We start from the raw sequence: 55,715 nt of genomic DNA, 5'->3' as shown, positions 1-55,715 counted from the left end.
CGCCGGTGTGGATGATATCGATGCCGCGCGCCTTGGCCTCTTCCGGCGTCGGAAGCACGCCGGGGTCCGTCACGAAGTGCGGGTCCTTCGAGCGGAACGACAGGATCTTCATGTGGTCGCTGACCACGAAGGGCACCCGCAGATTGTCCAGCGTGATCACCTTCGACACCAGTTCGGGGTGCTGATGAGCGACGTACATCGAGACATCGCCGCCGTTGGAGTGGCCGACGAGGGTGATGTGGTCGTATTCGACGTTCTCCTGCTGTTTCTTCAATTCGCCCAGCACGAAGAGAATGTTGGCTTCGGCGCGGATGTAGACCTCGCGCCGGCCGACATATTGCTGACCGACCTGGGTCATCAGCGGGGGATCGCTCGGCAGGTCCTGCTGGATGCTGGCAACCAGATAGCCTCGGGCGGCGAGCGCGTTGGCAAGGAAGGAATATTCGGTCGCCTTGACGGTGTTGCCATTGCTGATGACGGCGAGGGGGAGCTTCCAGAGGCCGAGATTGGCCTTGGTCTCATGGTCGCGTCGCACGGCGATCTCGACCGCGATCGGCCGCTGGCGCGAGGCGTCGAAGAGGGCCAAGGTCTCATGGCGGATCGCGAACCGGCTGACGACGAAATACTGCCCGATGCCAAGGACGCAGAGAAACGCCAGGGCGGCAAACACCTTCTTCATGGTCTGTCTCAAATCACCTTTGCCTGAACATGGTCATCGGGAACCCCGGTCGAGCGATCGTGAGCAAGGTTAGAGGATTAAATTTAGGCAAGTCTGCGGGCAAGACCGGGAAAAGCCGGCAAGCCGGGGCGATCGCCCGAAGAACGGGGTGGCTAGAGACAGCCAGCCTTGCCGCGCTCGGGGCAGAGCCGGAGTGCGCTCGACAGCGTGAAAACGAAGCGTGGGCTGCGGCGCTCGTTGTCCGGCGCCCGGTAGCTCAGGGGGACGGCCACGCCGAAATCGGCCTGGAGGTCGTCCGGCAGGAAGAAGCGCACACCGGCTCCGGCCGATGTCAGCGACAGCCCGTCGCTCAGGCGATAACCGTGGTTCCAGACGGCGCCGGCATCGCCAAAGGCATAGAGCTGATAGCCGGTCCAGTAGCGGAAATTGAGCTTCTGGTCGAAGCGCAGCTCGAGCGAGCCGGCCAGGCCGTTGTCGCCGCTGATCTCGGCTGCGCCATAGCCGCGGCCGAAGGCAGCGCCGCCGAGATAGAATTGCTGCGAGGTGAACAGTGGACGCGACGCCGTCTGGCTCGCCGCAGCGAGCTTGAGCGACCAGGCATCGTTGAGTGTCTGGTAGCGCGTGAACCAGAGATTCAGCACCGAGAAGTTCGACGATGCGCCATCGCGTGACAACAGATCGTCGTCGAAATGCGAGGCGCCAAAAATGTCGAGGCCCTGGCGGAAGGTCAGCGTCGCCAGATTGGTGCCGCCAAGGGGATCCTGCAGCCGGTAGTCGGCCGTCAGGCTCGCGGTCCTGATGTGGTCGTTGTACCAGGGGCCGTAAATGTCGTGCTCGGACACATTGCTGAAGGTGCCTGCCACAGTAAGCGTCAGCCCCGAGGATTGCGACATGAAGGGCACGGTGCTTGCCCGCACCTCGAAAGCTTCTGTTGTGGTGATGTCGCTGTCGAGCCGGCGCATATCGCCGGGCCGTACAGCGCTGTACAGGACGGAAGCGCCGAGGCGGATACCGTCGACGCCGACCGGCGCATCGTACGACAGGCGTGCGAAGCCGAGCTGGCGCGGATCGTTGGCAATAGTCGACAGGTTGATCGCCAGAGTATCGCCGGGCGTGAGGTAGGAGTTGAACGCGCCGGTGGCGTAGGTTTGCCAGGGACCAACCGACGAGGATCCGAGATTGTCGAGGCCGAACGAGGAGAAGACGTGCCAGGTCTTCAAGGAGACGGTCAGGCGGAAGCGGCCCGTCGTACCGCCGATCTCCTCGAGCGCAGTGTCGGTGATCCGGACGCCGGGCCTGCCATTGATCAGAAAGAGCTGGCGTTCGAGCGTTGCCAGCCGCGACGGTTGTTCGGCCAGAACCGGCGCCAGCATCGGCCTGACGCCGAACTGCTCGGCACCGTCGCCTTTCAGCTCGGCCTGCACAATGGCGCCTTCGAGCACTTGAATCCGGACTCGGCCGTGCGCGATGTCCTGCGGTGGCACGATGGCCCGGCTGAGATGGAAGCCGGCTGCGCGGTAGAGGTCGCTGATGGCGCCTGCGATCGCGACCAAGTCCGCCTGCGAGACCTTCCGGCCGAGATAAGGCTGGTAGATCGCGGCGATGCGATCGGGGGAAATGGCATGGGCGCCGCTGACGCTGACGCCGCGCAGCACGAATTGCGGCTTGGTATCGCCGCCGATGATGGGCTGTCCGACGCTCGGCAATCGGACCGGCGGCCGGCCGAGCGATTCCTGCTCGGTCTGGTTATCAAAATATTTCTCGGGCTGGCGTGGATCGAAACCCGGCTGGTTCGCCTGTTGCGCGAGTGCCGTTGGAGTTGTCGCGAAAATTGCTGCCAGCGAAACCAATGCGGTAAGGAGATGCCGTCTCTCACCGCGCGCAGCGACCCTGTCTCCGTAGTTCAACGGGGGATCTGCGACGGGGCGGTAAGGTCTCGTTAGAGGCATGATTTTTCTTAGTTTTTTATGGTCAACGATTGGTTAATTCGGCCACGCGGCTGGCCGCTTTCCGATAATCCTATCTTGAGTGATTTCGGATACCCCTCAGGCCTGGCTTGAAACGCGGGGCTGAGGATCATCATGTTCGGCAAGGTTGGAATGCGGCGGGCCCTGGCGGCGGCGCTGATCCTGGGAACGGCCTCCGGTGCATTCGCGGCGGACGACGGTGTGTGGTCCGTCAGCAAGTCCACGGGCGAGGTCTGGCTTGCAACGAACGGCGCCCAGCAGGTGTCGTTGACCCCGGAAGGAACGCTGAAACCTGGCGACACCATTCGCACCGGCCGCAATGGGCGCGTACTCCTCGTCCGCGGCGAGGAAACGATCCTGATCTCTCCCAATTCGGTGGTGGGCTTGCCGGCCGAAAAGAAGGACGGCCTGTCGACCACCATCGTCCAGCAGGCAGGTTCGATCCTGCTCGAGGTCGAGAAGCGCAACGTCAAGCATTTCGAGGTCGAGACCCCCTATCTCGCCGCCGTGGTCAAGGGCACCCAGTTCAGCGTCACGGTCGGTGCCGGCAGCACCAAGGTCGGCGTGCTCCGCGGCCAGGTCGAAGTCTCCGATTTCAAGACGGGGCAGATTGCACAAGTGATGCCCGGACAAGCGGCCACCGTCTTCGAACACGGCAAGCCCGGTCTCAGCCTGAGCGGTGCGGGCACGTTCAATCCGATCGAGCAGGGCAAGCCCCGCGCGCCCACGATCGAGCGAGTTCCAGTGCCGAAATCGGACCTGTCGGCGCCGCGCCATGCTGCCAATGGCCATGCCATCCATGCGCTCGGTCCGATCGACAAGGGCAACAAGACGGCCGGTGCGCCGAAGCCGTCGCACCAGGCGGCTGCTGGTCACGCCGCCAAGGCCGGCGTCGTGCGGATCTCGAGCTCGCTCGGTGAGGTCAAGCTGAACTTCCACAAGGTCACGCGCGGGCTTGCCCACGGCGCCGTGGCACCCGGCCAGGTGCGCAACGCGAATGCCGGCGCGATCGGCGAGACGGTCTGGAGCGACAACAAGACCAGCGCGATCGCCCCCAACAGCGCGAATGAGACTGCCGCAGCCCCTGGCGCCGGCAGCTCGTCGAACCCGGGCGCTGCGATAGCTGCAGCGGCAGCCAATAACGGAAACGGCGGTGGCAACGGCAACGGCGGGAACGGCAATTCCGGCAACGGCAATAATGGCAATGGCGGTAATGGCAACAACGGCAATAACGGCGCCACCGGCAACGGCTGGCACAACAGCGGCAACAGCGGTTTGAACGGCGGCGGTTCCGGCAGCAATGGTCACGGTCGCAACCGGCATTAAGGCGGTCTGCTAGGGGAAGAGGGGGCGCGCCCGCAGGCAAGCGGGTGCGCGGGAGGATCGGGTGAAACGCTACAGGCCGCATATTCTCGTCGTGATCGCGCTCGCGGTGGTGCTGTCCACGGGCTGGCACGCTGCGCTTCGCAATGCGCTCACCGACCTTCGATTCAAGTGGCAAACGCGTGCGGCCAGCGGCGACATCGTCGTGGTCGGCATCGATGCGCCATCCATCGACAAGATCGGGGTGTGGCCCTGGCCGCGATATCTCCATGCCGAGCTGCTGCAAAGGCTGGAAGCGGCGGGAGTGCAGGATGTTGCGTTCGATGTCGATTTCAGCACGCCGTCGGACCCGGCCTCGGACGAGGCGTTCGCCAAGGCGTTGCGGGACGCCGGCGGCTCGACGATCCTGCCATCCTTCAAGCAGCCGACGCCGAAAGGCGGCCCGGCCCACGTCAACCGGCCGCTGAAGGCATTCGGCAACCAGTCGTGGCCGGCCGTCGTCAATGTCGCGATCGAATCCGACGGGCTGGTTCGCCGCTATCCGTTCGGCGAGAAGCTCGGCGACGCGTTCATGCCTTCGATGGCCGTCGTGCTGGCGGGACAGGACGCCAATCGGCGGCCGCCCTTCCTGGTCGATTTCAGTATTCGTGCGGCTTCAATTCCAACCGTCTCCTATGTCGACGTGCTGCGCGGTGATCGCGCCACGCTCGACAGGCTGAAAGGCAGGAAGGTCATCATTGGCGCCACGGCGCTCGAGCTCGGCGACCGCTTCAGCGTTCCGAACGGCAGAATCGTCTCGGGGCCGGTCCTCCAGGCACTCGCCGCTGAATCGATTCTTCAGAACCGGACGCTGCGCTGGACCTCCGACATCGGCATGGTGCTGGGGCTGGGCGCGATCTGCCTGCTGATGATGTATTCGTGGCGCCGCGTCGCACCGGGACTTCGCGTCGCAATCCTGATCGCAGCCGGGGCGGCGGTCGAACTGGCCGCTCTGCTCGTGCAGGCAACATCGCCCCTGGTCATCGATACGTCGCTGTTCCACATCGCGATCATCGCTTACCTGACGGCAATTGCGCTCGACGAAATCGACTTCCGCAGCCTGCTCGGACGCATCGCCGAGAGCCGCTTTCATCGCATCGCGATGTCGCTCGGCGACGGACTGGTCTGCACCGACGAGGATCACCGGATCACGGTCTGGAATCCCGGCGCCAGCGCGATCTTCGGCTACATGCCGGCCGAGATCATCGGCCGCCCGTTCGAAACGCTGTGCGCTCCGCCGGCGGACGGCGGTGCAAGACCGTCCATGCACGATGCCGCGCGCGAGGCGCTCCTGGTTCCAGGCGGCGCCGTCGTCGTCGAATTCGAGGGCCGGCGCAAGAACGGGGAAACCTTCCCGGTCGAGGCGAGCTTCTCGGGCTGGCAGGGAACGGACGGCTTTCAATACGGAGCGATCCTGCGCGATATTTCGGTCCGCAAGCGTGAAGCCGAACGGATTCGATATCTCGCCGAGCATGACGCGCTGACGGGACTTGCCAACCGGAACATGCTGCATGTGGGCCTCACCGATCTGATCGCCGCGGCGGAGCGGCGGTCTTCCGGCGTCGCGTTGCTCGTGCTCGGGCTCGACGGCTTCCAGGAGATCAACAACATGCTCGGGCACTCGGCCGGCGATCTCGTGCTGCGCGCGGTCGCTGAGCGGCTCCGGAGCGAAGTCGACGGCAAGGCGATCATCGCCCGGCTCAGCGGCGACGAATTTGCCATCGCGATCGACTGCACTGACTTCGGCGAGCCGGTCTCGGCGTTCGCCGAGCGGATCGCGCGCGCGTTCGAGACCCCGCTCGCAGCGGGCGCCCGGCAGCATCGCGTCAGGATCAGCGTCGGCGTCGCCGTTTATCCCGACGGCGGGCAAAAGGCCGACGATCTCCTGAGCAATGGCCACCTGGCGCTGAGCCGCGCGAAGACGACGCGGCGCGGAAGCCATGTGGTGTTCGAAGCCACGATCCGGCAGGAGCTCGAGAACCGGCTGACGCTGGAGCGCGAGCTGGCGCTTGCCGCCGACCGCTGCGAATTCGAGCTGTTCTACCAGCCGCAGGTTCGCCTGCTCGACGGCAGCCTGGTCGGAGCCGAAGCGCTGATCCGCTGGCGGCATCCGGTGCGGGGCTACGTCTCGCCGGCCGAATTCATGCCTGTCGTCAACACCTCGGCGCTGTCGGAGCGGATCGCGAACTGGGTGATGGAGACCGCCTGCCGTCAGGCGCGGGCCTGGGAATTGTCCGGCAACGATGTGCGCGTCGCGATCAACCTGTCACCCTCGCAGCTTCAGTCCGGCGATCTCGCGCATTCGGTCGCGGCGCTGCTCGAAGCGACGGGGCTGACGCCGTCGCTGCTCGAGATCGAAGTCACCGAGGACATCCTGCTGCATGACGAACGCCGCGTGCTCGAAATGTTCAAGAGGATTCAGGAGCTCGGCGTCCGGATCCTGTTCGATGATTTCGGCACCGGCTATGCGAGCCTGAGCTATCTCAAGAAGTTTCCGCTCGACGGCCTCAAGATCGACCGGTCGTTCGTCTTCGGTCTTCTTTCGAATTCCGACGACGCTGCCATCGTCGGCTCGACCATCGGCCTCAGCAAGCAGCTCGGTCTCACGGTCGTCGCCGAAGGCATCGAGAACCGCGCAACGGCCGACCTCCTGGTCAGCATGGGATGCGAGGAAGGGCAGGGATATTTCTTCGGCCGTCCGATGCCCGCCGAAGCATTCGAAAAGCAGTTCCTGGCCGCGGAGCTCGCCACCGTCAGCGCCGCCTGAGCGGGCGGCTTTCGCCTGCGCGACTTGCCGTTGTGGATCGTTGCCGAGCTACTCTCGAAGAGCGGAAACGTCTGCTTGCCGGCGATGAGACGATCAAGGCGAAGCAGCCCGCCAAGGCAGCTTTTGACCCTCAGCGGACCTAGACCCCTGCCAAAAGACGGTTGATCTAAGTCAATGGCCGGCAGCCGTTCGCGTCAAATCTTCAGGCATGAATGAGCTCCAGCCAGAAAAACGTGCGGCCCCCAAGCCGACGCACTTGGAAGAGGCTCGACGTGTTATCGAGGAGTACATTGCCAATCTGCGCGAGATCATCAAGAAGCTCCGCCAAAAGATGAATTAAAGGCCGCTTGGCTTCGGCAGTTAGCGCCCGGCGTTGTGTCGTGCCCGATTTCGTCCGCAATACGACTATTGGTCGCGGGTAAGACTGCTTGGGCCGAATTGTCTGGAGCCCTTCACAAGTTAAAATTGCACCGGCGCTGCATTCCTAGGGGGACGTTGTATTCCACAGGGAGGCGACAACGATGATGAATGCCGTCAGATGCTTCGCAGCCATCGCTGGCTGCGCCGTATTGCTGCTGCCGCACTTCGCAACCGCCCAGACCCCAGGTCCGATTCCATCATCATTGGTCACGGCCGACAAGATCGAGTCGCGCATCGGCGTGCTCGAGTTCAAGGACGGGGTCCCGAGCAAGGCGACCGCCGACAAGCTCTTCGACAATCTCGACTTCACCTATGCCTATCGCGCGTTCATGGACAACATGCGCGGCGTCAGCATCCATGCGCTGCGCGAAGGTCTGCGAAGCGTCGGCGTCAAGGAGAACGAGGTGATCGTCTTCTCCGACCTGATGGATGCCAAGTCGCTGTTCCTGACGGCAAACGCCGACACCATCTACGTTATGGGCTACCTCGATCTCAGCAAGGGTCCCGTGGTGGTGGAGACTCCGCCCAAGTTTCTGGGCACCGTGCAGGACGCCTGGTTTCGCTGGATCATTGATCTCGGCCTGCCCGGCCCCGACCGTGGCGAAGGGGGCAAGTACCTGATCGTGCCGCCGGACTACCAAGGTCATCTGCCGGACGGCGGATACTTCATCGGCCGTGCCCGCACCAACACCATCCTGTGGTTCGGCCGCTCGTTTCTGGAGGATCACAAGGATCCGAAGCCGGTCGCCGAGACAATCCGTAAGTTCACCAAGGTCTACCCTTACGAGCCGGGCGGCGTGGGCACGCCGATTTCGGACTTCCTGGCCGGCAAGGCCAAGCTGGGGCGGGTCACCGCACCGCCGGCGACGGTGTTCCATGAAGGCAGCGGCAAGGTGATGAATACCCTTCCGCCGAACGACTGGACCTTCTACGACATGCTCAACGAGGTCGTGCAGAAGGAGCCGGCGACCTCGCTCGATGCAGAACTGATGGGGCCGATCGCCGCAATCGGCATCGTCAAGGGCAAGCCGTTCGCACCCGATGCACGCATGAAGAAGATCATGACCGAGGCGCTTGCGCTCGCCAACGCGACCTCGCGTGCCCTGTTCATGGTCCCGCGCGATCCGAGCTGGTTCTATTATCCGAACTCATCGTGGTTCAACTTCCTGTTCGTGAGCGGTTACGAGTTCGAAACGCCTATCCCGGAGATCACGCGCGAGGGAGTCAAACCCTTCCCGACCACCGGCTACCGTACCATGGATGCGCGCACCAACTTCTTCTACGGAGTCACCGGCATCACGCCTGCGATGGCGATGCGCCTGCCCGGCATCGGCTCGCAATATCTACTCGCGATGACCGACGCCGAGAAGAACGCTTTCGACGGTGCCAAGACCTACAAAGTGACGCTGCCCAAGGGCATCCCGGAAGAGAACTTCTGGTCGTTCACGGTTTACGACAACATGACTCGCTCGATGCTCGACACGCCGCAGCGCTATCCCCGCGCCGGCAGCCAGAGCTACCCGTCGCCGGCTGCAGATGCGGATGCCGACGGCTCCACCACCATCTACTTCGGTCCGACACAGCCCGCAGGAGTGAAGCGCGGCAATTGGATACAAACCGACCCGAAGAAAGGCTGGTTCGTGATCCTGCGCCTCTACAGCCCGCTTGAGCCGTTCTTCACGAAGAGCTGGCGGCTGAGCGAAGTCGAGCAGGTGAAGTGACATGCGCCGGCGGCAGGCATAACCAATCGCCTGCCGCCACAGGCTGGACGAGCGAGGCTGGCAATTGCCGCTTAGGAACCATCGAGAGGAGGGGCACATGGCACCTAATTGGTCGGCTGTACTGTACGTCCCCGCCTTAGCCGCGGCTTTCGCTTTCAGCGGATCCACTGGGCTGGCTGCCCAGGAGGACGTGCAAAGTATGTTAGCTGCCCAGATCCGCTTGCAGGGATTCGTCTGTGACAAGGCGATTGGTGCGAAGAAGGACGCGAAGCGCTCAAGACCTGATTATGCCGTTTGGGTGCTCAACTGTGGTAACGCGCGCTACCGCGTGGGCCGGGCACCCGACATGGCTGCCAAAGTCGACCCTCTCCGTTAATTGGCCGTGCCCAACCAGCCGCTGGCTGGCAGCCCTTCGCATGACAGGTTGTTGTCTGACCCGTATTCACCTAGCTGATGCGGGTCGTTCGTCTTCGGTCTGCTTTCGAATTCCGACGACGCTGCCATCGTCGGATCGACCATCGGCCTCAGCAAGCAGCTCGGTCTCACGGTCGTGGCTGAAGGCATCGAGAACCGCGCAACGGCCGACTTCCTGGTCAGCATGGGATGCGAGGAAGGGCAGGGCTATTTCTTCGGCCGTCCGATGCCGGCCGAGGCATTCGAGAAGCAGTTCCTGGCCGCGGAGTTCGCCACCGTCAGCGCAGCCTGAGCGGGCTGCTCTCGCAACGACTGAATCAGTGAACGTCGCCCCGCGCAACTGAATCCGGTGACAGCCGCCGTTAACAAGAGATCGCGCTCACGTAGGGGAGGAGACCGAGGTCGCAGCTTAGCGTTCGCGCCAGGCGCGCATCAACTGATCGGAAAGGGGCTTGACGAGGTACGACATCACCGTACGCTGGCCGGTCTGAATGAAGGCTTCGACCGGCATGCCGGCGATCAGCTTCAGGTCGCCCAGGCGAGCGATCTCCGTCTCCGGAACGACGATGCGAGCCACATAATAGCTCGTCGTGCTCTTTTGGTCGACCGCCACGTCAGCGGACACCTGGCTCACTTCGCCGTTGAGTTGGGGTGTGGTGCGCTGGTTGAAGGCTGTAAAGCGCAACAGCACCGGCTGGCCGACCGACAGACGATCGATCTCATGCGGCGGAATCCGCACCTCCACGACGAGCGCGTCGTGCGTGGGGACGATGAGCATGATCTGCTCGCCAGCGCTGATGACGCCGCCGATGGTGTGCAGCGCCAACTGATGCACTGTGCCGTCCTGCGGCGCGCGAATATCGATGCGTTTGAGCTGGTCCTCGGCCGCCACTCGTTTCTCTACCAGTTCCGAGGTCTTGGCCCGGATCTCGGCGAGATCCTTTCCGACTTCGGTGCGCAGATCCTGGTCGATCTGCATGATTTGCAGCGTGGTCTCGGTGATCCGCCCTCTGGCTTCGGCGATTGCCGCGACCAGAGCGCCACGTTCGCCATGCAGGCGCACCGCGTCGCGCTCTAGCGTTGTCAGGCGCGTGATCTGGACCAGATTCTTTCGCCACAGTTCGCGCACGCCCAGAAGCTCCTGATCGATGAAGGTTGTTTCGCGGTCTTTCGCTTGTATCTGTTCTTCGAGCCCGCGGATTTGCTCGCGGAGCTGGCCGATGCGTTCGTTGAGCTGCGCCTTCTTGCCGGCGCGCGCGGCGCGGCGCAACTCGAAAAGCTTGCGCTCTCCGACGATCAGTCGATCGACGTCCGGATCGGCGGCACGCTCAATGAGGTCCGCGGGAAAGTCGAGCCGGTCCTGCCCATCGCGCTCAGCTTCGAGCCGCGCCCGGCGCGCCGCCTGTTCGTCGAGACTCTTCATAACGATCAGGAGGTTGGCCCGAGTCACCGTCTCGTCGAGGCGCACGATCACATCGCCGGCTTTCACTCTGGCCCCCTCACGGACGTTGAGTTCACCGACCACACCGCCGCTCGGGTGCTGCACTTTCTTGGTGTAGCTATCGACCACCAACGTGCCGGAACCAATGACGGCGCCGGCCAATTCCGTGGTCGTCGCCCACCCCCCGACGCCGCCGGCGAGAACGATGACGACGACGAGGCCAGCGCGCAGGTGTTGACGGATGGCTCGCGGAACCACGTTCACCGGCTCGCGGCTCATGAGCTTACTCCCTCAGTCACGATCTTGAGCGGCACTGCCGGACGCGGCGGCGTCATCTTGGCCAGCAGCGCGTCCTTCGGTCCGAACGCCTGCACACGCCCCTCGGCCATCACGATTAGTTGGTCTACGGCGGCCAGCGCGCTGGTGCGATGCGCGATGATGATGACGATGCCGCCGCGTTCGCGCACCCCGAGCATGGCTCGCGTCAGGGCCTGGTCCCCCTCGGCGTCGAGATTGGAGTTGGGCTCGTCGAGCACCACCAGGAAAGGATCGCGGTAGAGTGCACGGGCGAGCGCGATGCGCTGCCGCTGTCCGGCCGAGAGCGCCGAGCCGCCTTCGCCGATCGGCGTGTCGTAGCCGTCCGGCAGTCGCAGCACCATGTCGTGCACGCCGGCGGCGCAGGCCGCGGCGATCATCGCCTCCGCGTCGGGGACCGGCTCGAAGCGATTGATGTTCTGCGCCACCGTGCCGGCGAACAGCTCGACGTCCTGCGGGAGATAACCGATGTGGCGACCAAGGGCTTCCGAACTCCATTGCTCGAGCGCGGCGCCATCCAGCCGTACCTTTCCGCGCGCCGCCCGCCACACGCCGACGATGGCGCGCACCAGCGACGACTTACCCGATGCGCTCTGGCCGACGATGCCCAGCCCCTGTCCCGGGCCCAGTGCGAAGGAGGCTTCATGGACCACGACGTTCTGTTCGCCAGGAGGCGTCACGGAGACAGCCTCGAGGGCCAGCGCTTTGCACGGTGGCGGCAACGGCGTCCTCTCCTCCTCGACCGGGAGCTGCGCCCAGTGCTGCTGCAGACGCCTCCAACCTTGTCGGGCCGAGATCAGGCTCTTCCAGTGGGCGATGGCAAGCTCAACCGGAGCGAGTGCGCGCGAGGTCAGAATGGCGCCGGCGATGATGATTCCAGCGGTGGCCTCTTGAATGATAACGAGGTAGCCGCCGACGCCGAGCACCGCCGATTGCAGCACCATGCGCAGCACCTTGGATGCGGAGCCGAAGCCACCAGCGATGTCTGCGGCGCGACGCTGGGCGAACATGTAGCTGTCATTGACGCTCGCCCAGCGCGCGGCAAGGCGCCCGCGCATGCCCATGGCCTGCAATACTTCGGCGTTCCGGCGGCTCGCCTCGGCGAGTGCGTTGCGTTGCGCGATCTGGCCCGTGATTTCCTTCGTGCGCGCACGCGTCAAGCGATCGGTAAGAAGCGTCAGGCAAACCAGCATCACCGAGCCGATCGATGCCGTGAGCCCGAGCAGCGGATGAAACAGGAAGCAGATCGTGAGGTAGAACGGAATCCACGGCAGGTCGAACAGCGCGGTGGGGCCGAGCCCGGAGAGATAGCTGCGCACCTGGTCGAGGTCGCGCACCGGCTGCAGCCCGTCGCCGCTCGCGCGCGCACGCAGCGGCCATCGCGCGACGATGTCGTAGGCGCGCGCCGAAAATGCGCGGTCGAGCCACTCGCCGACGCGGACAAGGATGCGCCCGCGCAGAATGTCGAGGAATGCCTGGAACACATAGAGGGCGCCGACGAGCGCGGCGAGACCGATCAGCGTCGGCACGCTGCGACTCGGCACCACGCGGTCGTAGACTTCGAGCATGAAGAACGAGCCGGTCAAATAAAGCACGTTCAGCATGGCGGTGATCAGGCCGAGCCCGACCAGCACGCTGCGACAGGCCTGCAGCGGCGTGGACACGGGATGCGCGTGAGGAGGCACGTTCTCTCGCGGCGCCGCCGCCGCGCGCCGCCGCTTCCAGACCAGCCTGATCAAAATGAAGGCCGCCGCGGCGAACAGGCCGACGCGCATGGTGAGGCTCGCCAGCTCCTCCGGATATCCGAGAACCTGGCCACACCAGGCGGCGGCGGGCCGGGAGAGCTGGCCGCACCAGGCAGTGACACTATCCGGCATCGGATCTACTCCAGGCCCGTGCGACCGAACAGGTGCCGGCTGCGCGCCATAGCGGCGTGCAGCCGGCGGCTTGTGGTTCAGACGTTGATGACGTTGTCGTGGTTTCCATCGATCTTGACGGAGAAGCTGCTGGAAGCCGTATCCCCGTCGGCATCGGCGATCTGAACGGTGAAGTCGAGCTTCTCGTCGGGCGCCGGCTGCGACTGGATCAGGCTGAACCCGCCGATATCGAAAGTGTTGTTGTCGTTGCCGTCGATGCCGTCATGGGCGCTGATGTTTTCAATCAGCACGCGGTTGTGGGTTCCATCCGTGGTCCATTGCACCTTGTCGCCGGTGCTGAGGCCCGTGATGATCAAGTTGCCGTCGTCGTCGACCGTCGCGACGGGAGTATATGTCGTATTGCCTGACTTGACGACGAAGTTGGTAAGTGTGGCCGACGTGATGTCGACGTGCGTGTCATTGGTGAGCCCGTCGACGAACCCCGTCCCCGGCTCGTAGGTAGTGCTGTAGGCCGTGATCTTGACGGTGATGGGTCCGACGCCCGGGTTCGTCTGGTTCACGGTAAAGGACGCCGATGTCGCATTGAACAGGGCCTGGAAGTTGATGTTGGCTTCGACATCGGCCTCGTTCTGGTCCAGATTGGGCACGAGGAAGTTCGTGTTCGTGCCCGTCACGTAGGTGATGTACGCGCCTTCAGTGGGGTAATTGGCGTTGTCATTGAGCTGGTTCCCGTTCACGCCGAACGAGGTGGTGCTGCCGGCCTGGCTGATATTTAGGACGTCCTTGGTCGTGATGTTGCCGCCCTGGGACTGGTTCAGCGGATTCTCCCCGATCACCACGATCTGAGACGAGGTCGGATCGCCGAAGGTCATGAAGAGATTGCTACCGGAGGGCGCTCCGGCAAAGCTGAAGCTGATCTCCGCAGGCGGAGGATTCTGCAGGACATCGAAGGTGTAGTTGCCGCCGGACACGGTCAGCTTGAAGAAGTCGATGTCGCCTGCGTTGTGTGTACCGCTGCCATCGACGTCCTTGTAGTAGGTTGCGACCGTATTGTTGCTCGAGAGGTCCCGGAGCAGCGTTGTCTGCGAGACCGTGCCATCCAGAATCGTCAGGCTCGCCGGCGAGCTCGTGATGCTGTACGTCGCAGGATCATCCACTCCGACCAAAGCGCTGAGCGTCTTGGTTACGCTGGCGCCGGCAGCAAAGTCCACCTGCCCATCGGCGATGGGGCCGATGCTCGGCCCGTCGTCCTGGAACTGCACGGCATCGCCGATGCCGGTCGAGCTCGTTGCCGTGTCGCCGTCGCCGTCGGTGACCGTCACCACTGCCAGCAGCGCGCCGTCGGTGATGTTAATCGCCTCATCGTAGCTGGCACCTCCCGTCGGGTGTTTGAGCGAGGCGAATTGCGCCACGCTGACGACACCGGTCGAGCTGTTGATTGCCACTGCGAAGGCCGCCTGACCGGATTGACTACCGATGCGGCCGACCACCAGGTCGCCTTCCTTGAACAGGAAGATGCTCGTGCCGCCGGTCGTGTCGAGCCCGGAATCCACCCCTGCGGAGGACACCGCCAGCGAGAACGCCGTCGTCGCGCCCTCGTTATCAGCACCCGCAGAGCTGCCGGTCGCGGTCACGATCGGGGTGGCTTCCTGCGCGTAGCCGGGGCTGAGATCGGTGCTTTTATTGGCGACGCCAGCGAACAAGGCGACAACACCTGCCGCGGTTGTGTCGTCGGCATCCGCGTCGACCCCCGCAGTCTCGTCATGCGCAACCGTCGCCGTGCCCTGCGCGATTCCCGCCGTCGGCCCGTCGTCCTGGAACTGCACGGCATCGCCGATGCCGGTCGAGCTCGTGGCCTTATCGCCATCGCCGTCGGTCACCGTCACGACCGCCAGCAGCGCACCGTCGGTGATCGACACCGAATCATCGGGATTGGTGGTGCCCGGATGCTTCAGCGAGGCGTACTGCGCCACGCTGACGACGCCGCTCGTGCCGTTGATCGCCACCGCGAAGGCCGCCGCCCCGGCTGCACTGCCGATGCGGCCAACCACCAGGTCGCCTTCCTTGAACAGGAAGATGCTGGTGCCGTTGGTGGTGTCGAGGCCGGAATCCACCCCCGCGGCGGACACCGCCAGCGAGAATGCCGTCGTCCCGCCGAACGAGTCAGTGCCATACGAACTTCCGGTCGCGCTCACGACAGCCGTCGAATTCTGCGCGTATCCGGTCGGGCTGAGGTCGCTGCTGACGTTCGTTAGGCCCGCAAACAGCGCCGCCACCGCCGCCGCGGTGGTATCGTTGGCATCCGCGTCGATACCCGCAGTCTCGTCATGCGCCACCTTCGCCGTGCCCTGCACGATCGCCGCCGTCGGGCCGTCATCCTCGAAGTGGATGGCCGTGCCGACCACGGCGCTCGCGGCGTTGGAGCTGACAAGGCTGAAGCCGCCGATATCGAAGGTGTTGTTGTCGTTGTCTTGATCGGTATCCGCGTTGCTGATGTTTTCGATCAGGACGCGGTTATGGGTTGCGCTCGTCGTCCACTGCACCGTGTCGCCGCTGCTCAGGCCGGTGACCGTCAGTGTTCCGTCGGCGTTTACGGTAGCGACCGGAGTATATTGCGTATTGCCTGATTTTTTGACGACGTTGATGAAGGAGGCCGATGTGATCGCGATCTGCGTGTCGTTGCTGAGCCCGTCGACGAAATTCACCCCCGGCTCGGCGGCGGTGCTGAAGGCCGTGATCTTGACGGTGACGGGGCCGATGCCTGGATTGGTCTGGTTGACGGTGAAGGAGCCGCCGGTCGCGTTGAAGACGTTCTGGAAGGCGATGTTGGCTTCGACGTCGGCCTCGTTCTGATCGAGGTTCGGCACCAGGAAGTTCGTGTTCGTGCCCGTGACATAGGTGATGTACGCCCCCTCACCAGCGTTGATCTGGTTGCCGTTGACGCCGAACGAGGTGGTGCTGCCGGCCTGGCTGATATTGAGCACGTCCTTGGTCGTGATGTTCCCGCCCTCGGATTGATTGAGCGGGTTCTTGCCAATCACCACGATCTGGGTGGAATTCGGATCACCGAAGGTCATGAAGAGGTTGCTGCCGGACGGCGCGCCGGCGAAGCCGAAATTGATCTGCTCGCTGACCGCGACCTTGAGATGGCTGCCGAGGTCGAGGGAGTCATCGGGGTTGGTGCCATCCAGATGCTCCAGCGCCTCGTATTGAACGCTCCAGATCTTGGCGCCGGTCGCGGTCTGCTCGAGATAGACCGCGAAGACGATGGCACCAGCTTCCGTCTTGCCGACCACGATGTTGTCGTTCGTGGGGTCGGCCCAAAGGAAGACCTCCTCGCCGTCATTGGTGAAGAGACCGCTCGTGTCACCGTCGAGCGCGCCGCCAGTCGAATCGGTGAAGGCGAGGTTGCCGATCGCGCCCGTGACGCCGCTGATGGTGATAACGTCGCCGCTGCTGACCGCATGGTTGATCTCCGCGGCCGGAGCGCCCAGTGCCGTCAGCCGGCTTGAAAACGCGCTTGGGAGCGTCGTGTTGGTGTCGTCGTTCTGCAGGCCAGCGGTTTCGTCGAGGGTAACGGTTGTGCCGGTAAGAGTGACTGAAAGTGCCATGAGAAACCTCCTACAAAAAACTAGTGGTAGGCTCGCACATCAGAAATTCCTGCGTCCTTCGGCGTATCGCGAGTTTCGTCAACGCCGGCATCATCGGCGGCAAGCCGATCACAGGCTCCTTCTCTTTCATCTTCATCGAAGAATTTCCCGCCGCCCGGGAGGTGCGTCACAGACGCAACAAAACCATCTCGTCGCTCTCAGTCGAGAGATCGGAGCCACAACACGGTCGGATGCGCGCGCCGCTCGAGCGGCGATCACACCCTATCGTTTGGATATTTCCTGACGGAAGCGCAGGGCTCAAACATGACCGCCCTTTCCAGCAATTGAGATGCTACTTTGAAACTCTCTCAATCAACGAGGGCCTACGCCGTTCAACACCTTGGCGGGCCCGCAATTCACGTCGTATCGAGCATGCCAATGCTCGACGAACGCAACACATTAAAATCGTCATTAACTTTTGTAAATAGCGTCATTAATTTTCAAATATATATCTAAATAGATAGCGATCGTCGCAACAGCCAAGGCGGCACATCTCGCGCGCTGTGATGGTTTCTTGCAGCTCTAACGAAAGCGGCGCGAACGCAATGCGAAACGATCAACTGCTCGAAGCTCGAGCGCGTGATCACGGCGACTATCAAGAGCGGCATTGGGTCTCACCTCGATGCGCCAGATCCCGACGAGATCAGCGGATTGCGCTGCTGTAACGCCGCCATCTTGGGAATCGAAATTATGGCAATGCCAACCGCATTTTTCTCGCGCTTTCAAGCGCGCACGCAATATCGACAACCGACCTGCTCGGCTCAAGTGCTCGCGCAATCACTATTCGGCTTGTTCAGCAAGTTATGGCGGCATGCCTCTCGCGTCTGCTTTCGCTCATCTCGGACGCGACGTTGAGGCGCGTGAGGCGGCTGCCCATGTGCTTGAGTTTGATCCCGGCTTTACAGTATCTGTGATGATCGCGCGGGGCGGGACGTCGAACTTGAAGTTGTTGCTTGAGGGCCTTCGGAAAGCGGGGTTGCCAGAGTAAGCCCGGGTGCCGAATGACCGCCAGTGGCCCGAATGCGAAGTGGCGGCACGGCCTGCCGGCGTCTGCTCAGCGGAGCATACCGGACCAGATTTGCTCAGCCCGAGCTCTTCTCAGTCTGACCCGTATCGGAGGTCAGCATCTGCGCCATGACGCCTTCTGGTTGTGACCAATCCGACCTTCCTTCGTTACCATCGGCATTCATTCACCGGATAGGTTGCCTCGCGGATCGCAATCTCGGTGCGAGGCGACGTAGTCGATTTCGCCGCGCGTAATACCGATATCCATAAGCTCCCTGTCACTAAAGTCGCACAAGTTGGCCAGTAATCTCCGGCGTTTGCGCCACTCCTGAAATGCATTCCAGTATGCTTCGAGAGGACTGTAGACCTGCCGCCTTGCTGTTGCCGGTCCCAGCTCGGTGGTCCCGTGGATCGTGCTCATTGAGGGTGTCCTGTCTGGACTGCTCACTAGGACGGAAGTTGCCGCAAGAGGTGCCGGCGCGCTTAACTGGTGGCTTACATTTCTCTTACCGGCGGCTTATTCTTCATGCGCTAATACAGAGGCGGCCCCGAGAAGGAATGGCAGCTTGCGCTATCTTTTCGAGGAATACGCATTCGATACCGACCGGCGCGAGCTGCAGCGGGGCACTGATGCGGTGTCGATCACACCGCAGGTTTTTGACCTGCTCGAGTACCTGATCCGCAACAGGGAGCGGGTTGTAAGCAAGGACGACCTCGTCAACGCCATTTGGAATGGTCGCAGCGTATCTGACGCGGCGTTGACGACCCGCCTGAATGCCGCGCGAAGCGCGATCGGCGATTCCGGTGAGGCACAGCGCCTGATCAAGACGTTACCGCGCAAGGGTTTTCGTTTCATCGGCACGGTCCGCGAGGTGAACCAGCTTTCCGGCGCGGCGGCGATCTTGAGCCGCGATATTGAATTCGCGGAAGCCCCCCTTCCACTACCCGATAAGCCCTCGATTGCTGTGCTGCCGTTCGAGAACATGAGCGGTGATGCCGAGCAGGAGTATTTTGCCGACGGAATAGTGGAGGAGATCATCACGGCGCTTTCGCGGTTCAAGTCCCTGTTCGTTATCGCCCGAAATTCAAGTTTCACCTTCAAGGGCCGAGCTGTAGACATCAAGGAGGTCGGGCGCAGGCTCGGTGTGCGCTATGTGCTTGAAGGGTCTGTGCGCAAGGCCGCAGGAAAAGTGCGCATCGCAGGACAATTGATCGATGCAGCCACAGGGGCTCATATCTGGGCGGACAGATACGAACGTGACCTGACAGACGTCTTCGTTCTCCAAGATGAAATCACGCTAGCGGTTGTCTCCGCCATTCAGCCGAAGCTGCTCCAAACGGAGATCGCAATGGCGACGCGGCGGCGACCGGAGAATCTCACCGCCTATGATCTTTACCTCCGGGCCGTGGGCGAGTTCCGTTCGATGACCCGCGAAAGCTTTGCCGAGGCGATAAGGCTGGCTCATCGCGCCTTGGAGCTCGACCCTCGGCTCGGTCTGGCTGCCGGCCTGGCAGGTAACTGTCACGCGCTCAACGTCGTCTTCGGCTTTGCTGTCGATCCTCAATTCGAGCGCCGAGAGGCACTTCGACTTGCTCGCCTCGCATTGAGCATCGACGACGGTGATGCAGACACGTTAGCATCCGCCAGCTTTATCTCGGCAATCATGATCGGCGCTGGGCAAACCGAGATCGAAATGGCGAACCGTGCGGTTGCTCTTAACCCGAATGCATTTCAAGCCTTGGTCTGCAGAGGTCACGTCTACAGGATTGCGGGGTTACCCGAGGAAGCAATCCTCAGCTTTGAACATGCCGTCCGCATGAGCCCATTAGATCCGGTGCTGCACGCGGTGATGGCCGGGATAGGGATGGCCTTGATTGAGCTTGGTCGCTTTGAGGAGGCCGTCGAAGCAGGAAAGAAGGCCGAGCGTCAGAACGCCTCCTATTCATCAACTTACCGCTGCCTCGCGTCCGCATACGCCCATCTCGGACGGGATGCGGAGTCACGCGAAGCGGCGGCACGTCTGATTGAGCTCGACGCCGCCTTTAACATATCAGGGTGGATAGCCCGGGGCGGGCAATTGAACGCGAAGCTGCTGATCGAGGGGCTCCGGAAAGCGGGGTTACCCGAATAGTAGTCCTATTTTGGCGAGATGATGCACTAGCGGCCCTGCAAGCGCCGCGCATGAGTCGGGTTTTGGCCCTTTGCGGCCGTGCTCGCGCGTTTCGGCGGCGTCCGCTCCTAGCGGCTAAACGGACCTAGCCTTTTCCCTACGCGGGTCTCCACCACCTTTCGAACCGCGGCCTCGGAGGTGCCGAAGGACGGTTCGGCGGTAGGTTCATGTCGCAGTGACGGGCACCTAGGCTGCGAGATCGAACGTCGCAATCAGAGCACGGACCTCGCCCGCCAATTGGCGATAGTGCTCGCTCGCTCGCAAATAAAAGCCCCGATTGCTCTCATTTGCCCTCTTGGCAATCAATTCGCATTCAGCAGCAAGGCTCTCATACCGCTCTAACTTGGCTTGAAAATCCCTCATCCGAGCCATCCAACTAGTTACAAACAAGGGGGCCGACGTTATTCGCGGATTTGTGGTGCGGCAAGAGGATTGGACCATGCTGCATTGCAAATTCGAATGCTCTGCCCGCCGCTCAGAACGGTCGGCGCGCCGGTGAGGCCGGACGGCATCATTCTGCCGCGTGCATGCCTTGCTCCGTCGGCTCGCCGGGGTGATAAAGACCGTCAATGCGCTCGACGAGAAGGCCGTAAACGCGCGCGAGCCGCAAGGGCTTGAGCATTCCGGGGAGTAGAACGACCGGGTCGTCCTTCATGCCTCAGGCAAGTGGCTGGATGGGCAGTCGTTCCCGAACTCCTCGTTTAACGGCTCTGCCTATCGCGGCCCGCCACTAAAGGCGCACGGGAGCATCGCCTCAAATCGGCGAACGTTAGTGCAACACACGAGCGGCTTCTGCCAGCCGGACCTTCTCTCGTAAATCCTCGAGTTCCTGAAGCATTTTCAGGAGATCCGGCAGGACGGTTGCCCGCTTCAAAATTCGAGTCGTTTGTCCCATCGCTACACGCCTCCATGGCTCGCAACGGCGAGCCACATCAAGGCGCCCACACGCAAATTTTCCCCTGCAGGCGGAATTGCATTTTTAACAAATTTGCTGAGCGGCGTTGGCGCGGTGGCATTCACTGGGCGTGGTGCGTGCGGCGATAGATTTTCCAAGGCTCCAGAATCGGTCGCCTATTATCCTGAGGGAAGAACGGTTTATGGCCCATTGCTTCCATTAGCGCGTCGCGGCGAGTTGTCCGGGTCGGGGTAAAGCGGAAGCACCCCACCGCGGGCCAATCGGCGCTGTTGACCCGAAGCGGACATGCTGTTGCAATCTTCGAACTCTCTTTCGGCGGACAAAGACTGCGCGGCTCGTCTGAGGTCAGCTCTAAGCCAGTATACGCACTTGCAACTGGAACAATGTCCAAGTGATCTGATTGAAGTGTGTTATGGCTTGGCTGGGACTAGCACGGAGTATTCCTGGCGAAGCGTGGTGATAGTCAGGGAAGGTGCTTCACATGGATGACGAACGAAAAGCTGGGAAACGGGCCGCTGAAGGCTTGCGCGAGGCGACTGCTAAGGAAGAAGCGAAAAACGAGAGCAAGACGGGACACGATCTAGCGAAGGGCGCTGATCGCTTCGAAGAACGCTCTAAAAGCTCCGATGGAAGAAGCGCAAAAGAGAAACAAAAAGGGTGAATGTACCACAGCAGACCAAGCGCTGCGTTTCGATGGACCTCCCATGCGAGCCACCGGGACCGATGGTTGGCTGTGGTGATCAACTGTTAGCCCAGCTGGCTTTGGGCAAGGTTCTCTAGGATCCGCGTCGCCTTCTGGCTCGTTGCCGATCTGCGCTCGAAGAGCAGAAAGGTCTGCTTGCAGGAGATGAGTCGATCAAGGTGAAGCAGCCCGCCACGACCGTGCTCGACACGAAAACCTCGTTTGCACCAGCAAGCGCCGCACTCGCGCTCCTATGTGGACAGCGATACCGCCGACATCATCACCAATCATTTCGCGACAGGGGGCCTAGTAAACGCACTGTCGGACCCAGTAGCCACCGCTGACCCGTATCCACTGGCATGGACTCGGCGGGGGCTCTTTGATGATCGGCCACCCGTGAATATCGATGTTTGTTGGCGCGGTGATGCCGCGCCAAAAGACGGCATTCGCTTCGGAGGAATGGAAGACCAAAGCTCCGGCGAAGCAGGTAGCGGCTACACAGCACAGCAGGAAACGGCTCATTTGTCTGATCCCGGCGAGACGTTGGACCCTTGCCGATGCTACGCGAGCCGCAGGGTTTCATCCACACCCACGGCGACCAGTCTGCCGCTCCGGGGGCGCTCCCAACGTAGAATTACGGGCTCTTGGCGCTACGTTGCATTGCGAAGTGCACGCTTGTGAGACCAGGCGCTTCGGTTTCGAATTCGGGTCCTTCGAAACAGTTCGTTAGCTTTCATGTGGCTTGCTGGGAGCGTGCCGATTACCGCCGATCGCGGCACATTGGAATGGGAATGCCGGCCCCGGCTGTTTCTCCCAACCTGCGGCTGGGGCCGTTTTGAACTTTTCGCTGCATCGTTCAACCCGGTCCACAACCATGTTTAGAGGCATTGCTATCGCGCTATTTGGAATGAGCATGCTTTCGCAGCTCGATCGCGCGCTCTTCTACGGCCGCAATACTGACGCCGCGCTGCGGCTGATACGGGACGTTGGCCAAGGTTTTGGGCTGTAGGTCCGCCCGCGCTGCCCTCAAGATCGCTCCGGGACTACTTCTTCAACAGCAGTCCCAACGTTCGCGCCATGCGCCTCACCGATCCGGCGTGGCGGCCGAGTTCGGCGGCTATCTTTGACGCGCCAACTCCCTGTCGGGCCAGCGCGATCAACCGTCGGACCTCCTGCTCGGCCCATTGTTTTGGCTTCGGAGTTTTCATGATGCGGCGCTCGATCCGCACCAGTTAACCAGCGAGCGAAATTGCCGACACTTGGGAAATTTACGGGTGGACTTCCTGCCTGAGGCCGCCCCTCGCTTTTAAACGGCAGTTTCGATGCTTGTCGGCTATTGCCCGTAAACCGAGCGTAGGGCTGCGCTTGCCACGACCGCAGCTTGCGACCCCCCAGCTGCCTTTCGCTGCTACAGACCTCGACGGCGATAGCCCGTATGAGGCAATGAGCCTGACGTATTGAAAGCCGATTTTTGGCTATGGTAGATTGCCAGTTTATCCCGATTGCTTTGATCCGTCTTAGTAGTGCTTTTTGTACTGTGGAGGACATTTATGCGAAGCTCTCGCGCAATGCTTTATCGGCAACAACTTGGCGAACTCGCCTCTCAGCTCTCAGAACTGGAAGATCTTCGAAGTCTGGTCGAAGATGCAGAGCGCGTCGCCCGAGGTGCGCCTGCATTGCGCTCTAGACGCCATGCTTCGCACCGCCTCCGAGGTCGTGATCGCGGCGCCCTGTCTGTCCGCCTCCGCTGCTACACGCCACCAGGCAGAAATGCAGGAGGTCTCAGGGTCCCTCAGAACGACAACTTAATCGATTGGATGTTGCTTGAGCCATTTCCCGACGGATGGTGGGCTTCTCCCTAAAGCTCTTCAAACGGCTGCCAGTAAATCAAGTTTTCTCGTCTGCTTGTGGCCCTAGTGTGGCCGTGCCGCCTTGCTTTAAGCAAGCGGCGAAGCCGGAATCTACCGGGCGGGACAGGCATAGGCGCGGCTGAGAGTCCGCCGCGCCGGTGCCATGATTGTAACCGCGCCTAGGCTGCCTGCCGCATGCGTTCGATGCTCCGAGTTATATGATTTCCGGCATCGTCCGCCACCTTCAGAGACAAGTCTGCCATCCGGCGGCTGGTATCCAACGCACTCCTGATCGTGTCGCGCATCAGATCGGTTTGCACAGCGGCCAAATCGTGAGGAGTGCGGCAGTTCCAGAGTTCATTCGTGCGGTCCATGGTTCTCTCGATCTGCTGTCGAACGAAATCGAAGTACTCACGCGATGCACCATTCATTCCTTTGGCGACTGCAGTCGTGGAGTATATGATTGCTTCGGCATTGCGGACCGAGCGTTCCGCTGCCTGCTGCGCCTCATTGCCGGTCAAACCGAACGTGCGACCCAGCTGATCAGTCGAGCGACCCATCATGGCCGCCGCCATGTCGAATCCGAAGCGCCAAGCGTTTTGCAACATCTCGGTATTTTGCCGCAAGAGATGGCCGCTGGCTTGCGCCACCTCCTCCCCGGCCTCGGCGGTGGCCAAGCCGATCCGCCTGGTCTGCTCGGCGGTCCTCTCGCCGGCGCGGCGGATTGTGTCTTCAGGGCTTTGGGTGGGTTTTTCCTCTGGGCGTGGATTGGCCATTTCGTTGCTCCATCGTTCTTGTTGGTGAGGTCGGATCGCTATGCGCTTCGTCACATGCGATCCTTAGCAAACGTGAGCAATTCTGCGCCGTTCCGGACCGAGCGATCTTTTAATCAATCCTCCGCGATTGCGCGCAGGAACGAGCACTTCAACTTCCAATTATTCCTTGGTTTGGCTCGTCTGCTCGCGCTGCGGATCAGACGTTTCTTGGTCCAATCTCAAGGCTCAGTCATGACCACCGCTGAAACCGTACTGCTCATCGTTAGCTTGTTGTTGGCGCTTCTCGTCATCGGCAACATCGGCTTCTCCAAACTGGCCGAGCGAAGAAATCCGCCTATCGGCAAGTTTCTCGAGTGCGACGGCGTGGTACTCCACTATATCGATCGGGGCGATCCCGCGGCTCCTTGTGTCGTGCTGCTTCATGGCAACGGATCCATGATCCAGGACTTCATGATCGGTGGGCTGGTCGATCTTCTTGCCCGCAGCAATCGCGTGGTGTGCTTTGACCGTCCGGGCTTTGGCTATAGTCAGCGGCCGCGGCTTCGACTATGGAGCGCAACGGCTCAAGCAGCTCTGCTGGTGAAGGGGCTCGAGCAACTCGGGATCCGCGATCCTGTGGTGCTGGGCCATTCTTGGGGCGCCTTGGTCGCTATCGCTCTCGGCATGCGGAAGGATTATCCGATCCGGGGTCTTGTGCTTGCGTCCGGCTACTACTTCCCGACCATCCGATTGGATGTGTGGTTGATGTCAGGTCCGGCCATACCGGTCTTGGGCGACTTGGTCAGCTACACTGTCGCGCCGATCATCTCGTGGGCCATGTTGCCGGGAGCCTTCCGCAAGATTTTCGCGCCCCGGTCCGTCCCGTCGACATTCAAGAACGAATTTCCAGCGTCTCTCGTTCTCAGGCCCACACAATTGAGAGCGGCTGCGGAGGAAAGCGCACTCCTCATTCCAACTGCAACACAGTTCCAAGCCCACTATTCGACCATGAGCCCCCGCGTGAAAATCTTCCATGGAGCAGAGGACCAGGTGATCGAACAGAAACAAGCTCGAGATTTACATCAGGCGCTGCCTCGGTCCGATCTTCACCTGGTTCCGAATGCCGGACATATGGTCACGCACGCAGACCCCGTTGCCATTGCGGAGGCCGTCAATTCAATGACGAAATATTAGGGGGAGGAGTTGTCTAGTCTGCCTATCCTCCGGCTCAACAGCCTGTCTGAGCTCACTTGGATCCTCAGAGTAATCGAACAACGCATCCGACACGGTGCCATCCCAGGCATTCTCGAGCTGTGGCTCGATTAAATGTTAATATATAATCAGCTATTTTAAATAAATTAAATGCTGGACGAGATTTAAATTTGGATTAGAATGAGAACCGCTTGGCGCCGGATGAACGCGTCAAGGACCTCCTAGAAGCGGCCCCCATCATCCCGCCCTGCCAGCCCTGTTCCAGGGATGCAAGGGCCGCTTCTAGGGCAAAATGTGAGCCAGATCATGCACTTGTCACTAGGTGATTTGTTTCTCATCTCCGCAGGCACCGGTACGCTCCTACTGATTGAGCTCGGAGTATTGATCATCGTGGGTGTGATCTGAGCCAATGGAGAAGAGCGTAGGGACGTTCTGAAGGCCAGCTCCATATCCCTTGTAAGCGTGTTCGGCCTCGATCGCGCGGAGCAGGGCGGCAAGGCTGGGATATTCCAAGCCATTGCGGACGTAGCGGTCGCGAGGAGATCTTCGCCGGGGGCGAGCAGCTTCGCGTAAGTTCCGCTTTCGTGAAGCATCAGCCAGCCCTACTCGACCGCATAGGCAATGCCAGCGAGAGAGAAAGCGGCCTAGCCGATGTATTGCCTGCGATATTCCGCCGGCGTCATGTTCATCTGCCGGCGGAAGATTCGGTTGAGATGACTCTGATCTGAAAATCCGCTCAGCAGCGCGATCTCTTTCAACGCCAGGCGATCCTTGCGCAGATACTGGCACGCGCGTTCCACCTTGCGGCTCAAGACAAAGGCGTGTGGCCGCATTCCATAATGCACATGGAATTTGCGTGCGAACTGAACGGGCGAGCAGTTGCAGATATTGGCCAATTCCTCGAGCGTAATGTTTCTCGAGATGTTTTGTTCGATATAGTCCTCGATCAGTCTTGCATGGGCAGGCCTGAAACGCCCCTGCGAACAGGGCAATTTGAACTGCACCGAGGCATATCTTCGCAGGACGTGCACGCTGGCCTGAAGCGCCAGCGCATCGTAGCAGAGCCGGCCACCGGGGCCCCCCGCCGCAACCTCCTGCACCATCTGATCACCAATCCAGGTCAGGATTGGGTCTTCGACCTTGAGCAAGTCGTGAAGTTCGACGTGTTGCGCATCGCGATCGAACGCCTCGCTTGCAGTCTTCGCCATAAACGCCGGTGAAATGTAGAAATGACTGACCTCGATATCCTGGCTCCATCGCCAGTTCGAGCCTTCCGCGCGCGTGAGCAGCGTCGTGATGCCGCGGCCGACGTGATCCTGCTTCCAGGCCCCGGTAACCCTGCGGTTCATCGCTGTCGCGCCCTCGCGGTAGAGGACGATCAGATAGTTCTCGGACGGGGGCACCCAGATGTCAGACGGTGCATAGCGGAACACCCGTAGCCGAAAATCGGCCTTTCCCACCGCGGAGCTGTCCAACATCAGTTCGCCAGGAGCGTAGCGCGGCAGCTCCTCGACCGTGATGAATTGGCCCATCGCGCAAGCCTCCCTCCCTGGATTCTGGGAAGCGTTAGCCGCTTTTTCTCTCATTGGCCGGATGGCAACCGCGCAGCATAAGCTGGTTTTGCCATTTGCCAAGCGAGTTGCACCAGGAACTGCGGCCCTCGCGGCGCGGCACCACCCACGTCGTTCAAAGGATTGTCGGTTTCGTTCAAGCCGCGAGCGTCAGCACGCTCGTAGGCTGTCTCGCGTTTCAGGCATGAGCGGAGAGAGCGGCGCAAACGCCGCGGGTGAAACAGCCCCTTCGACTTGTCGAAACGGGAAATGATGCGATGCACCACCACCCGACCCTGCGACGGGTGGGCAAGGTCGTGCGCACTCAGAAAACATCAAGGAGGGAAATATGGCGGAAGATGCGACCAAGTCCAATGGAGGCAACGGCGCGCATGTGACGGCGCGCTTCGATGCGGTGGTGATCGGAGCCGGCGTCGCCGGACTCTATGCGCTCTACCGTCTGCGCGAGCAGGGGTTGAAGGTGATGGCGATTGACGCAGCCCCCGGCGTCGGCGGCACCTGGTATTGGAATCGCTATCCCGGCGCGCGCTTCGATTCGGAAGCCTATATTTATCAGTATCTCTTCTCCGAGGCGCTCTACAAGGGATGGAGCTGGAGCGAGAAATTCCCGGGCCAGCCGGAAATCGAACGTTGGCTGAACTACGTCGCCGACCGTCTGGATCTCCGCAAGGACATCCAGTTCAGTACCACGGTCAATAGCGCGCATTTCAACGAGGCAACCCACCGCTGGCTGGTCACGACCGAGAAGGGTGACGTGATCGACACCCAGTTCCTGGTTACCTGCTGCGGCATGCTCTCGGCCCCACACGTGTCCTTTCCAGGTCAAGAGACATTCAAGGGGCAGTTGTTTCACACGGCGCGCTGGCCGAAGCAGCCGGTCGACCTCGCAGGCAAGCGTGTCGGCGTCATTGGTAACGGAGCGACCGGCATTCAGGTCATACAGACAATCGCCGGCGAGGTCGGCCATCTCAAGGTGTTCATCCGCACCCCGCAATACATCATCCCGATGAAGAATCCGAAATACGGCGCGGCCGATGTCGAGGTCTATAAGTCGAAGTTCACGTCGTTCACCGAGCGCCTGCCGCACACCTTTACCGGGTTCGAATACGACTTCGAGCACACCTGGGCAGGTCTCACCCCGGAGCGTCGCCGAGAGGTACTCCAGGCTTGCTGGGATGACGGCTCCCTGAAGCTGTGGATATCGTCCTTCGCCGAGCTGTTTTTTGACCCCGAGGTCAACGCCGAGATCTCCGAATTCGTGCGCGAGAAGATGCGCGAGCGGCTCAAGGATTCGAAGCTGTGCGAAGCCCTAATTCCGACCGATTATGGCTTCGGGACGCACCGTGTGCCGCTGGAGCAAAAATTTCTCGAAGCCTTCCATCGTCCGAATGTCGAGATCGTCGGCGTCAAATCCAATCCGATCGAACGTGTGACGCCTGCGGGCATCCAGACGGCCGACGGAACGATCCACGAGCTCGACATCATCATTCTGGCAACCGGATTCGACGCCGGAACCGGTGCGTTGACGCGCATCGATATCAGGGGTCGGGGGGGCCGTTCGCTGAAGGAAGACTGGAGCAGGGACATCCGCACGACGATGGGTCTGCAGGTTCACGGCTACCCGAATCTCTTCACCACCGCCGTGCCGCTCGCGCCTTCGGCGGCGCTCTGCAACATGACGACATGCCTGCAGCAGCAGGTCGAATGGATCGACGGTTGCATCAGGTACATGCGCAGCAAGAGCCTTGACGTCGTCGAGCCGACGAAGGACGCCGAGGACAGCTGGGTGGCGCATCACGATGAGATCGCCAATGCGACGCTGATCGCCAAGACCAATTCCTGGTACTTGGGCTCGAATGTCGAAGGCAAGCCGCGCCGCGTTCTGTCCTATTGCGGCGGTGTCGGCAGTTATCGCCAGAAATGCGACGAGGTCGCCGCGAATGGCTACCAAGGCTTTGCGATGCAGAGTCCTCGCGAAGCCGCCACGGAGAACGTCATTTAGGTACAGAGGGGAGGAGACCATGAACACGAATTTCACTGCAGCGGCTGACGCCGTTCTCAACGATGTCGTTACATCCACTCCGCGCGTGCCCGGTGTCGTCGCGATGGTGACGAACCGCCATCGCAACATCTACGAAGGCGCGGCCGGCAAGCGCCGTCTCGACCGACCGGCCGAGATGACAACCGACAGCATCTTCGCCATCTTTTCCACGACCAAGGCAATCACCGCCACGGCGGTCCTGCAGCTCGTCGAAGAGGGCAAGCTCGATCTCGACACGCCCGCCAAGCGCTACGCGCCCGAGATCGGCAAGCTCCAGGTCATCGAGGGTTTTGATGCCCAGGGCGAGCCGATCCTGCGTGCGCCCAAACGCGACATCACCACGCGCATGCTGATGGTCCATACCGCAGGTCTCAGCTACGACTTCATCAACCACACCTATAACCGTCTGGCCCAGGAAAAGGGTCAGCCAAGCGTCATCACCGCTTCCAAGGCCTGCCTGATGACTCCGCTGCTTTTCGATCCCGGCGAACGGTGGGAATACGGAACCAATCTTGACTGGTGCGGTCAGATCGTCGAGGCCATCAGGGGGTGCCGGCTCGGCGAGGTATTCCAGACTCGGATTTTCGAGCCGCTACGCATGAAGGAGACGACGTTCGAGCTGACCGATGCGATGCGCCAGAGGCTCGCCGGGATCCATGCGCGAGGCGCCGACGGGTCGCTCACACCGATGGATTTCGAACTGCCTGCCAAGCCCGAAGTGCACATGGGTGGCCACGGCCTTTACAGCACGATCGGCGACTACATGCGTTTCATCCGCATGTGGCTGAACGACGGCGTGGGCGAGCACGGCCGGGTGTTGAAAGCGGAGACCGTCCGCATGGCGGACAAGAACCACCTGGGTGACAAGAAGGTGACGCCGATCACGGGCGTCATCCCGTCGCTGTGCAATGATGCCGAGTTCTTCCCCGGCCAGTCCAAGTCTTGGGCGCTGAGCTTCATGGTCAATGATGAAGAAGCTCCCACTGGCCGTCCTGCCGGCGCGCTCGGTTGGGCTGGCCTTGCCAACCTGTTTTACTGGATCGATCGCCAGAACGGCTTTGGCGGGTTCTGGGCTACACAGATTCTTCCCTTCGGCGATCCGGCGTCGTTTATCGGCTACATGAATTTCGAGACGGCATTTTACCAGAGCCTGAAACAGCGAATGGTAAGTTAGCGACTGGCCTGATCTCCTTCGCACGCGGCCACAGCGCCCGCGTGCGATTGCTCCGCATTTGGCCCGTGGCTGACTTCCCCTCTTAGGCTCGCACCGTCCGCTTCCGAGGGCTGAGCGGAAGCCATCGCCGGAGCCGCCGAGGGCAGCCTTTGACCCAATTCGGAGCTGGACGGGCGCCACTGCGGTTCAACTACGGCAGTCCTTGTGTCGCCGTAAAGGGATTGAACCCGCGTTCTGCAAGAGCAGCCCACGAAGCAGCGCCAAGATGTGGCAATCGGAAATAGAGTCGTGGCTTGGCCGGATCGGTATCCAGCATGAACCCGGTCGGTAGCGCTCGGATACTTGTGGCATAGAACCCACCGTCCGGCGACCTTTGGGATTCGATGACAGCGACCAACGATTTTGCCTCCGCAGCCCTGCCGAGCAATTTCAGCAAGAGAGCCATTTGGCTTGTCCCTTCGGTCCACACACCATCTCGGTCTTCACCGTAAGAAAAGCCCTCGTCGACTCTCATTCGCTGTTCGGCGGTCGCAATGGCCGATGCAAATCTCCTGGCCGCTCCGGGGAGCGCCGTTAACGGCCAGACTTGAGCATCAAGGGCCAAAATCGGATTGCGCGTGACGCCGTCTTCGGCGGTTCCTGCGGCGAAACAGCCGCATGCCGGATCCCACATCGTATCCACGAAGCGCTCAGCAGCTGTTGCCATGTCACGCCAGCGCGAATCGCCTGTACGGGCTGCAAGAAGGCCAAACGCGGCGGCGAGGTCGGTATTGTGTTCAGTCGATTTCCATGTCCGCAACTCGGGCGTCGGTTCGTGCCCAAACGTACCGCCCGTGAAACCGCCAGTCCCGCGTTTGTCGGCCCATTGCGCGACCCAGGTGCCAAGCCGTGCTGCACCATCGCGGAATCGAGAGCCGGTGTTCACGTCATCAATCGAGAGCAACGCCAACATGGCCCATGCGATGTTACCGTTATCGCTGCCCACCTGATATCGATCCTCCAACCACTTGTTCTGCGTGTTGTCCCACCACCCCGGAAGTTTGACCGGTCCATTCGCCACCACACCCCCGGCGTAAGCGTTCCGCAGCCGTCCATCATGCCAGGTCCGGTCATTGTCGACGGCCCAGAGAATCGCCGCGCCGATGCGACGTGCTTTGCCTTGCTCACCGCACCCGACCAATGCGATGGCGGCCACCGCATTGTCATAGAGGTATGCGGCGCCATGCAGAGGCCCCGAGTCCACGGTTGGATAGCTGGGCAAGAACAACGGCCCTGGCGGTGCCTTATCGATAAGACCAGCGAGGTACCCGCATGCAGACGCTTCTGGTGTTGCCAGAGCCCGTCGTGGAGTGGCGACCACAATGATTATGAGAGTCGTTAGGATGCATACCAAGGAAGTTATTCGGGCCACTTGTCGTTCTCCGGGTGGCGGCTGATCTTATACCCATCGGCGATGTCTGGAAGTGGCCCCGCGGCTGACTTCAGTCCAGAGCGCGGGGATGTCCGCTTCATTGCGTTCAATGCTCGTAGAAAGTGATTTGCTAGGCTATTCTTGTCCGGTTGTGGGAGCACGCAATGTCGAAAGCAATTGCCGTCTTGGGCTCCGCTCTGTTCTTTGTCATTGCGCCGTTGGTGCTGGCAGGCTTCGTCCCGTGGTGGGTCACGCAGTGGGAATTTCGGCCAGCTTTTTTCGGCGTCGATCTAACCCGCATCCTCGGCGCTGTATTGATCATCGTCGGAGTGCCCGGACTCGTGGATTCGTTTGCCCGTTTTGCGCTGGAAGGGCTGGGGACGCCCGCCCCGATCGCGCCGACACAAACGCTCGTAGTGACTGGGCTTTATCGCTACGTGCGAAATCCCATCTACATCGCGGTCGTCGCAGTCATTTTTGGTCAGGCCCTTTTGTTTGGTGATTGGCGACTCCTCTGGTACGGCGCGCTACTCTGGCTTTTTTTCCATGTCTTTGTGGTGATTTACGAAGAACCGACGCTCGAGCGAACATTTGGCACGGAGTACGAGAGCTTTCGGGCTAATGTGCCACGCTGGATTCCGCGGGTAACGCCATGGCGAGCCGCATAAAAGAATCGCTGCATTATGAGGACCGAATTTGGCCCGCTGGAGACCGTCCGCCGGCGCTCAACACGTCCCTCCACCAGAACCAACCGGAAGTCACCGCTGACGCGTAGCGACGCGCTGGACCCTCAACGGACATTTATGGGGTCTGTTCCCACCAATATGCTTAAGGATATAATCTGGCCAGCCTCCAGTCGGACTGCTGCTAGGTTCAGACCCATGAAGCGGTGGCGCTCAGTCAGCATTATCTGCATGGTTGTCACTGCGGGCCTGCTGGGTGCCGGGGCCCTTGTTGGTGGCCAGTCACGAGTGCCGACAGAAGCCATAGCGTCCTCGGTAACACGTACACCGGAGCTCATGGAACGCGCGTGGCACCTGCCAGTGGCAGCTACATTCCACAGGAACGTTAACTGGCAGTCAAACAGCTCTCGTTGCGGACCTGCAGCTGTTGCGAATGCGTATAGGTCGCTCGGCGAGGCGGCAAGCACGGAGGGCAAGGTGTTGGCTGGCACCGGGCGGTGCTGGACAGGCTTATGCATCCTGGGTCTCACGCTTGACGAGCTCGCCGAGGTCGCGGGGACCAACACGAGCCGCAAAGTCACTGTCTTGCGTGATCTCAGCGAGGACCAGTTTCTGGAGCATCTGCGTCGCTCCAACGATCCAGGCCGACGCTACATCGTGAATTTCAATCGCGCGCAAATTTTTGGTGCTGGTGTTGGACATCATTCGCCCATTGGCGGCTATCTGGAAGCCGACGATCTAGTTTTCGTGCTCGATGTCAATTCCAGCTACCAGCCATGGCTAGTCGAGCGAAAACGACTGTTCGCAGCTGTAAATACGTACGATGGCGATAAGAAGCGCGGGCTGCTGCTGATCGAGTAATTGCAAATCTCTGCGGTCTGTCACGTATAGCCCCGAGCTGAAGACGGCGAGCGAGGGTGGGGGTGACCAAGCGGTCGAATAACAAGGCTGCGAGCTGCTGCCTTGCGATGGGTCTGCTCGTGGCCCGTTTGAGACATGCCGAGCGGCGGCGGACATGTCCGTTCACCGGGGTCGACCGGAAGTCATCGCGGCAAGGCTAAGCCGACGCGAAGGACCCATTGCGGAAATGCCGCCGTTTGCTGGATGCAGTGTCCCTGAGGGAGTGGACGTGGTGCAGCGCACAGAAGATCAATCTTGAGTCGCGGCTGCCGATCGGGCTTAATTTTCGCGATCTGCGATTTCCGCCGATCGGAAAACGGGGAATTGCGATGAAGATGATAATCGGACTGCTGTTTGCATTTCTCTTGGCCGTACCCGCTAAGGCGCAGGACTCTCCATTCCGTAAGGAGCTGAAGCGCGCTGATCTCTCAGGCACAAACATGGAAGTCATCACCAGCATTTCTGAGATCAAACCGGGTGACGTCTCAACCCTCCACATTCACCACGGAGAGGAGTCATTCTACGTCTTAGAGGGCGGCACGATCGAACTTCCCGATGGGAAGCAAGTGCCGTTCCCAACCGGTATAGCTGCCGTTAACGTCCGCGAAGTGCCCCACGGAGCTTTCAAGGTCGTCGGCGACAAAACCGTGAAGCTTCTCACAGTGCATATCGTCGACAAAGGTAAGCCTCTCTACGACAAACCTCCTGCGAAATAGATCGACCCGCGGGAGACCGCATTGTGCGGGCGGCCTCTCCGCTCCCCTGAGAGGAGTGAGGCGAGTGAAGGTCGGCTATTGGCCCGCATGCGAAGTCTAAGCGGGCAGCCAAATAGTTTGCTTGTCGGGTGTGACCGGAAACGGCGATACACCCGCGAGCAATAGCGTCTGAGCTCACGGCCGGTTGCTTAAGGGCGTCCGACGAGCAATGGCAGCACGTCTGCACCGCCCGCCATGAGCGGATTCGACGGCTCGAAATGTTCCCGCAATTCTCGCTTCCGGACGAGTGAGCGCGCATAGAGAAACGCATCCTTCAGGCTGACAGCTTTTCGGAGCGCGACGTTGAAAAAAGCGTCCCCAAAATAGGTCCACTTGGCCTTGTCCTGGCAGCCGAACGACGGATGCTTGTCATCGGCCGCGGTGATGACCAGCACATGGGGAGTCGCTAGGTGCGGAATAAAAACCCCGGAATAACAAGCCGAGATGACCACCACCTTGTGTCGCACACCTGTCTTCGCGAGCATGTCGCGGAGACGAGATGGCGTAAGCGTTTCTGTCAGCCGCCCCGCCTTGATTGCAAGGCCATCAGGAGAGCCATGCGAGGTGAGAATCAAAAACAGAACATCTTTCTCGGGATCCAAGCGGTTGGCTGCCGCCTGCAACGACTTGGTCAGAGCTTCGATCGTTGCACTTCCCCCTTTCTTGGAATTGTACTCCACGTTGATCGGTCCAGTCTCGAAACGGCCGGCCACGACCTGAGCCGCGCCGGTCGCCTCGGATCTAAACACGCTTTGATCCCCATACAGGCCAAAGGACACCACGCCAACCTTTGCAGCGCCCTCAATAGCATGCACCGGAGGAACGAATGGCCAGATGGTCAGAAAAAAGGCGACGAGCGGCGCGCCGAGCCGCCTGATCGAGTACCTGGAGGTCATCGCGAACCTCGTTTCGATATCGCCGCTTCGGAATTGGGGCTCAACACAAAATATAAAGCCAGCTGATTTTCATCCTTCGGAATGGAAGTGCAAGGGTCCGGAAATGGCCGGCGACGTTCGATGCGCCTCAAAAAAGGTCAGCTTGTCAGCAAGGATCGGCAGCCCCGATCCGGCACATTGAGGGCCGAGGTCTGACCCAAACCCGAAGTGATAACCAGCATTGAGCGTGCAGTGGCCCATGTTCTTGCCTTTTCAGTTCTTTGCAGGGTCGGATACTTCCGATAATCCGACATGCCGGGCGACAGCCAGTCTCGATCAAGGCGAGCGGCATTGTCGATAGCCGCCACAATATTTGCCTGTAGTAAAGGCACAAGCGGCATAGCAATCCGGTTGCCCTAGGCCGACCTTCTCGTAGACCAGAGGATAGCGTTAGTGAGGATCTTCTGGCAGCGCGGGTCCTGCCAGACCGACGCCTCGTGGCCAAGCGCCGAATAGAATACTCGCCCCTCGCCGTAAAATCGTTTCCAGGCGAGCGGCCAACCATAGAAGCGTTGATGCACACCGGCCTTATTGAGGTCCACCGAACTTTGGTCGAGGCGCAGGAGCACGCGTGATCCGCGATAGTCGAAGTCGCTGATCTGGTAGATTTCATCGTTCAACTGCAACGAATTCCCCAGAAACGCCACCAGCGGGTCTGCATCATCAGCCACCTCGATGGTCACACCCTGATGCCAGGGATGACCATTGAAGTAGCCGCCGATCAGATCGAGATAGTCTGGCCAAGTGTAGAATGTGTCAGTGGCCGAGTGAACGCCGAGAAAGCCACGGCCCGAGCGCACAAAGTTGAGAAGTGCTTTCTTTTGGGCGCCGCTCATCGGAATTTCACCGCTTGTATAGAACATCACAGCGGCGTACCGCTCGAGGCTTCCAGTCGAAAATTCAGACAAGTCTTCCGTTGCGATGACTTCATAGGCACCGGAGTTCCTTCCAAGCTGCGTCAGGATTGCTTCGGAAAGTGGTATGACGTCGTGCCGATAGCCGGCCGAGTATGTGAAATAGAGGACACGTTCTGGCGGGCGCTCTGCACGCGCGCCGAGCGGTCGGATTGCCGCCGCGCTGCTGACGAGTGGGATGAACTCGCGTCGCGTCACAATCCTCTCCCGACGCTTAACCGGCCAGAAAAGCTTAACACACATCAGCGCGCCGCGCGCCCGAATAGTGCCTTCGGCACATCGGCTCCGGCCCGAACCGCAGCGCCGAGCCAGTCCTGATGGATGACGCTCGCAAAGGGGCGGTCGCAGAAAAGCTACCGCCGGCGCGCGACCGCGACGCCGAACAGGAAAGCGACGAACAGGCTCGCAAGCGGTGCTTCGCGGGTGATCGCGGCGACTGTGGCGAGTGCCCCGCCGGGCTTGCGCGATTCCTCGACTGCGGAGGTCAGGCGGTCGACCGCTGCGTGCAGGCCTCCGGCGACTTCACCGATGGTGCGGGAGACGTCCGCGGCCGTATCGATGGCACGCTCGGCCATGCCGGGCTGGGACGTGGATTGCGGTATCTCCGTGCTCAAGGGCGCGACCTCCAGGCGTGTTGATGAAGCCGGCACCTTTGGCTATCCGCGCGAGCGCTCGTTCTGAACAGCGGGTCTTGATGACCTTTGGCTATCCGCGACAGGCGCCGTGATTGACGGCGGGTGCCGGCCTTGGATGGGCAATTCAGCGCAGGGAATTTTGTTCCTGATCATATGCCGGCGGCTCGCGAGCTCCCCGGGAAACGACGGGTGCGAATCTCTGTTAGGCTGGGTCAACCTTGCTGATGTCAGGAGGCAGCCGTGACCGACCGGACCATGACGGATCGAGCCCGGCGCATCGCCTTGCTCGGTGCACCCATCGACATGGGGGCTTCGCAACGCGGCACCTTGATGGGGCCCGCGGCGCTGCGCACCGCCGGCCTTGCGACATTGCTGGAAAGCCTTGATTTCGAGGTCGTTGATTATGGCGATCTGTCGGTAGCCGAAGTCCTGGACCTCACCGACAGGCCGCCCGAAATGGCCAATCACTACCGCGAAATCCAGCGCTGGACCCGCGTCCTGAGCCGCAGAGGCTATGAGATCGCGACAAGTGGTGCGCTGCCGATCTTTCTCGGCGGCGATCACACGCTGTCGATGGGGTCGGTCAATGCCATGGCGCGTCATTGGCAGGAGCAGGGCCGCGAACTCTTCGTGCTCTGGCTCGACGCCCATGCCGACTACAACACGCCGGAGACGACGATCACCGCGAACATGCACGGCATGTCAGCCGCGTTCCTGTGCGGCGAGCCGGGCCTTGACGGCCTGCTCGGCGACGATCCGCGCGCTTCGATTCTCCCGGACAAACTCGATCTGTTCGGTGCGCGTTCGATCGACAAGCTCGAGAAGGAGCTGATGCGCTCACGCCGGATCAGGATCGTCGACATGCGCCAGATCGACGAGTTCGGCGTCGCCGTCCTGATCCGCCGCGTCATCGAACGCGTCAAGGCGAGCAATGGCGTGCTGCATGTCAGCTTCGATGTGGATTTCCTCGATCCCTGCGTGGCGCCGGGCGTCGGCACCACCGTGCCGGGTGGCGCCACCTATCGCGAGGCGCACCTGATCATGGAACTGCTGCACGATTCCGGCGTGGTCGGATCGGTCGACATCGTCGAGCTCAATCCGTTCCTGGACGAACGCGGTCGGACCGCGCGCACCGCGGTCGAGCTGATCGGCAGCCTGTTCGGCCAGCAGATCACCGACCGGCCGACGCCGAGCAATGCCATCGCGCCGGGCGAGTGAAGCGGCGCCTAGGCGACAGCTGACAGCTCGATCCTCATTCCGGGAAAAAGTGGCAATACCTCGGAACCTTGCCGTGATTGGTGGGTTCTCGCAGGCCGCGCGTTGCGGCGCGGAGTGGCCGTCATGCCGATCATTCGATACTTCGTCTTTGTCGGCGGGCTGCTCCTGGCGCTGATCTTCGCGGCGGAGCACTATCTTCCGGCGCCGCTGGCACGGGCCGATACGCCCGAACCCGCCAAAACGACGATCCGGATCCGATCGGCGACACCTCTTCCGGAGAAGATCGTGTTCGACACTCGACCGCGTGCCGACCTTCCGCAGATCGCGCAGGCCGAGCCGCCGCTCGAGGCGCCGCCGCAGCCGATTCGCGAAGCGATGGCCGCCATGCCTGCAGCACTTCCTGCCAAGACCAAGCAAGAGCCGCCCGCCGGTCGATCCTGGCAGAGCCGCCCGCAGGCCAAGCGTTCGGCAAGGCTATCGAGACGAACGCCCGGACCGCGGTTGGCTTTCGAGAGGCACGGCCCCTTCTTCGGAGATTGGTGAGCGAAACCGCCCCCTTCAAGGCCCGGACCATTTCGAGCGCGGCCCGCGACGCGCCGAGCCAAGGCAATCTGATCAAGAGTTCAATCCGATCAAGTCGCCCTGAATCATCAAATGGTCGAAGACCGGGAAAAAGCGGAAACCTTGGAAGCTGTCCTTGAGTTGGCACGCGACGAGGTTCGGTTTTCCGGAGAGCGGGGATGGTCGACGACATCGCCTTGAAGAACGCCGCGGACACCGCCTGGACAGTGTACCGGGCGCGGCATCCCGAGGTCGCGGCCGACGACACCCGGCGCTGTCTGCTGGAACGCCATCTGCAGAGGAGATGGGAAGAGCACCGAAGCGATACCGAAGAGCTTGCCTGCTTCGGGATAGCCTACCTGCACCGACTTCCCAGGGATGAATGTTGAGGTGCTTGAAGATGCTGGTTGTCCGCCTGGCCCGCGCGAGCACGAGGCCGAGTTGGACCCTGCTCGCGATTTCGTTTCTCATCTCAGCAATCATCGTGATGGCTTTGCGCGTCGTGTTCGACGCTTAGAGCTTGCGCCCAGAGTGCCCAGCCGGGAACAAGTGGAATATCCAGACGTTCATGGGCGGGCATCCATCGGGATGCCGGCTCACTGGAGGAGACGATCGATGAAAACCACTTTTGCCGCAGCTCTGATCGGCAGCGCTTTGATCAGCGGCGCCGCATTGGCGCAATCCGCTCAGCCGGCTGATCAAGCGGCGCCCGCTGCCACCGCGCGGCCGGCCGACAAGATGATGCTGAAGGACAATTGGCGCGCCTCGAAGCTCATGGGCCTGAACGTCTATAACGAGGCCAATGAGAAGCTCGGCGACATCAACGAGCTGCTCGTCGACAAGAGCGGCAAGATCAACGCAGTGGTGATCGGCATCGGCGGCTTCCTGGGGATGGGCGAGCACGATATCGCCGTCTCCATCGACAAGCTGAAGTTCATGGAAGAGCCGGTCCGGACCAGCTCGACCAGCAACTCGCCCGCCTCGCGCGAGACCACAACCGGTGCGGCATCGACGAATGCCACGAGCCGCAACACCAATGATTGGGTACCCGACCATGCGGTCATGAGCGGAAACAAGGAGCAGCTGAAGGCGCTCCCGCAGTTCAAGTATTCGGACTATAACTAAAGACCGATTGCTGATGGATCCGAGGGCCTCCGAATGGAGGCCCTCTTTCGTTGGCCTCTCGCACGCCATGAATCTGCCCCTGTGCCGGCACGGGAACCTGCTCACGGCAGGGGAACCGGAGGGCGCTCGACCGAATTAACCTGCTGTCGGAAAAATGCGGATCCTTCGATGACAAATGCTAGCCTCGCGCATTCCATCCCCAACGCTCTCCGCCATCCCGGCGTGATCGCGCTGATCGTGGCGGGTGTGACGATTGCGGCCATGCTGATCGTCGACCACGGGCCGTGGAGCCGGGCCAAGACACAGCCGGCCCATGTCGCGATGTTTGCGACCACGGGCGAAGCGGCACGGGCCGCCGGCGCCATGGTGCTCCCGACCGATCCGAAGTCGCCGATCGAGCCGCAGCGGCCGAAGACCTCTCCGACCGTCAATCCCGTGACGCCCTAACGCGCGATGAAATAAGGCTTGATCGTTCCAATGATGGAGGTGCGCTCCCTCTCCCGCAAGCGGGAGAGGTTGCACCGAGACAGTGGCAATCGATTCGACCTAATGCCATTCCGCTCAGCTCTTGCGACCGTAGCTGAGGAGCCCGCCACTGGTCTTCGGCGGATGGACCCGCAAGGCTTCCTCGTTCGGCTCGGTGCCCCAACCAGGCCGGTTCGGGATGATGAGATGGCCTTTCTCGATCTCCGGCTCGTGCGTGAACAGCTCGCGATCCCACGATAGACGATCGATGTCGATCTCCATGATCCGCAGGTTCGGCACCGCGGCGCAGAAATGCGCGTTCATCATCGAACAGAGATGGCCGTAGAAATTGTGCGGGGCGACGTTGACCTCGAAGGCTTCGGCTGCCGCAGCGATTTTCATCGACTGCCAGACCCCGTTCCAGGGCGTGTCGATGATCGCGACGTCCATGGCCTGCGCCTGGAAATAGGGCAGGAATTCACGCAAGGAGAGCAGCGTCTCGCAGGACGAGATCGGGTGCGGGCTTTGCCGGCGGATATAGCCGAGGGCTTCCGGATTGAAGCTGTCAATCTCGACCCAGAACATGTCGAGGTCGGCAATGGTGCGCAGGATCTTCAGATAGCCTTCGGTCTTGGCGTTGAAGTTGCAGTCGAGCAGGATGTCGACGTCGGGGCCGGCGCCGTCGCGGATCGCTTCCAGATGCATGTGCAGGTCGCGCAGGATCTTGCGGTCGACGTTGATCTCGGGTGCAAAAGGTGAGCCGAAGCCGGGGCGCCAGCCGGTCGGCTTGCCCTCGTCATAGGAGAAGATGTTGGTCTTGAGCGCGGTGAACTTCTTCTCGCGCACTTCGCGCCCCATGGCCTTGACGCCGTCGAGACTTTCGATCGGCGGCTTGTACCAGGACGGGTGGTTGATGCGCCAGGTGGCGCAATGCGACCAGTAGAGCCTGACGCGATCGCGGATCTTGCCGCCGAGCAGCTCATAGCAGGGAACACCGAGCGATTTCGCCTTGGCATCGAGCAGCGCGTTCTCGATCGCACCGAGCGCTTGCGCCACCACGCCGCCGGCCGCGGGACGCGTCGCCGCGAACAATTCGGCAAAGATGCGCTCGTGCTGGAAGACGTTTTGCCCGATGACCCGGGCGGAGAGGCGCTGGATCGCGGCGCCGACGCCGGGCGAGCCAAAACCCTCATCGAATTCGCTCCAGCCGACGATGCCGTCCTCGGTCGTCAGCTTGACGAAATGATAGTTTCTCCAGCCGGCATCGCAGGCGAGGATCTCGAGGCTTGTTGCTTTTGATGATTTGGTCATGTCGCTCCCTACTCGCCCGGCCGGGCTTCTTTTTTTCGACCCGATCTCAGGCCGGGCCCGGACCGCATTGTTAGGCCAAGCGCGGGGCGGCGGGAAGGGCGCTAGGATGCAACGCGGCAGCGCGTCCGAAGCAGCGCTTGCGTCAGCCAATCACCGACGAGCCGAGCAAAGCGAGAACGGCGAGCGCCATCAGCGCGGTGCCGAGCCAGCCCAGCGCGATCAGCCAGGAGCGGGCCCTGAAGCGGCCCATGATCGCGCGGCTCGAGACGATCAGCATCATCATCGCCATGATGGGGACGGCGACGATGCCGTTGAGCACCGCGCTCCACACCAGCATGTGGATCGAGTCGATGCCGGTGAAGCCGAGGCCGAAGCCGATGAGGGTCGCCGCGGCGATGATGGTGTAGAAGCCGGCCGCTTCGTCCGGCTTGGCCTCCAGCGTGGCGCGCCAGCCGAAGATCTCGGCAACGCCGTAGGCGGCCGAGCCCGCCAGCACCGGAATCGCGAGCAGGCCCGTGCCGATGATCCCGGTCGCAAACAGGGCGAAGGTGAAATCGCCTGCGAGCGGCCGCAGCGCTTCGGCCGCTTCCGTCGCCGAGCCGATATTGGTGACGCCGTTGGCGTGCAGGACCGATGCGGTGGTCAGGATGATGAAGAAGGCGATGCCGTTGGAGAGCAGCATGCCGGAGACCGTGTCCATCTTGATGCGGTCGAGCTCGTGACCGCCGCCGCGCTTGAGCTCGCGAAGCGGCTTGTCGCGCTTGCCCTGGTTCATCTCCTCGACCTCCTGCGAGGCCTGCCAGAAGAACAGATAGGGGCTGATGGTGGTGCCGAGCACGGCGACCACCATGAGGAGATAGTCGCTGCTGACGTTTACCTTCGGCCACACCGCGGCGAGCAGCGCCGTGCTCCAGGGAATCTGCACCGTGAAGGCGGTCGCGACATAGGCGAACAGCGCCAGTGTGAGGAATTTCAACACCGGCGAATAACGGCGATAGGGCAGGAACACCTGCAGCAGGGTCGAGCCGGCCGCGAAGATCAGCGCGTGCTCGTGGTTGAGGCCGCCGATCACGAGCGAGAGTGCCTCGGCCATCGCGGCGATGTCGGCGGCGATGTTGAACGTGTTCGCGGCGACCAGCATCGAGACCAACGCCAGCACAGCCCAGCGCGGCGCGACCCGCATGACGTTGGCGGCGAGCCCCTTGCCGGTGACGCGGCCGATCTGCGCGCTGACGAGCTGGATCGCGATCATGAACGGCGTGGTCAGAAACGCCGTCCACAACAGACCATAGCCGAATTGGGCGCCGGCCTGCGAATAGGTGGCGATGCCGGACGGATCGTCGTCGGCAGCTCCGGTGATGAGGCCGGGCCCCAAGCGTTGCAGCAGCGTTGGCGCGGATTTCGTCGGGGTGAGGGCGCTGTCGCTCATAAACGGGCTCGAACGGTGCGGACGTCGTCATAGCAAATGCGAATCAAGGAACATAAGTTCCCGCTGCCGCCGCCGGCGGCTGATTTTCGAAAATGCTAAGTGAGTTTGCTCCGTCGGGCAAAACAGGTCTAGGTTGCCATCATCGGCTACTTGATGCTGACGAACATGCCCCAGGCGGCGGCCAGTGCGGCGCCGGTGAAGAGGACCACCGGATTGTTGCAGAACGTGCTGCCATAGCTGCACACGTCCGCACCGAACTGGCCGAGCTCGTGACGGCTCGCGGAATAGAACAGTCCCGACAGCACCAGCAATGCAGCGGCGACGTAGTACATGGGAGATCTCTCCGGCTTGCCCCGTCCAGGCGACATGTCCCAGCATGAGGCGAAGAGATTTCACTTCGCCCAATCCGCTTTGCGGCATTTGAGATAAAGTCAAAAAAGGCCCCGCACCGCGGGGCCTTTGTCGTGTCGAAGCTCTGCGGCCCTATCGCCGCGAGCCTACGCCGTACAGTTCGCGCTCGCGGCCGATATCCTCCGGCGACAGCGGCGGGCTGGCGGCGTCGAAGTCGGTCCAGCCGGACTTCTGCCAGGCCGCGCTGCGCTCTTGAAGGTTGACCGATCGCTCGTGCAGAAGCGCATCGAGGCGCGTGCGGTCCTGGTCCGGCACCTTCGCGGACACCAGCGTGCCGCCGCGGCGGACGCCCTCGGCATAACGCGATGCGTCTTCCCTGGAGACGCCGGCCTCGGTCAGGGCGCCGATGATTCCGCCGGTGGCCGCGCCGGCAGCCGCGCCTGCCGCGGTCGAGGCGAGCCATCCGGCCGCGACCACCGGGCCGAGGCCGGGGATCGCCAACAGGCCAAGACCCGCGAGCAGGCCGGCGGCGCCGCCGAGCCCGGCGCCGATGCCGGCACCCGTGCCGGCGCCTTCGGCGCGATCATCGACGCCGTCGCGGTCACGATCGACCTTGCCGGAGCGTGAGCCGTACCAATTGTCCGAATTGTTGGCGACGAGGCTGATGTCGGAGTGCGGCACGCCGGCGCTTTCGAGCCGGGCCACGGCCCGCTCGGCATCGGCGTAATTGTCGTACAGGCGAGAGATGGTGGTCGTCATGTCTGGATCTCCTGAAATTCGCGGATTACTTGGCTAATTACTTGGCGGGGTTGACGTTGCCCTGGAAGTCGACGCTGACGTCGGTCTTGGTGCCGGCCTTGTCGGCCTTGCCGCGCCAGACGCCGTTGTCGTCCTTCTGCAGGCCCGAGACGTTGGAATATCCCGCGCCCTCGATCCGCGATTTCGCCTGTCCTTCGGTGAAGCTGTTGCGGCCCGCGACCGGTGCGTTGGAGTTGTTCTGGTCGGAGCTGTTGACCGCGTTGTTGCCCGGCCCGCTTTGCGCCGGCTGCGACTGGGCGCCCGCGGGCACCGACCCGAGCAGCAACAAGGTTGCGGCCAGCACTGTCAGACGTTTCATGTTGTTGTCTCCTGCAAGTGATTGTGCCGGCGACAACAGGTGAGATTCGAAATGGTTGCTGTTGTTTTGGAGGAGTTTGCTGCGGCGCTTTGGCCGCGACAATGTCGACCGAGCTGCGGCCGTCGCTCGACCGACGCCTGCTACTTCGAAGATTGCACAGACTCGGCCTGGCCCTTGGTGGGCTCCCACGGCGCCGGAAGGATCACGCGAATGGGACGGGCTTCGGTGGCAGTTTGAACCACCGGTGGAGCCTGATCCTTGACGGGCTCAGCCAGCGCCACGCTGATCAGCGCAGCGAGCACCGCCAGGGAAGTCGTCACGAGCCGCAAGTCGAGCATCGAAGCCTCCTGTTCGCGCACCAACGCAATCAGCCGGAATTGGTTCGGCGGATGACCGGGAACAACTGGCAATTAGTCGGGTTTGTAAAAGACACGCCTGGATCGACCGGGCTACTGGAGGAGGACAAAGTGAATATCAAAGCAATCATTGCTGCCGCCGTGCTGACGTCAGTTGCGGCTCCCGCTTTTGCGCAAACGTTCTACGTGGTTCAGGACGTCAAGACCAAGAAGTGCACCATCACCGAGTCGAAGCCGACGACCACGGAAACGACGGTCGTCAGCGGCGACACCGTGTACAAGACCAGGTCGGAAGCCGAGACCGGCATGAAGTCCGTCAAGGTCTGCACCTCGAACTGAGGAGGCAAGCGATGCCCGTACTTCTGCTTTGGGCCGTCCCGGCCGTGATCGTTCTCGGCGGCGGCATCTATCTGATCGGCCACATGCACTGAGACGAAGGTCTCACCCGAGCCTTGCGCTCGAAACCAGGCCCGCGCGGAGCGATCCGTCGCGGGCTTAACTTTTGCTAAGTTCACCTCGCGAAGCCCGTGCTATGGCCCGCCCGCCACGGATAGGAACTTGGTCCGTCTCGGCCGATTGTCGTCGCACTTGAATGACGGGTGAGCCAGCTCCGACCATGCAATCACGCTATCCCTTGCTGAAGAGGTGGACAGCGGACGAGCATGAGCGGCTGAAAGCGCTGGCCGAAGCCGGACGCCGGCCCGACGAGATTGCGGCAGAGCTCAATCGGAGCGAAGCGGCGGTGCGGGTGCGGGCCTGGCAGCACGGCATTGCGCTAGGCACCGGCACTTCGAAGCGCGGCAAATAGCGCGCGCTGGTGCGGACCAGTCAACGCTCGGTCAGCGGGTCGATGTCTGCTTTACCCGCGACGCGGCGGCCTTGCGCTGAACGCTTCACGATCTCGGCGCGCACCGGCGCCCGCGAGAGTCACATGCTGTCGGGGGCGGTGCCTGCTGCTGGAATCTCACGCGCGGATTGATATCGCAATAGCTGGTCCACCGTCCCGATGCCGAAGCCAGGCACTGCTCCCTCGTCTCATACATGCATTCGCCGGGGGGGCCAGCATGGCCACCGAAGACGCACCAGGGATAATCGCGGGCGTTTGCTGCTGAAGAAAGCCCCATCAGCAGGACCCCAATAAGCAAAGCGAGTCGCATTTGACCCTCCATCATTTAGAGCCGACGGATTATAGAACATCCCGGAAAGGGGTGGAGCCTCAAAAGGCAATCCGCAGGCCGCCAGCCATCAACCAAGGAAAGTCGCTACTTCCGCCTATTCAATCGCCTGGTCGTCGCAGGTCGAATGTTGATTCAAGTCAATGGTTGTCCCCACGCTTGGAAATCAATGGCCCCGGATGCCGCTTGATCCTAACAGGAGATGAGCATGCGGATATTCGCTCTCGCTGCTGTGCTGAGCCTGACGCCGGCTACGGCCTTCGCCATCTCCGAGTGCAGGGTCACCGGTAACCCATCCGTGTTCGGCGTGGACATGACGGCCTACTTCGCGGTCAGGTCGGGCGAAACGTGCAATTTCCCGATGCGAATTCCGGGAGCGATGCATAGCTCCGGCGTGTCCCGGAAGCCCGCGCACGGGAAGCTCAGACAAGTCAACGTAACGACGTTCAGGTACACCGCGGCAGCCAATTACAAGGGCACCGATACGTTCGCCATCTATGGTGAAGGAAAGGGTCCATACGGCTCTGGCAAATCGGTCATGACGGTGAATGCGACGATAGAGTAGCAGCCATCGGAGGGGCGTTGTCACTGACGCGCCTCCTCAGGAGGAGGCTCATCGGCGTCAGTGCTGAAACCTGCGTCCACGCATTCCGGCCTCCTCCTGAGGAGCCCGCCTCACGCGGGCGTCTCGCAGGAACGACAGCGCACCGATTTCGTTGTGCTCGTCTTCTACACAGGAAAGGATATCGATCATGGACCGTGAACATGTGAAGGGCGCCGCCGACAAGGCAAAAGGCGCGATCAAAGAAGGGGCCGGCAAGCTCACCGGAGACAAGGACCTGGAAGCTGAAGGCAAGTTGGATAAGGCCAAGGGATCCGCCCATAACGTCGCTGGAGATGTGAAGGACGCAGCGCGGGACGCCTCTGACGCCCTCAAGAAATAGGCAGAAAAGGAAAGTCTGAAACTAGCCGCCTCAGGGCGGCTTTCCGTTTCTGTCAAGCCCACGGCAAGCGCGAGACCCGTTCAGGTCATTCGCCGGTCGATTGGGTCGCGTCCGCAACCGGGTGAGGCAGCATGATCATTGCCCTCTATGCTGGTGCGGCCATCATAATGGCTGGCGGAAGCCTCTATTTCGCTTGGCGAGATGTCGGCTTTCGCAAATTCTTGGCAGGCGCGTTCTTCGTATCGTCGGGCATTTTGTTTTATCTCTATCTCGCCGACGTTTCGGTGCCTCTGTTGGGAACAGATTTTGTCGCGAGTCCGCAGGTCAGCGGTGGCCGTTCCATTGTCCATCTCATTCTATTTTTGGTCTGCTTCTATTTTGGCTTCCTCAAGCCGCCGAAGGCCTAAGACAAGCATCAATGTTCGGACTTTGGCGAGACGTCAGGAAGAGAGAAATGGGTTGTGATCGGCGAAAGCGAGAGATCAGCGTTCAATTGTGCACACAAGCCGGCCGAAGGCGCGGTGCAGGGCGCTGACGAAACACGGCTGAAACAGTGCTGAAACCAGATCGTCCTGAACTCGGCGCCCGCCGGCTCCGACCAACGTAGCGAAACGGAGAGAACAATCATGATCCAGATCGGTTCGAAGGAAGAAGTCGCGCTGCTGCTGGCGCTGTTCGGCACCCATACCCAGAAGGTAGAGCGGCCGAAGCCGAAATCGCAGCAAAGGTGAGAGACGCCATGCCCGGTTTGGCCGAATGCCAGAGCCTGCTACGGCTCCTGATCGCCAGGGGCGATCCCAAGGCCATCCCGCTCGCCAAGGGCGCCATCGACCAGTTTCTGAACACGGCACCTGTGAGCATGCGCGGGCGCGGCCTGCGCGTGCTGCAGCGCGACGCACTCGACCAGCACGACGCCGCGGTCGGCGTGCAGCGCTCGTTCGCCGAGACGGTGGACGCCTATATCGAGCGCAAGCTCGCGGAGGAGTAGCCGACGCAAGCTGGCCCGGCGCGCGTCTCTGCTGTGTTCCCGGAACCCGCTGATTCCAAGGGAAATTTCGTGCCCTTTAGAAACCTTTGCTCGTCCTCTGCACTATAGCGGGCAGAGGATTACGGTCATGACCCGATATTACTTTGACCTTCGCGACGACAAGGGAATTGCGCTGGACGAGGAGGGCCTGGAGTTGTCCAGCGCGCGCGCAGTTCAGGCCGAGGCCGCCAAGTAGGTTGCCGACCTGGCGCGCGATGCGGTGCTCTCCGCGCCGCTCACCGGCGACCGGCAGGAGATGGCGATCGAGGTGCGCGATGCGAGCGGCCCTGTCATGCAGGTGAAGTTCAACTTCCAGATCGAGGATCTCAGGTCGGGACCGAAGTCACGCGGTCATTGACGGGTCAGCGTCGGCCGGGACGGCTCGTGCAACGGCGGCCGAGACTGCTCGGAGTCCAGCACGGCGATCTTTCGGCCGAGCTGCCAGACCTCGACCTTGCCGAGCCGCGTGAACCGCTGCGCAAAGCTGAGGGCGGAGGAATCCGAGGGAGCTTCGAACGCTTCGGCGGAGCGGAAGACGCCATCCTCGCCGATGAGATAAGCGCGATATTGCATCATGTCGGCGCCCTCAGGCCGGGCGAGCGCAGCCAGGCGTCGATCTGCATGGCGGTCTCGTCCTGCCGCGCCTGGCGCAGCAGCCTGTCGCGGCGGCGGCCGGGCGTCAGCGTGCGGGCTTCCTCGCGGCAGCGCGCGGCTTCGTCCGCGAGTCGTTCGGTCAGGGTTCTGGTCTGTTTGAAACGACGTCTTGTCAGCATGGCGCTGCTCCCTCATTTGAGGTCGGGCGGGAGCGCAATCGGCGTTCTCATCACCGATCGATGCCACGGGCCTTGCGGTGATGACTTACCTTACGCCTCGGGCAGAGGCGAGTCACATCATTTGATATGTTGCGCGGATTAATTTTCGCGAGAAGCTTGAGCATGTTGAGCGGCTTACTCATTATGTGTCCCGCGAGTCCTAAAGTTCAATATTGAACCAAAGCGACCTGTGATAGTTGTGGTGACATCACCGGCCGAGGCTCTGTCCGTAGGCGTCGGTGGCTGAGAGACCGAGCGCGCTCCCGCCTGCAAAGCAAGGGAGCACCGCGATGCCCGTCTTTCGGCCGTTGCCTGTCGACCACGACCAGGCTGAATACATGCGCCATGTCGTGCGCGAATGCCGCGAGCTGTTGAAGCAGCCGCCACCCGATACGTTTCTGGGACGCAAGACGCACGAGCCTTTCGGGCCGGGCACCGACGCTACGCCGAACGAGGAGCGTTGACCGTCAGCGCGATCGCAACGGTCGGCAGCAGGCCTGATTGCAGCGTGCGGGTTTGCGCGGCGTCGTGACAGATGGCTTGTGCAATCGCGCGCTCGCGGATCAGGGCGAGGCGAAGCCGCTCGGCTTCGCGGAGGGCGGCATCGGCGCGCGCCAACAGGGGATCGTCCGTTGATCCGTGCATGGCGGTGAAACGCGGTGTGTTGACGCTTGTTCCTGGTGGGGCTGCCGGGTGTGTGGCGAACGTCGCGGCGCCCCTGAGGACGGCGCGGGGTCTTCGTTGATGTTTGCGTGAACCGCTTTTCCGCGAGTGCTATTGCGAACCGCCCTTGCAGTGCGGCGCCAATGCTGGGTCGGCCGCCAGTCCGCTTCAGAGTTTGGGTATAGCTATCTTGCGGAAATCTGGCGCGAGCGAAAAACGTCGATTGACATTGTTCTCTATTTGTTCTAATGAGGCTTTACGTTTCAACCTCTGGGCGAAAGACTAGGTTTTGGGCTCACCGGGATTTTCTGCGGGGGTTAGTTGATGAGTGGCTCGCTTCTTTCTCTGGTCCTGTTGAGCAGGCCGGTGACGCCCGACATGTCAGCAGTCGCCAAAGCCCTTCACCTCCGGCATCCGGAGTTGGCAACAGAGGCGACGAACGGTGAAGAGTCGCAACCGGCTCAAGCGAATTCGCCGCTCATCCGTTGCGGCAACGAGCTCGTTGCGGTCATGTCGATGCCGGCACCCATTCCGCAGGATCCGGGGCTTTGGGCGCGCGCTGCGCGAACCTGGCCGGAAAGCGAGGCTGTGGCAACTGACCATCAGGGCCACATCATCGTCTCGCTGCTCGGAAAAAGTGAGCGGCCGCTGGTCGCCGCCCGCCTTACGACTGCGGTCATCGGTGCGTTGATTGCCACCGTGCCGGAATGTTGCGGCGTGGTGTGGGCGGGGCGGGTAGCGCGGGCTGCCGATCTATGGCTCGAAACGTCGCGGTGGTCGCTCGCACCATATCCGGACTATCCCTTCAGGCTATGGGTTGACATTCTTCCGTTCCGGTCAGGTGCAAAGATCGGAGCGATCACCATGGGATTGTCCGCCTTCGTCGGCCGTGAGATCGAGTTCGTGACCGGTAAGCTTGCGCTTCCGGCGTTGTTCGAGAAGGTGGCGGGACTTTCCGTGTATCTGATCGAGCACGGAAACGTGGTGAAGGACGGCGATACGATCGGAGCAAGTGCGAGCGAGCGGATTGCGGTGCGCTACAAGAACTCTGATGTCTTCGGAGATCTGCCGGTATTTTATTGTACGGATGATCCCACGTAAGCGGGCATCGTCAGCAGATTGCGGCGTTGTGTGGAAGCTGTTCGAGGGCGATCGTTGACACGTCGGGCAAAACACTGGCAGAATGGCATCATCGAAAGAGTCCGAACGAAGCTCGCGCGACGCCGCGGGCTTTATTTTTTGAGTGGTTCACCGTGGCCTCGGCCGGGTGTCGTTGCAGGCGCGGTGTTTAACGAGGCTCAGTTATGACGGACCAGAACGCGATTGCTGTTGCGAAGCGACCCCGAGCACGCAAGCGTCGCTTCTACGAAATAGGTCCCCAATTTCGCTCTAGGAGGCGGGCTGGGTTATTGGCTTGAAGACGAGAGTGTCCTTCCTCCGCACGGAGTCCGTCGTCTGCCGGCTTCCACCCCGCCGGTACCTTACGTCTTCGATAAATCGGTCGGTCAACTGCCATGTGATCTCGAGGTCTGTTTTGCCTGGTGGCTCGTTTCGTTGACGGACCGAAATTTTGGCTCTGCGATGTCGTCCGCGTACTCGACGCGCTGGACGAATCGCAATCGCGCCTGCGCATCGGAATCCGGGACGATATCCGCTTTCTCGACCATGGCCAGTAATACTACGAGTTCTCAATCTTCGGAGGCAAACTAGTCTTCAGAGAGCAAGCAATCGGCAATGCTCATATTTTCCCTATGGCATGCCAGAATTCTGCTGTCATATGCGATCAAGAGTTCAAAGATGCCTGCAAGGTCGCGGGCCTCAAGAGAATTTGGTTTCGAGACGTATTGAAAATCTGAGTGTGGCGACAGGCCATGCTGTTGTTCGGAAGACAGAACAGCCGCGATTCTATATCCGTCGAGACCTCGAATAAAAAGGCCATGTGTTCCGATGAGCAGCAAGCAGGCAAAGCAGAACAAGCGCTCCTCATTGCGGAAACGCAAATTCTACAGAATGGAGTTCTATCGAACAGGCAACCCAAGTGGTTTCGAGATCACTGATGATGGCCCCTCTCTCCTCGACCCCGGGCGCTTGTCAGATTTTGCTGGGCCGACGCCATGCGTCACGTTCAATCCGCGAGGGCGCCGGCCTCTGGATTCTGAGCTCTGGTATGCATTCTGGCTGATCTCTGATCGCGCTAAGACCGTGTTTGAGGCCGTCGACCCAGAGGCGTTTTCCTTCGTCGCCTGCGACGTGCAGGTTTCGAACGGGGTCTGGGATGGGCCGCGCTACTGGTTCTGCGATGTGCGTCGTGTTCTGGACGCATTGGATGAGGAGCAATCGCGGTTGAACATCGGGATTTGCGACGATCCAGGCTCTGTAGATTTCGGTCAGAAAGTCTACGATTTTTGGGGTGACGTCGAGCTCGTGTTCAATGACGAATTGGTTGGCGATGCGCATGTATTTAGAATGGCGTACGCCATAGATTGTGTCATATGTGACGGAGCCCTGAAGGATGCCTGGAGGTCGGCAGGCCTCAGGGGCATGTTGTTCGAAGACGCCTCGGATCTCCCTCTGATCCCGCGCCGAACATCTTAAAGGTGCTCTTGGCCGATTGTTGCCTGGCCGAGCCACGATGTCTTTTCGTGGAAGATGCTCTCGCGACAATAGGTCAAACGCAGCCTCCGACCGAAATTTAGAAATCCGCCGTCGTTGTCGTCGATGTCTGCTGCGTTGCTCCAGACGCTGGTTCAGCCGTGCCGATCCGCGCTCGATGTCGTCTAGGCGCGGCTAATCGGCGGCGAAGGTCGCCGAAACTCTCAAGCGTTTCATTCAGTCTCCTAACGGCGCTGAGCTGCGAGCGCAGCCGGTGCCCGTGCGCGTCGAATCCAGTGGCCGAACTGCATCTCAGGCTTGAGCAGGTTTCGCGGAATCCGATTAGACGCAGTTCACCCAAACAATCCAACATCGGGGCAGCATGTCGATTTTAGCCTATCATCACATGATCTCGCAAAAGTTCGATCGTCATCGTGCGTTTCGTGGAGTCGATAAACAGGCATTGGGAGTTCACTCCCGCGCGAATGGAATCTATCTGCCGGTGGATTATCGTTTGGCCGCCAGTATGAACCTATCGCCCCATCCAGGTGGACATAACGCCCTTTATTACGCCGCCGTCAAATCCGTCCTAAATCAAATCGCCAAAAATCCCGAGCCGGAGATTCGCGCAGCGCAGATCAGAACACTCATGGATGCAATGCGCATTGGCTTCGCCAAGGGTGATCTCTACACAAATGCGCCCATGGGCAAATCTCAGGAGGATGTCAAGCAGGGTATCGAGAACGTCATCAAGAACAGCCAGTTGTATCTTGAGCGCAATCCCGACTTGCATCAAGACCTTCGGGATAATGAACGGAGGAACTTGCAGACCGGGCAAGACCACCTGCTGTTCTGGTCTGCAGTACTAGGCGATGCTCGAAGGGAAAAGTTGCTGAGCGAGGCAATCGAGAGGAATCCAAATGCCAGTATCACCTCAGGGAACAAACATCTGGGCGGAACGCCGTACTCCAAATTTGCGCCTGTCGATGATGTTTTTCATATCCCGCCGACGACCCCAGTCAACCCGGCCGACATTCCTTCGCCACCACCTTTCATTCCTCCTTCTCTCCAGTGGCTGAACGAGTCGGAAGGGTTCACGCGAAGTGATCCCCGCTTTACAGGCGCGCTGCCCGCCTTTCCAGCGCCAGGTCCAAATGAACAAACGCTCGGTCAGTTGCCTCCGACAACGGCATCGCCATCAAGCCCGCTGGTGCTCCTATCCGACCCGCACTCCGGAATGCCGAATCCATATTACGAAAATCCCTTAGCCGGCGGCACACCTGTGATGCGCAATGCAGCACTTCCTTGGCTGGCTGGAGGGGTCGCGGCCGCCGTAGCTGCTCCCTTCCTTCCCGGCTGGCTGGCTGCTCTAGGAGCCATCTTAGCCGGTACGCGCTTGGCCAACGCGGAGGAAAGTAGTTCTAGCGCGACGATGGAGGCTGCTACTCCTAGCGGAGGGGTGCTCTCGACTGGAGCGCCTGCGTTCAACGCCAACGGAGATCGGCTTAACGTCGGCGGGACAAGGCCCCAGCTCGGCGAAGCCTCCTCGTTAGATCGCGAGGCACCCGCGGGCACTTTTGCCGATCGCTTCGGGGAATGGGTCACCACCCCGGTTGGCACCATGCCCGCCAAAGATCTCGCAGTCGCGCCCACATCTGCCGCAGCATCAGTCGCGTCCGAAGATGTCCGGCGTCTCGCCCGTGTCAATGAGACGAACGCGGGCAACGTATTCACATCGGGCAGTGCGCCAGTCCCGTATCTGCCGCCTACCGAATTCGACGAGCGGTTTGGTAGTTGGACCGTCCCGGCCACTCGTGGCCAGCAGCCGCAACCGAGCAAGCCGATCGGCGTGTTTGCGGACGAGCCGAGCTACCTTATTCCTCCACCCATCTTTGGAGTAGACGGCTCCGTCAATCCGCGCGATGACGGTGAGGAATGGTTCTCGCGCTGGATACGGCCTTTGCTTCCGCCGGAATAACGTTTGTGGAGCGTCGTTTGACACGTCGGGCAAAACACTGGCAGAATGGCATCATCGAAGAATTCGGAACAAGCCCGCGGTCTGCCGCGGGCTTGTTTGTTCTGGCGGCGCATGAGTCGTTTTTACCCGCCACCGGCCCCGAACCACCGCGTCAGCGCTTCCGCAAGTCCGCAACTGCTCTCGTCGCCCACCCAGGCCACATGGCCATCGGCCCGCACCAGCACCGCGCCCGGCGCGGGGACCGCTCCGATGGCCGGAAGCTGCCAGGGGCCGTCGTAATCGGCATCGACGATCGCAAGGCGATCCGCCCAGGGCGTAATGTCGATGCCGCCCGGCTTGCCGAAATTGAGCAGCACGCCGCGCGCGCCGTGCAGCAGCGTGAACAGCGCGATTTTCTGGCCGTCGACGCTGATGTCGAGATCGGGCATGCGCCGGCCGAGCAGCGCGTGGCCTTCGCCGAGATCGTAAGCAATGTCGAGCCCGCTCATCATCGCGCCAAGGCGCTGGCGCGGCTCGTCCATGGCAAGCAGCTCGGCGATCACCTCGCGCGCGGCCTTGCGGCCGTCGTCGCCGCGGCGGAGCAGGGCGATCTGCGCCATGGTGTTTTTCAGCACGCGCGCGGCCACGGGATGGCGCTCGCTGTGATAGGTGTCGAGCAGGCTTTCGGGCGAGATGCCATGGACCACCTGCGCCAGCTTCCAGCCGAGATTGACCGCGTCGTGCACGCCGAGGTTGAGGCCCTGGCCGCCGACGGAATGATGAATGTGCGCGGCATCGCCGGCGAGCAGCACGCGACCCCTGCGATAGGATGCGGCCTGCCGCGCCGCATCGGTGAAGCGGGAGATCCAGGCGGGATTGTTGACGCCGAAATCGGTGCCGTAGACGGATTCGAGCGCCGCGCTGAGATCGCTTAAAGAGGGCTCGCCATCGTGCACGAGATTTGCCTCCGTCAGCACGACCAGCACGCGCCCGCTTCCCGTCTTGCTGAGGCCGTGAAAGCCGAACGCGTCGTGGCGCAGGCCGAATTGGGGCTCTTCGCGCATCTCGACCTCGGCCATGAGGTTGCTGAGCGAAGGTTTTGAGCCAGGGAAGTCGATGCCGGCGCGCTTGCGCACCAGGCTGCGGCCGCCGTCGCAGCCGACGAGATAAAGCGCGCGCAGGCGCTCGCCGCCGGACAGCGTGACGTCGAGGCCGGTCTCGTCTTCCGCAAAGCTCGTCACCTCGCGGCTGCGATAGATCGGCACCGCGAGCTCGGCCACCCATTCGGCGAGGAGGCGCTCGATGTGGTTCTGCCGCAGCGCGAGCCCGTAGGGATGGCGGGTGGGGAGATCGCCGATGTCGAGCCTGGTCCAGGCGAAGCCGGCGAGCTGGGTGATCTGCCCTTCGCGCAGGAAGCGACCCGCGATGCCGCGCTGATCGAGGATCTCGATGCTGCGCGCGTGCAGCCCGCCGGCGCGCGTCTCGACGATGTCCTGGCTCGCGCGCCGCTCGACGATGGCGACGTCGATTTGCGCCAGCGCGAGCTCGGCGGCCAGCATCAGGCCGGTCGGGCCGGCGCCGGCGATGATGACCGCATGGCCGGCGGCTGCGCGTTCTGCGCTGGTTCGGTTGCGCGACCGGGACGTCGGAAGCAGGAAAGGCATATCGTGACCCCTCGACTGGTTGTTCGGGTCGAGGGTCTTACGCGATCATCGGGGGCTTGAAGCAAGCCCCTTGCGCACCACATATTGAGCTGGGAGGAGGGGCTTTCCGTTTTGCGCGCTGTCGATTGACGCGTCGGGCAAAACACCTTCGTAAATGGCATCATCGAGATGCGCGCCGCTGGTCAGGCGGCTCAATCGTCCTTCGACATATCGCCGGGTTTGGTGGGGAGATCCATGGTGCCGCCCTCGCCATGTGCGAGATCGCGATCGTCGTCCGCCGTCTCGCCGGCGTCTTCGACGATCGCTTGCTGCGTGGCGTGCTCCTTGTCGATGCGCGGCTTTGAGGGCGGACGATTTTGCGCCGTCTTGCTTGGCGATGTGCCGGGTGAGTTCGTCTTGGTGGTCATGGCCGGTCGCTCCTGATTGTCCAACGCGGCTTGCGCGAATTCGTTCGTTTGACACGTCGGGCAAAACACTGGCAGAATGGCATCATCGAAACGAGTTTGAGTTGGCCCGCGCGGGAAGCAATCTGCAGCGGGCATTTTCATTTTCGCTTCGCGTGACGACAATCGCGCGCAACACAGGGTTTGACACGTCGGGCAAAACACCGGCAGAATGACATCATCGAAACGAGTTTGGTTCACCCGCGCGGGACGACATCCGCCGCGGGTTTTTTCGTCTCGGTTTCGAGATCGGACGGCGGCGGCGCATTACGGCCACGCACT

General features: G+C 61.5%; 53 protein-coding genes and 4 pseudogenes (1 of these 57 only partly in view). 29 read left to right on the top strand and 28 right to left on the bottom strand.

Going from position 1 to position 55,715, the window contains the following annotated elements:
• Together DCG74_RS31535 and DCG74_RS31530 are read right to left on the bottom strand one after the other, a co-directional pair.
• Positions 1–679, bottom strand: partial view of an alpha/beta fold hydrolase gene (locus DCG74_RS31535; RefSeq protein ID WP_172785495.1) — the 5' portion only. It extends 152 nt beyond the left edge of the window; the window shows 679 of its 831 coding nt (coding positions 1–679); its start codon is at positions 677–679; the stop codon falls past the left edge of the window.
• A 152-nt stretch (positions 680–831) separates the two neighbouring features.
• Positions 832–2,628, bottom strand: coding sequence for a ShlB/FhaC/HecB family hemolysin secretion/activation protein (locus DCG74_RS31530; protein WP_172785494.1), 1,797 nt, complete (start codon positions 2,626–2,628; stop codon positions 832–834).
• 132 nt (positions 2,629–2,760) lie between these two features.
• On the opposite strand from DCG74_RS31530, the gene DCG74_RS31525 reads away from it, so the two are divergent.
• The 4 genes and pseudogenes from DCG74_RS31525 to DCG74_RS31510 all read left to right on the top strand — a co-directional run.
• The gene (locus tag DCG74_RS31525; RefSeq protein WP_172785493.1) at positions 2,761–3,972 is read left to right on the top strand and encodes a FecR domain-containing protein; all 1,212 of its coding nucleotides are present in this window, start codon (positions 2,761–2,763) and stop codon (positions 3,970–3,972) included.
• 61 nt (positions 3,973–4,033) lie between these two features.
• Positions 4,034–6,775 (top strand): EAL domain-containing protein, encoded by a 2,742-nt coding sequence (locus tag DCG74_RS31520; protein ID WP_172785492.1) that lies wholly within the window; start codon positions 4,034–4,036, stop codon positions 6,773–6,775.
• A 524-nt stretch (positions 6,776–7,299) separates the two neighbouring features.
• The gene (locus DCG74_RS31515; protein ID WP_172785675.1) at positions 7,300–8,916 is read left to right on the top strand and encodes a DUF1254 domain-containing protein; all 1,617 of its coding nucleotides are present in this window, start codon (positions 7,300–7,302) and stop codon (positions 8,914–8,916) included.
• A 460-nt stretch (positions 8,917–9,376) separates the two neighbouring features.
• Positions 9,377–9,622: pseudogene (locus DCG74_RS31510) on the top strand (EAL domain-containing protein); the annotation flags it as partial.
• A gap of 117 nt (positions 9,623–9,739) precedes the next feature.
• On the opposite strand, the gene DCG74_RS31505 reads toward DCG74_RS31510, so the two are convergent.
• The 5 genes and pseudogenes from DCG74_RS31505 to DCG74_RS31485 all read right to left on the bottom strand — a co-directional run bounded on the left by DCG74_RS31505 (position 9,740) and on the right by DCG74_RS31485 (position 18,039).
• Positions 9,740–11,050 (bottom strand): HlyD family type I secretion periplasmic adaptor subunit, encoded by a 1,311-nt coding sequence (locus DCG74_RS31505; RefSeq protein WP_172785491.1) that lies wholly within the window; start codon positions 11,048–11,050, stop codon positions 9,740–9,742.
• The gene (locus DCG74_RS31500; protein WP_246708810.1) at positions 11,047–12,963 is read right to left on the bottom strand and encodes a type I secretion system permease/ATPase; all 1,917 of its coding nucleotides are present in this window, start codon (positions 12,961–12,963) and stop codon (positions 11,047–11,049) included. The genes DCG74_RS31505 and DCG74_RS31500 overlap by 4 nt, the downstream gene beginning before the upstream one ends.
• Before the next feature lie 77 nt (positions 12,964–13,040).
• Entirely contained in the window at positions 13,041–16,040 is a 3,000-nt protein-coding gene (locus DCG74_RS31495; protein ID WP_172785490.1) for a DUF5801 repeats-in-toxin domain-containing protein, read from the bottom strand.
• Positions 16,041–16,169: 129 nt separating this feature from the next.
• Positions 16,170–16,574 (bottom strand): annotated as a pseudogene (locus DCG74_RS39070) (hypothetical protein); the annotation flags it as partial.
• A 1,225-nt stretch (positions 16,575–17,799) separates the two neighbouring features.
• Positions 17,800–18,039: a DUF1127 domain-containing protein gene (locus DCG74_RS31485; protein WP_172785488.1), complete on the bottom strand. Its 240-nt coding sequence runs from the start codon at positions 18,037–18,039 to the stop codon at positions 17,800–17,802.
• Between the two features lie 145 nt (positions 18,040–18,184).
• Here DCG74_RS31485 and DCG74_RS31480 point away from each other — a divergent pair, with 145 nt between their 5' ends.
• Positions 18,185–19,750 carry a winged helix-turn-helix domain-containing tetratricopeptide repeat protein gene (locus DCG74_RS31480; RefSeq protein ID WP_172785487.1) on the top strand — a complete coding sequence of 522 codons (1,566 nt, stop codon included), beginning with the start codon at positions 18,185–18,187 and terminating at the stop codon, positions 19,748–19,750.
• Between the two features lie 225 nt (positions 19,751–19,975).
• On the opposite strand, the gene DCG74_RS31475 is transcribed toward DCG74_RS31480, so the two are convergent.
• Positions 19,976–20,152: a hypothetical protein gene (locus DCG74_RS31475; RefSeq protein ID WP_172785486.1), complete on the bottom strand. Its 177-nt coding sequence runs from the start codon at positions 20,150–20,152 to the stop codon at positions 19,976–19,978.
• A 148-nt stretch (positions 20,153–20,300) separates the two neighbouring features.
• Complete coding sequence (locus DCG74_RS31470) at positions 20,301–20,444, bottom strand: hypothetical protein (RefSeq protein WP_172785239.1); 144 nt, start codon at positions 20,442–20,444, stop codon at positions 20,301–20,303.
• A 742-nt stretch (positions 20,445–21,186) separates the two neighbouring features.
• Between DCG74_RS31470 and DCG74_RS31465 the strand changes: the two genes are divergently transcribed.
• Positions 21,187–21,366, top strand: coding sequence for a hypothetical protein (locus tag DCG74_RS31465; RefSeq protein WP_172785485.1), 180 nt, complete (start codon positions 21,187–21,189; stop codon positions 21,364–21,366).
• A gap of 2,050 nt (positions 21,367–23,416) precedes the next feature.
• On the opposite strand, the gene DCG74_RS31460 is transcribed toward DCG74_RS31465, so the two are convergent.
• Positions 23,417–24,013: a phasin family protein gene (locus tag DCG74_RS31460; protein ID WP_172785484.1), complete on the bottom strand. Its 597-nt coding sequence runs from the start codon at positions 24,011–24,013 to the stop codon at positions 23,417–23,419.
• Positions 24,014–24,244: 231 nt separating this feature from the next.
• On the opposite strand from DCG74_RS31460, the gene DCG74_RS31455 reads away from it, so the two are divergent.
• Positions 24,245–25,186, top strand: coding sequence for an alpha/beta fold hydrolase (locus tag DCG74_RS31455; protein ID WP_172785483.1), 942 nt, complete (start codon positions 24,245–24,247; stop codon positions 25,184–25,186).
• A gap of 662 nt (positions 25,187–25,848) precedes the next feature.
• On the opposite strand, the gene DCG74_RS31450 is transcribed toward DCG74_RS31455, so the two are convergent.
• Positions 25,849–26,736, bottom strand: a complete 888-nt coding sequence (locus DCG74_RS31450; protein WP_172785482.1) for a helix-turn-helix domain-containing protein — start codon at positions 26,734–26,736, stop codon at positions 25,849–25,851.
• Positions 26,737–27,103: 367 nt separating this feature from the next.
• Between DCG74_RS31450 and DCG74_RS31445 the strand changes: the two genes are divergently transcribed.
• Entirely contained in the window at positions 27,104–28,777 is a 1,674-nt protein-coding gene (locus DCG74_RS31445; RefSeq protein ID WP_172785481.1) for an NAD(P)/FAD-dependent oxidoreductase, read from the top strand.
• A gap of 19 nt (positions 28,778–28,796) precedes the next feature.
• Positions 28,797–29,990: a serine hydrolase gene (locus DCG74_RS31440; protein ID WP_172785480.1), complete on the top strand. Its 1,194-nt coding sequence runs from the start codon at positions 28,797–28,799 to the stop codon at positions 29,988–29,990.
• A gap of 190 nt (positions 29,991–30,180) precedes the next feature.
• On the opposite strand, the gene DCG74_RS31435 is transcribed toward DCG74_RS31440, so the two are convergent.
• Positions 30,181–31,185 carry a hypothetical protein gene (locus DCG74_RS31435; protein WP_257187448.1) on the bottom strand — a complete coding sequence of 335 codons (1,005 nt, stop codon included), beginning with the start codon at positions 31,183–31,185 and terminating at the stop codon, positions 30,181–30,183.
• Positions 31,186–31,565: 380 nt separating this feature from the next.
• On the opposite strand from DCG74_RS31435, the gene DCG74_RS31430 reads away from it, so the two are divergent.
• The 3 genes from DCG74_RS31430 (at position 31,566) to DCG74_RS31420 (ending at position 33,700) form a co-directional block, all read left to right on the top strand.
• Complete coding sequence (locus DCG74_RS31430) at positions 31,566–32,069, top strand: isoprenylcysteine carboxylmethyltransferase family protein (protein ID WP_172785478.1); 504 nt, start codon at positions 31,566–31,568, stop codon at positions 32,067–32,069.
• A gap of 213 nt (positions 32,070–32,282) precedes the next feature.
• Positions 32,283–32,945 (top strand): phytochelatin synthase family protein, encoded by a 663-nt coding sequence (locus DCG74_RS31425; protein ID WP_172785477.1) that lies wholly within the window; start codon positions 32,283–32,285, stop codon positions 32,943–32,945.
• 368 nt (positions 32,946–33,313) lie between these two features.
• Positions 33,314–33,700 (top strand): cupin domain-containing protein, encoded by a 387-nt coding sequence (locus DCG74_RS31420; RefSeq protein WP_122402589.1) that lies wholly within the window; start codon positions 33,314–33,316, stop codon positions 33,698–33,700.
• 188 nt (positions 33,701–33,888) lie between these two features.
• On the opposite strand, the gene DCG74_RS31415 is transcribed toward DCG74_RS31420, so the two are convergent.
• The 3 genes from DCG74_RS31415 to DCG74_RS31405 form a co-directional block, all read right to left on the bottom strand.
• Positions 33,889–34,635, bottom strand: a complete 747-nt coding sequence (locus tag DCG74_RS31415; RefSeq protein ID WP_210268266.1) for a C13 family peptidase — start codon at positions 34,633–34,635, stop codon at positions 33,889–33,891.
• A 395-nt stretch (positions 34,636–35,030) separates the two neighbouring features.
• On the bottom strand, positions 35,031–35,786 hold the full coding sequence (locus DCG74_RS31410; RefSeq protein ID WP_172785476.1) for a ThuA domain-containing protein: 756 nt from the start codon (positions 35,784–35,786) through the stop codon (positions 35,031–35,033).
• Between the two features lie 155 nt (positions 35,787–35,941).
• Positions 35,942–36,202, bottom strand: a complete 261-nt coding sequence (locus DCG74_RS31405) for a hypothetical protein (RefSeq protein WP_172785475.1) — start codon at positions 36,200–36,202, stop codon at positions 35,942–35,944.
• Between the two features lie 261 nt (positions 36,203–36,463).
• Here DCG74_RS31405 and rocF point away from each other — a divergent pair, with 261 nt between their 5' ends.
• The 5 genes from rocF to DCG74_RS31380 all read left to right on the top strand — a co-directional run bounded on the left by rocF (position 36,464) and on the right by DCG74_RS31380 (position 39,574).
• Positions 36,464–37,441, top strand: coding sequence for an arginase (gene rocF / locus DCG74_RS31400; RefSeq protein WP_172785474.1), 978 nt, complete (start codon positions 36,464–36,466; stop codon positions 37,439–37,441).
• A gap of 123 nt (positions 37,442–37,564) precedes the next feature.
• On the top strand, positions 37,565–37,984 hold the full coding sequence (locus DCG74_RS31395) for a hypothetical protein (protein ID WP_172785473.1): 420 nt from the start codon (positions 37,565–37,567) through the stop codon (positions 37,982–37,984).
• A 197-nt stretch (positions 37,985–38,181) separates the two neighbouring features.
• Positions 38,182–38,391 (top strand): hypothetical protein, encoded by a 210-nt coding sequence (locus DCG74_RS31390; RefSeq protein ID WP_172785472.1) that lies wholly within the window; start codon positions 38,182–38,184, stop codon positions 38,389–38,391.
• A 226-nt stretch (positions 38,392–38,617) separates the two neighbouring features.
• Positions 38,618–39,127 carry a PRC-barrel domain-containing protein gene (locus DCG74_RS31385; protein ID WP_172785471.1) on the top strand — a complete coding sequence of 170 codons (510 nt, stop codon included), beginning with the start codon at positions 38,618–38,620 and terminating at the stop codon, positions 39,125–39,127.
• Positions 39,128–39,295: 168 nt separating this feature from the next.
• Positions 39,296–39,574 carry a hypothetical protein gene (locus tag DCG74_RS31380; protein ID WP_172785470.1) on the top strand — a complete coding sequence of 93 codons (279 nt, stop codon included), beginning with the start codon at positions 39,296–39,298 and terminating at the stop codon, positions 39,572–39,574.
• A 114-nt stretch (positions 39,575–39,688) separates the two neighbouring features.
• On the opposite strand, the gene DCG74_RS31375 is transcribed toward DCG74_RS31380, so the two are convergent.
• The 6 genes from DCG74_RS31375 to DCG74_RS31350 form a co-directional block, all read right to left on the bottom strand.
• Positions 39,689–40,903 (bottom strand): mandelate racemase/muconate lactonizing enzyme family protein, encoded by a 1,215-nt coding sequence (locus DCG74_RS31375; protein ID WP_172785469.1) that lies wholly within the window; start codon positions 40,901–40,903, stop codon positions 39,689–39,691.
• A 142-nt stretch (positions 40,904–41,045) separates the two neighbouring features.
• The gene (locus DCG74_RS31370) at positions 41,046–42,332 is read right to left on the bottom strand and encodes an NRAMP family divalent metal transporter (RefSeq protein ID WP_172785468.1); all 1,287 of its coding nucleotides are present in this window, start codon (positions 42,330–42,332) and stop codon (positions 41,046–41,048) included.
• A gap of 146 nt (positions 42,333–42,478) precedes the next feature.
• Positions 42,479–42,664 (bottom strand): hypothetical protein, encoded by a 186-nt coding sequence (locus DCG74_RS31365; RefSeq protein WP_025037635.1) that lies wholly within the window; start codon positions 42,662–42,664, stop codon positions 42,479–42,481.
• Positions 42,665–42,815: 151 nt separating this feature from the next.
• On the bottom strand, positions 42,816–43,442 hold the full coding sequence (locus tag DCG74_RS31360; RefSeq protein ID WP_172785467.1) for a hypothetical protein: 627 nt from the start codon (positions 43,440–43,442) through the stop codon (positions 42,816–42,818).
• A gap of 37 nt (positions 43,443–43,479) precedes the next feature.
• Positions 43,480–43,800: a hypothetical protein gene (locus DCG74_RS31355; RefSeq protein WP_172785466.1), complete on the bottom strand. Its 321-nt coding sequence runs from the start codon at positions 43,798–43,800 to the stop codon at positions 43,480–43,482.
• A 140-nt stretch (positions 43,801–43,940) separates the two neighbouring features.
• Complete coding sequence (locus DCG74_RS31350) at positions 43,941–44,138, bottom strand: hypothetical protein (RefSeq protein WP_172785465.1); 198 nt, start codon at positions 44,136–44,138, stop codon at positions 43,941–43,943.
• 129 nt (positions 44,139–44,267) lie between these two features.
• Here DCG74_RS31350 and DCG74_RS31345 point away from each other — a divergent pair, with 129 nt between their 5' ends.
• Positions 44,268–44,495, top strand: coding sequence for a hypothetical protein (locus DCG74_RS31345; RefSeq protein WP_172785464.1), 228 nt, complete (start codon positions 44,268–44,270; stop codon positions 44,493–44,495).
• A gap of 277 nt (positions 44,496–44,772) precedes the next feature.
• Complete coding sequence (locus DCG74_RS31340; protein WP_172785463.1) at positions 44,773–44,964, top strand: Myb-like DNA-binding domain-containing protein; 192 nt, start codon at positions 44,773–44,775, stop codon at positions 44,962–44,964.
• Positions 44,965–45,049: 85 nt separating this feature from the next.
• Here DCG74_RS31340 and DCG74_RS31335 read toward each other — a convergent pair whose 3' ends face one another.
• Positions 45,050–45,313, bottom strand: a complete 264-nt coding sequence (locus tag DCG74_RS31335) for a DUF3551 domain-containing protein (protein ID WP_257187447.1) — start codon at positions 45,311–45,313, stop codon at positions 45,050–45,052.
• A gap of 226 nt (positions 45,314–45,539) precedes the next feature.
• Between DCG74_RS31335 and DCG74_RS31330 the strand changes: the two genes are divergently transcribed.
• From DCG74_RS31330 to DCG74_RS31310, 5 genes and pseudogenes are all read left to right on the top strand, one after another.
• Positions 45,540–45,896, top strand: coding sequence for an Ig-like domain-containing protein (locus tag DCG74_RS31330; RefSeq protein WP_246570764.1), 357 nt, complete (start codon positions 45,540–45,542; stop codon positions 45,894–45,896).
• 187 nt (positions 45,897–46,083) lie between these two features.
• A complete protein-coding gene (locus DCG74_RS31325; RefSeq protein ID WP_172785461.1) occupies positions 46,084–46,275 on the top strand; it encodes a CsbD family protein in 192 nt (63 codons plus the stop codon).
• A 131-nt stretch (positions 46,276–46,406) separates the two neighbouring features.
• On the top strand, positions 46,407–46,682 hold the full coding sequence (locus DCG74_RS31320) for a hypothetical protein (protein WP_172785460.1): 276 nt from the start codon (positions 46,407–46,409) through the stop codon (positions 46,680–46,682).
• Between the two features lie 332 nt (positions 46,683–47,014).
• A complete protein-coding gene (locus DCG74_RS31315) occupies positions 47,015–47,263 on the top strand; it encodes a hypothetical protein (protein WP_172785459.1) in 249 nt (82 codons plus the stop codon).
• 127 nt (positions 47,264–47,390) lie between these two features.
• Positions 47,391–47,660: pseudogene (locus DCG74_RS31310) on the top strand (hypothetical protein).
• Here the strand turns inward: DCG74_RS31310 and DCG74_RS31305 are convergent.
• Both DCG74_RS31305 and DCG74_RS31300 read right to left on the bottom strand, forming a co-directional pair.
• Entirely contained in the window at positions 47,654–47,878 is a 225-nt protein-coding gene (locus tag DCG74_RS31305) for a hypothetical protein (protein WP_172785458.1), read from the bottom strand. The pseudogene DCG74_RS31310 and the gene DCG74_RS31305 overlap by 7 nt on opposite strands.
• The gene (locus tag DCG74_RS31300; protein ID WP_172785457.1) at positions 47,875–48,075 is read right to left on the bottom strand and encodes a hypothetical protein; all 201 of its coding nucleotides are present in this window, start codon (positions 48,073–48,075) and stop codon (positions 47,875–47,877) included. Before DCG74_RS31300 ends, DCG74_RS31305 begins: the two co-directional genes overlap by 4 nt.
• A gap of 329 nt (positions 48,076–48,404) precedes the next feature.
• On the opposite strand from DCG74_RS31300, the gene DCG74_RS31295 reads away from it, so the two are divergent.
• The gene (locus tag DCG74_RS31295; RefSeq protein WP_172785456.1) at positions 48,405–48,578 is read left to right on the top strand and encodes a hypothetical protein; all 174 of its coding nucleotides are present in this window, start codon (positions 48,405–48,407) and stop codon (positions 48,576–48,578) included.
• On the opposite strand, the gene DCG74_RS31290 is transcribed toward DCG74_RS31295, so the two are convergent.
• Positions 48,556–48,732, bottom strand: a complete 177-nt coding sequence (locus DCG74_RS31290; protein ID WP_172785455.1) for a hypothetical protein — start codon at positions 48,730–48,732, stop codon at positions 48,556–48,558. The genes DCG74_RS31295 and DCG74_RS31290 overlap by 23 nt on opposite strands.
• Positions 48,733–49,101: 369 nt before the next feature.
• Here DCG74_RS31290 and DCG74_RS31285 point away from each other — a divergent pair, with 369 nt between their 5' ends.
• The 4 genes and pseudogenes from DCG74_RS31285 (at position 49,102) to DCG74_RS31275 (ending at position 53,347) form a co-directional block, all read left to right on the top strand.
• Positions 49,102–49,878 (top strand): DUF4261 domain-containing protein, encoded by a 777-nt coding sequence (locus DCG74_RS31285; RefSeq protein ID WP_172785454.1) that lies wholly within the window; start codon positions 49,102–49,104, stop codon positions 49,876–49,878.
• A 440-nt stretch (positions 49,879–50,318) separates the two neighbouring features.
• A pseudogene (locus DCG74_RS39065) lies at positions 50,319–50,633 on the top strand (imm11 family protein).
• 91 nt (positions 50,634–50,724) lie between these two features.
• The gene (locus DCG74_RS31280; protein WP_172785452.1) at positions 50,725–51,372 is read left to right on the top strand and encodes an imm11 family protein; all 648 of its coding nucleotides are present in this window, start codon (positions 50,725–50,727) and stop codon (positions 51,370–51,372) included.
• A 379-nt stretch (positions 51,373–51,751) separates the two neighbouring features.
• Positions 51,752–53,347, top strand: coding sequence for an AHH domain-containing protein (locus DCG74_RS31275; protein WP_172785451.1), 1,596 nt, complete (start codon positions 51,752–51,754; stop codon positions 53,345–53,347).
• A gap of 122 nt (positions 53,348–53,469) precedes the next feature.
• Here the strand turns inward: DCG74_RS31275 and DCG74_RS31270 are convergent, their stop codons facing one another.
• From DCG74_RS31270 to DCG74_RS31260, 3 genes are read right to left on the bottom strand one after another with little or no spacing between them, the layout of a single operon-like run.
• Positions 53,470–54,990 carry an FAD-dependent monooxygenase gene (locus tag DCG74_RS31270; protein ID WP_172785450.1) on the bottom strand — a complete coding sequence of 507 codons (1,521 nt, stop codon included), beginning with the start codon at positions 54,988–54,990 and terminating at the stop codon, positions 53,470–53,472.
• Positions 54,991–55,035: 45 nt separating this feature from the next.
• Positions 55,036–55,185 (bottom strand): hypothetical protein, encoded by a 150-nt coding sequence (locus DCG74_RS31265; RefSeq protein ID WP_172785449.1) that lies wholly within the window; start codon positions 55,183–55,185, stop codon positions 55,036–55,038.
• Positions 55,182–55,538, bottom strand: coding sequence for a hypothetical protein (locus DCG74_RS31260; RefSeq protein ID WP_246708808.1), 357 nt, complete (start codon positions 55,536–55,538; stop codon positions 55,182–55,184). Before DCG74_RS31260 ends, DCG74_RS31265 begins: the two co-directional genes overlap by 4 nt.
• Positions 55,539–55,715 lie beyond the last annotated feature (177 nt).

It is taken from the genome of Bradyrhizobium sp. WBAH42, assembly GCF_024585265.1.
GTDB lineage: Bacteria > Pseudomonadota > Alphaproteobacteria > Rhizobiales > Xanthobacteraceae > Bradyrhizobium.
The sequence above is the reverse complement of the archived record's forward strand: the minus strand, read 5'-3'. Positions and strand labels throughout refer to the sequence as shown.

Bases quoted from the DNA above. Each gene is read 5' to 3' on its own strand.
- DCG74_RS31515 (WP_172785675.1), top strand. From the start codon at position 7,300: ATGAATGCCGTCAGATGCTTCGCAGCCATCGCTGGCTGCGCCGTATTG.
- DCG74_RS31385 (WP_172785471.1), top strand. From the start codon at position 38,618: ATGAAAACCACTTTTGCCGCAGCTCTGATCGGCAGCGCTTTGATCAGC.
- DCG74_RS31445 (WP_172785481.1), top strand. From the start codon at position 27,104: ATGGCGGAAGATGCGACCAAGTCCAATGGAGGCAACGGCGCGCATGTG.
- DCG74_RS31440 (WP_172785480.1), top strand. From the start codon at position 28,797: ATGAACACGAATTTCACTGCAGCGGCTGACGCCGTTCTCAACGATGTC.
- DCG74_RS31470 (WP_172785239.1), bottom strand. From the start codon at position 20,444: ATGAAGGACGACCCGGTCGTTCTACTCCCCGGAATGCTCAAGCCCTTG.
- DCG74_RS31360 (WP_172785467.1), bottom strand. From the start codon at position 43,442: ATGACGACCACCATCTCTCGCCTGTACGACAATTACGCCGATGCCGAG.
- DCG74_RS31395 (WP_172785473.1), top strand. From the start codon at position 37,565: ATGCCGATCATTCGATACTTCGTCTTTGTCGGCGGGCTGCTCCTGGCG.
- DCG74_RS31305 (WP_172785458.1), bottom strand. From the start codon at position 47,878: ATGATGCAATATCGCGCTTATCTCATCGGCGAGGATGGCGTCTTCCGC.
- DCG74_RS31430 (WP_172785478.1), top strand. From the start codon at position 31,566: ATGTCGAAAGCAATTGCCGTCTTGGGCTCCGCTCTGTTCTTTGTCATT.
- DCG74_RS31300 (WP_172785457.1), bottom strand. From the start codon at position 48,075: ATGCTGACAAGACGTCGTTTCAAACAGACCAGAACCCTGACCGAACGA.
- DCG74_RS31465 (WP_172785485.1), top strand. From the start codon at position 21,187: ATGGATGACGAACGAAAAGCTGGGAAACGGGCCGCTGAAGGCTTGCGC.
- DCG74_RS31285 (WP_172785454.1), top strand. From the start codon at position 49,102: ATGAGTGGCTCGCTTCTTTCTCTGGTCCTGTTGAGCAGGCCGGTGACG.
- DCG74_RS31500 (WP_246708810.1), bottom strand. From the start codon at position 12,963: ATGCCGGATAGTGTCACTGCCTGGTGCGGCCAGCTCTCCCGGCCCGCC.
- DCG74_RS31320 (WP_172785460.1), top strand. From the start codon at position 46,407: ATGATCATTGCCCTCTATGCTGGTGCGGCCATCATAATGGCTGGCGGA.
- DCG74_RS31355 (WP_172785466.1), bottom strand. From the start codon at position 43,800: ATGAAACGTCTGACAGTGCTGGCCGCAACCTTGTTGCTGCTCGGGTCG.
- DCG74_RS31365 (WP_025037635.1), bottom strand. From the start codon at position 42,664: ATGTACTACGTCGCCGCTGCATTGCTGGTGCTGTCGGGACTGTTCTAT.
- DCG74_RS31340 (WP_172785463.1), top strand. From the start codon at position 44,773: ATGCAATCACGCTATCCCTTGCTGAAGAGGTGGACAGCGGACGAGCAT.
- DCG74_RS31325 (WP_172785461.1), top strand. From the start codon at position 46,084: ATGGACCGTGAACATGTGAAGGGCGCCGCCGACAAGGCAAAAGGCGCG.
- DCG74_RS31295 (WP_172785456.1), top strand. From the start codon at position 48,405: ATGCCCGTCTTTCGGCCGTTGCCTGTCGACCACGACCAGGCTGAATAC.
- DCG74_RS31370 (WP_172785468.1), bottom strand. From the start codon at position 42,332: ATGAGCGACAGCGCCCTCACCCCGACGAAATCCGCGCCAACGCTGCTG.
- DCG74_RS31335 (WP_257187447.1), bottom strand. From the start codon at position 45,313: ATGCGACTCGCTTTGCTTATTGGGGTCCTGCTGATGGGGCTTTCTTCA.
- DCG74_RS31420 (WP_122402589.1), top strand. From the start codon at position 33,314: ATGAAGATGATAATCGGACTGCTGTTTGCATTTCTCTTGGCCGTACCC.
- DCG74_RS31390 (WP_172785472.1), top strand. From the start codon at position 38,182: ATGGTCGACGACATCGCCTTGAAGAACGCCGCGGACACCGCCTGGACA.
- DCG74_RS31270 (WP_172785450.1), bottom strand. From the start codon at position 54,990: ATGCCTTTCCTGCTTCCGACGTCCCGGTCGCGCAACCGAACCAGCGCA.
- DCG74_RS31475 (WP_172785486.1), bottom strand. From the start codon at position 20,152: ATGAGGGATTTTCAAGCCAAGTTAGAGCGGTATGAGAGCCTTGCTGCT.
- DCG74_RS31350 (WP_172785465.1), bottom strand. From the start codon at position 44,138: ATGCTCGACTTGCGGCTCGTGACGACTTCCCTGGCGGTGCTCGCTGCG.
- DCG74_RS31450 (WP_172785482.1), bottom strand. From the start codon at position 26,736: ATGGGCCAATTCATCACGGTCGAGGAGCTGCCGCGCTACGCTCCTGGC.
- DCG74_RS31315 (WP_172785459.1), top strand. From the start codon at position 47,015: ATGCCCGGTTTGGCCGAATGCCAGAGCCTGCTACGGCTCCTGATCGCC.
- DCG74_RS31280 (WP_172785452.1), top strand. From the start codon at position 50,725: ATGAGCAGCAAGCAGGCAAAGCAGAACAAGCGCTCCTCATTGCGGAAA.
- DCG74_RS31375 (WP_172785469.1), bottom strand. From the start codon at position 40,903: ATGACCAAATCATCAAAAGCAACAAGCCTCGAGATCCTCGCCTGCGAT.
- DCG74_RS31530 (WP_172785494.1), bottom strand. From the start codon at position 2,628: ATGCCTCTAACGAGACCTTACCGCCCCGTCGCAGATCCCCCGTTGAAC.
- DCG74_RS31495 (WP_172785490.1), bottom strand. From the start codon at position 16,040: ATGACCTTCGGTGATCCGAATTCCACCCAGATCGTGGTGATTGGCAAG.
- DCG74_RS31505 (WP_172785491.1), bottom strand. From the start codon at position 11,050: ATGAGCCGCGAGCCGGTGAACGTGGTTCCGCGAGCCATCCGTCAACAC.
- DCG74_RS31330 (WP_246570764.1), top strand. From the start codon at position 45,540: ATGCGGATATTCGCTCTCGCTGCTGTGCTGAGCCTGACGCCGGCTACG.
- DCG74_RS31485 (WP_172785488.1), bottom strand. From the start codon at position 18,039: ATGAGCACGATCCACGGGACCACCGAGCTGGGACCGGCAACAGCAAGG.
- DCG74_RS31425 (WP_172785477.1), top strand. From the start codon at position 32,283: ATGAAGCGGTGGCGCTCAGTCAGCATTATCTGCATGGTTGTCACTGCG.
- DCG74_RS31260 (WP_246708808.1), bottom strand. From the start codon at position 55,538: ATGAAAATGCCCGCTGCAGATTGCTTCCCGCGCGGGCCAACTCAAACT.
- DCG74_RS31455 (WP_172785483.1), top strand. From the start codon at position 24,245: ATGACCACCGCTGAAACCGTACTGCTCATCGTTAGCTTGTTGTTGGCG.
- DCG74_RS31525 (WP_172785493.1), top strand. From the start codon at position 2,761: ATGTTCGGCAAGGTTGGAATGCGGCGGGCCCTGGCGGCGGCGCTGATC.
- DCG74_RS31460 (WP_172785484.1), bottom strand. From the start codon at position 24,013: ATGGCCAATCCACGCCCAGAGGAAAAACCCACCCAAAGCCCTGAAGAC.
- DCG74_RS31275 (WP_172785451.1), top strand. From the start codon at position 51,752: ATGTCGATTTTAGCCTATCATCACATGATCTCGCAAAAGTTCGATCGT.
- DCG74_RS31380 (WP_172785470.1), top strand. From the start codon at position 39,296: ATGACAAATGCTAGCCTCGCGCATTCCATCCCCAACGCTCTCCGCCAT.
- DCG74_RS31415 (WP_210268266.1), bottom strand. From the start codon at position 34,635: ATGACCTCCAGGTACTCGATCAGGCGGCTCGGCGCGCCGCTCGTCGCC.